Below are 55,874 nucleotides of genomic sequence, written 5' to 3' on the forward strand. Positions count from 1 at the left end.
GGCGCAGCCGCGCCAGCCGTTGCCGTCCAGCGCGCGGGCGACCTCCGCGTAACCGAAATAGCCCTTGTCCGGCTGCTCCCACGGGGCGCGGAAATCGGCGCGGCGCAGCACGAAGCGGTTGGACTGGCTGGACCCGCCCAGATTGGTCAGCCGGGCCACGATCAGCCGCTCGCCGTTGGGGTGGACGACGGTCAGGATCGGGCGGATGCCCGTGATCGGCGGGTCGATGCTCATGGGGACATGCATAACGCCCCCGCCCCCGTTAGGCCAGAGACATGGACGGCACCGGTTGGTGGCGCCGGGAGGCGGAAACGCCGTCCCCAAATCGAAGATCATCATACGCAAGTATGCGCGGCCCCATGGCCTTTCGATATTTGCGGTTCACAAGACATGATTGCCCGTTCTTCATGGATGGCGTTGCGCTGATTTGGCTTTCAGCGAATCGAGCGACCCGGTTTCGGAAGGAGATGGCTGTGGTGTCCTTGTGCGCATACTTGAAACGGCCGGTGGCGGCGGCGCTGTTCGTCCTGTCGGGGCTGTTGCCCGCCGCTGCGGCCCCGTCCCAGGCACCGACTGCGGCCCCGCCGGTGCCGGTCGAACTGCCCGCCGGCACCTACGACGCGCGGGGCACCGCCCTGTCGGCGCTGGTCTATGTGCCGGACGCCGCGCGGGCGCGCGGCAAGGCGCCGTTGCTGGTCCTGCTGCACGGCTGCGAGCAGGACGCCTGGACCTTCTTCGAGGATTCCGGCTGGAAGGACATGGCCGACGCCCACGGCTTCGTCGCCCTGATGCCGGCGCAGAAGCACAACCTGCTGTCCATGGTGGGAACGGGGGGCTTCGGGCGCTACGGCAACCCGCTGGGCTGCTTCAACTTCGCCGACCGGCTGAACAGCCCGCTGAAGGGCTTCATCCCGCGCGAGGCGGCGGCCATCGCCTCGATGGTCGGCGCCGTCGTCTCCGGCAAGGGGCTGGGCGCCGACGGCCCGGCGGTGGACGCGGAGCGCGTCTCCGTCACCGGCCTGTCGGCGGGGGCGGGCATGGCGGCGACCCTGCTGGCCGACTATCCGCAGCTCTTCGCGGGCGGGGCGCTGTTCGCGGGCGTGCCGGCGCTGTGCGCCCAGAGCATGCAGTCCGCAGCCTCGCTCTGCGGCATTTCGGTCATGCGCTCCTGCGGCGAGGTGAAGGCGCGGTCCGGCGGCTACGACAGCCGCGAATGGGCGAAGGCGATCCAGGGCGCCCGGCACCCGGCGGGGCGCCCGCGGGTGCTGATCGTGCAGGGAACGGCGGACTGCACCGTGGACCCGCAGAACGCCCTCTACCTGACGAACCAGTGGACGGCCTTCCATGGCCTGAAGGCGGATTCCCCGGTGGTCATCGGGCAGGAGCCCTCCTGGCCCGAGCGCGCCGTGCGGCAGGGCTACGCCCCGGCGGGCGCCAACGCGCCGTGGGTGGAAACGGTTCTCCTGAAGGACGTCGGCCACGTCATGCCCATCGACACCGGCAACCCGCAGCGCCCCTGCGGGCGGGTCCGTGCGTCCGACAAGAAGACCTACATCGAGGATGTCGGGTTCTGCGGCGCGGCGCTGGCCGCCGGCTTCCTGCAACTGGAGCCCTGACCACCCGCGGGAGCAGCGGCGGGCGGGGGTAACACTGACAGAAGTGGTGCGACAGCCCGCCGCACCTTCCGGAATGCCGTTTGCCAAACGGTGCAGCTTTGACGCAGATTGGGGCCGCTGCGTGAACGTTCATTGCGCGGCTGCGGAGAAACGCGAACCAAACAAAATATAAGGGACGCTCCCCATGAGCCAAAGCTCGGCCGATCGCTACAACCAGATCCACGCCCGCTCTCTGTCCGATCCCGATGGGTTCTGGGGCGAGGCTGCGGAGGACATCACCTGGATCAAGCGTTGGGACAAGGTGCTGGACGACAGCAACGCGCCCTTCTACCGCTGGTTCACGGGCGGCGTCCTGAACACCTGCTACAACGCCGTGGACCGCCATGTGGAGGCCGGACGCGGCGCCCAGGCGGCGATCATCTACGACAGCCCGGTCACCAAGACCGTGCAGACCATCACCTACTCCGAACTTCAGGATCAGGTCGCCCGCTTCGCCGGCGCGCTGCGCGCCCAGGGCGTGGAGAAGGGCGACCGCGTCATCCTCTACATGCCGATGATCCCGCAGTCGCTGGTCGCCATGCTGGCCTGCGCGCGTCTGGGCGCCGTGCATTCGGTGGTGTTCGGCGGCTTCGCCCCGCATGAGCTGGCGACCCGCATCAACGATTCCAAGCCGAAGGCCATCGTGTCGGCCTCCTGCGGCATCGAGCCGAACCGCATCGTCAAGTACAAGCCGATGCTGGACGCCGCCATCGAGCAGGCGGAGCACAAGCCGTCCAGCGTCATCGTCTTCCAGCGCCCGCAGGAGACCGCGACCCTGGTCGAGGGCCGCGACGTCGATTGGGCGGAGGCCGTCGCCAAGGCCGAGCCGGCGGAATGCGTGCCGGTGGCCGCGACCGACCCGCTCTACATCCTCTACACCTCCGGCACCACGGGCCAGCCGAAGGGCGTCATCCGCGACAACGGCGGCCACGCCGTGGCGCTGAAGTGGACGATGAAGAACATCTACAACGTCCAGCCGGGCGAGGTGTACTGGGCGGCGTCGGACGTGGGCTGGGTGGTCGGCCACTCCTACATCGTCTATGGCCCGCTGCTGCACGGCTGCACGACGGTGGTGTTCGAGGGCAAGCCGGTCGGCACGCCGGACGCCGGCACCTTCTGGCGTGTGATCGAGCAGCACAAGATCGGGACGCTGTTCACCGCCCCGACCGCCTTCCGCGCCATCAAGCGCGAGGACCCGAACGCCGAGCTTCTGAAGAAGTACGACCTGTCGCACTTCCGCGCCCTGTTCCTGGCCGGCGAGCGGTCGGACCCCGACACGCTGCATTGGGCCGAGGACAATCTGAACGTTCCGGTCATCGACCATTGGTGGCAGACCGAGACCGGCTGGGCGATTTCCGGCAACCCGCTGGGCGTGCATCTGTTCCCGATCAAGTACGGCTCCGCCACCCGCCCGATGCCGGGCTGGGACGTGCAGATCCTGAACGCCGAGAACAAGGAGGTGCCGCGCGGCGACATCGGCGCCATTTGCGTGAAGCTGCCGCTGCCCCCGGGCACGCTGCCGACGCTGTGGAACGCCGACGACCGTTACAAGAAGTCCTACCTGTCCGATTACCCCGGCTATTACCAGACCGGTGACGCGGGCTTCATCGACGACGACGGCTACGTCTACATCATGGCCCGCACCGACGACATCATCAACGTCGCCGGCCACCGCCTGTCCACCGGCGGCATGGAGGAGGTTCTGGCCAGCCACAAGGACGTGGCGGAATGCGCGGTCATCGGCGTGGCCGACGATCTGAAGGGGCAGGTGCCGCTGGGCTTCCTGTGCCTGAAGGCCGGCGTGACCCGCCCGCACGAGGACATCGTGAAGGAGGTCGTCCAACTCGTTCGCGAGCAGATCGGCCCGGTCGCCGACTTCAAGCGCGCGGTGGTGGTGGAGCGCCTGCCGAAGACCCGCTCCGGCAAGATCCTGCGCGGCACCATGCAGAAGATCGCCGACAACCAGGAGTACAAGACCCCCGCGACCATCGACGATCCGGGCATCCTGCCGGAAATCGCCGAGGCGCTCCAGTCGCTGGGCTACGCCAAGTCGCATCAGGGCAATTGAGCGGTCCTGCGTCCGATGCCCCTCCCCCGGCCTGGTCCGGGGGAGGGGTTTTCTTTTTTGGCTACGCCTTGTCCAGAGCGTTCAGGGAGTCGGCCAGCTCGTCCAGCCGGGCCTGCTCCGCCTCCAACTCGGCCAGCGCGCGGCGGGCGTTGGCGATATCGAGGTCGAGCTGATCGCGGCGCCGCCGGATCAGTTCCTCCAGCGGGGTCAGCTCCGCCATGGCCAGCGCCTGGGCGATGGCCGCGTTGCTTCCGCCGCCCAGCGCCAGCCGCACCATGCGCGCGGTCGGGCGGATGCCCTGCGCCTCCAGATGGCGGGCGGTGACCAGGATCTCGATGGTGTCGTGATGGCGTGCCATGGCCCCGCCCTTGTGATGCAGCGCGGTGGATTTTGCCAAGCCGCGCGCCGGTTTCGGCGGCTCATCCGCGCCCAGCGGCGATATGACACAAGCTGCGTCCTTCCGGCCTCGCCAAGATTTTGCCGGATTTTTGCTGCACGGGCATCAAAGTCTGGAATAAACGATAAACGGGGCGTGTTCTCCCTGGCGTACCGGGTCCTGTGTCGGGCTCGGCCCTGGGAGGGCGCGCCGCCCGTTCCTACCTGAAGGAGCGCCATGATCCGCCACCCGGCGGTCCGTGGAGCCTTCGAGGCAACAATCGGGTGCGCGTTTGAGCACGTTCGGGGTCGAGCTGGAAGTCCACATCGCGTCGCTGCGCCGCTATGCGCGTGCGCTGCTGCGCAACCGTTCGGATGCCGAGGATCTGGTGCAGGAGGCGTTGACGCGCGCGGTGGCGCGCGCCGACACCTTCAAGGCGGGGACGAACCTGCGGGCGTGGCTTTTCACCATCCTGCACAACGTCCACGTCAATCAGGTCCGCTCCAAAGCGTCGCGGCCCGACGAGGTCGATGTGGACAGCGTCGAGTCGAAGCTGGTGACGCCGGCCCGGCAGGAGGAACGGGTGGAGTTGCGCGAGATGATGCGCGCTCTCGACGAACTGCCGGAGGAACAGCGCAAGGTGCTGCTTCTCGTCGCGCTGGAGGGCCTGAAATACGATGAGGTCGCCGAGATGCTCGGCGTGCCGATCGGGACCGTCATGTCGCGCCTCTCGCGGGCGCGCGAGGCGGTCAGGGCGAAGCTGGCGAACGAGGGTTCGGTAACCCTCAGGCGGGTGAAGTGATGAACGCGCATTGCGTAACGGACGACGAACTGCATGCCTACGTGGATGGGCAACTGGCTCCGGAACGCCGGCTCTTCGTGGAGCGATGGCTGGCCGACGACCCGGATGCCGCCCGCCGGGCGGAGGATTACCGCGCCCAGGCCGCGCTGCTGCACGACCTCTTCGATCCCGTGCTGCGCGAACCGGCCGGAAGCCCGGTCGAGGAACTGACGGACAAGCTGCGCGGGCGCCTGCCCGGCAACGACAACGCCGCACCCTGGCACGGTCGTTCCTGGGTGCGCATGGCCGCGGCGGTGATGCTGGTCGTGGCCGGTGCCGGCGGCGGCTGGCTGGGCCGCGGCGCCGTCAACGAACTGCCCGTCGTCCAGCAGCGCCAGACGCTCCAGACCTTCGCCGAGGAGGCCAGCCAGGCCCACCGCTTCTACACCTCCGACGAGCGCTTCCAGGTGGAGCTTGGCGCCGACAACCAGGACGAGCTGAACAGTTGGCTGTCCAAGCGCGTCGGGCGCGATGTCTTCGGCCCGGACCTGGGCAAGGTCGGCCTGCGGCTGATCGGCGGGCGGTCGCTGCCCACCGAACAGGGGGCCGGCGCCCAGTACATGTACGTGAACGACGCCAACAAGCGCGTCACCCTGTTCGTCGGCGCCCCGCGCTCCGGCAACCCGGCCAAGTTCGGCTTCTCCCAGAACGGCGACGTGGCGACCATCTACTGGGTGGAAGGCCCGCTGGCCTACGCGCTGGCCGGTCGCATGCCCAAGGAGGACCTGCTCCGCATCGCCGAGGCCGTCTACAACGACGTCAAGGCCGGCCCGCGCCGCCCCGAGCCGCCGCCCCAGCAGAACCAGCAACCCCCGCAGGACCAGCAACCCCAGCCGCAGCAGGACCAGCAGCCGAACGGCGTCCAGCCGATCAGCGACACGCACAAGCCGAAGGACAGCTAACGGGTGGAGAGTGTTTGTGTTGGGCCCCCCTCCCGGCCTCCCCCCACTTCGCGGGGGGAGGAGATGAAGCCCTCCCCCGCCGAAGGTGGGGGAGGGTTGGGTGGGGGCCCAACGCTGGGGCTTGTGTTTTGATCGAGGCTGTCCGGAAGCATGCGGGACTGGTACTTCATCGGCGACAGCCATGTGCAATCCTTCGACGTCGCCGCCAATCTGCAATTGCTGAATCGCCCGGCGCGCTGTCTGGCCGTGCCCGGCGCCACCTCCATCGGGCTGCGCAACCCGGAAAGCCACACCCACGCCGTCGCCCGCTTCAAGGAAGCCCTGCTCCCCGCCCATCCGGACACGATCCCCGTCATCCAGCTCGGCGAGGTGGATTGCGGCTTCGTCATCTGGTGGCGGGCGCAGAGGCATGGGGATTGCGTGGACCGCCAGATGGAGGAATCGGTGGCCGCCTGCGCCGCCTTCGTTGATGATCTGCTGGACGGCGGCTACCCCACGCTGGTGCTGACCGGGGCGGTGCTGCCGACGATCCGCGACGGCCAGACCTGGGGCAAGGTCGCCCGCGCCCGGCACGAGGTGACCGCAACTCTGCGCCAGCGCACCGACCTGACCCACCGCTACAACGCCCGCCTTCGGGACGAGGCGGAGGCGCGCGGGCTGCCCTTCATCGACATCACGACGCGCATCACCGACCCGGCCACCGGGCTGGTCGCCGAGGATTTTCGCAGCCCGAACCCCGGCGACCACCACCTGCACCCCATCCGCGCCGCCGAGGTCTGGGCGGAGGCCCTGAACGCGCTGGACCTGCCGCCATGACCCTATCGTCAGCACAGGAGTCTTCGTGAGCGACGCGATGGAGTTCCTCCGTGCGGGCGCCGCCGCCCTCCAGCGGGGGGACCGGGCGGGGGCGGAGCGGCAGGTCGCTCGCGCCCTGGCTCTGGCGCCCGGCCATGGCGAAGCCTGGAACATCCTGGGCGTGCTGGCCGTCTCCGCCGGTGATCCCGCCGGAGGGGAGGCGGGCTTCCGCCGGGCTTCCGCCTGCGCGCCGGACAACCCCGTCTACGCGCGCAGCCAGGCGGAATGCCTGAAACGGCAGGGCCGGGCCGACCGGGCGGCGGCGTTGTTGGCCGGCGCGGTGCGCCGTGGCGTCCTGTCCCCCGATCTCGCCTGCGATCTGGGCGACCTGCGGCTGGGCGCGCGGAGCTTCGCCGCCGCGCTGACGCTCTACCGGCTTGCCCTGGCGCTGGCCCCCGGCCACGCCCGCAGCCTGAACAACATGGCGGAGTCTCTGGACAAGGCGGGGCGGCAAGGGGAAGCGGCCGACACCTTCGTCCGGCTTGCGGCGTTGCGCGGCACGGCGGCGGCCTGGGGAGCCGCGGGGGCCGCTCTGCTGGGGGCGTGGCGGCAGGACGAGGCGCGTGTCGCCCTGCGCCGGGCCGTGGCGCTCGATCCGTCCGTGGCCGAGCATTGGGCCAACCTGGGCTTCGCCGGGCTGGGCCGGCACGCGGTCGTCCCGGCGGAGACCGCCTTCGACCGCGCCTTGCGCCTGTCGCCGGGGATGGACGCGGCGCGGGCGGGGCGGGGGACGCTTCTGATGCTGACCGGGCGCCTACGCGACGGGGCGGCGGAATACGAGGCGCGGCTGAGCCTGCCCGCCTTCGCGCCGTCCCGGTCCTACGACCGGCCCGTCTGGGACGGGCGGGTTCAGCCGGGCAGGACGCTGCTGATCCACGCCGACCGCGGACATGGCGACGCCATCCAGTTCATCCGCTACGCCCCGCTGCTGCGGGCGCAGGGGATGCGCGTGGTCTTCCACGGGCCGGAGGGGCTGCTCGACCTGTTCCGCGCGTCGGGGGTGGTGGACGGGCTGTCCGGCATCGACGGCCCGCCGCCGGCCCACGACCTTCAGGTTCCCATCATGAGCCTGATCCATCGGATGGGCACCGATCTGGAGAGCGTGCCCGCCGCCGTCCCCTATCTGCGCGCTCCGGAAGCGGCGGCGCGGCGGTGGGCGGACCGGCTGGCCGGGCTGCGGAGGGTGAAAGCCGGTCTGGTCTGGTCCGGCTCGATCGCCTTTCCTTATCACCGCCAGCGCTCGCCGGGGCTGGAGGCGGTGCTGCCGCTGACCGGCGTTCCGGGCGTGACGGCGGTCCTGCTCCAGGTCGCCCATGGGCGGGAGGAACTGGCGCGCCGCAGCCCGCTCGGGCCGGTGCTCGACCTCGGAATGGAGTTGCGGGACTTCGCGGACACCGCCGCCGCGATCCAGGCGCTGGACATCGTCATCAGTCCCTGCACCGCCGTGGCCCACCTCGCCGGGGCGCTGGGGAAGCCGGTGGCGGTGCTGCTCGACCAGGGGGCGGAGTGGCGCTGGATGTGCGGAAGGACGGATTCACCCTGGTACCCGACCGCGCGTCTCTACCGCCAATCCGTCTTCGGCGACTGGACGGAGCCGGTGGAGCGGCTGCGCCGCGATCTGGCGGCAATGGCTTCGGCGTAAAACCCCCCACGCCGCCGATGGGGCGTGGGGGTGACGCTCCTTACTTCGCCGCCATTCACTCCGCCGCCATCGGCTGCGGGGCGGCGGGCTGGCGGAAGCCGTCGAGCAGGGCGGCCTCCTTCGCCTTGGCCGCTTCCACATTGCGGGCCTTCACCGGGCCGTAACCGCGCATCTCCTGCGGAAGGCGGGCGATCTCCACCGCCGTGGCGAGGTTGTCGCGGGTCAGGCCGTGCAGGATTTCGCCCATGGTGGCCTCATACTCCACGATCAGGCGGCGTTCCATGCGGCGTTCGGCCAGCCAGCCGAAGGGGTCGAGCGGGCTGCCGCGCAGGCGCTTCCCCCTGGCGAGCAGGCGCAGAGCCTTCAGCATCCAGGGACCGAAGCGCTTCTTCTTCGGCTCGCCGCCGTCCTCGCCGGTCTCGCCCAGTACCGGCGGGGCCATGTGGAAGACGAGCTTGTAATCGCCCTCGAACATGCGCCCGACCTGCTCGACGAAGCCGGTGTCGGTGTAGAGCCGCGCCACCTCATACTCGTCCTTGTAGGCCAGAAGCTTGAAGTAGCCCTTGGCCATGGCCTCCGTCAGGGCGGTGGAACCGGGGACCTTCTGCCCCTCCACGCGCCGCGCCCAGTCGACCAGCGCGTGGTAGCGGCTGGCGTAGGCCGCGTCCTGATAGTCGGTCAGAAAGGCGGTGCGACGGGCGATGGCCTCGTCCAGATTGGCCGAGGGGCGGCGCTGGTCGAGGATGAACAGGTCATGAGCGGACGCCTGCTCCTGCGGCGGGTTGGCCGCGGCTTCCACGGCGGCCAGATCGATGGCGGCGCGGCGGCCCCAGTTGAAGGCGTCGGTGTTCATCTTCACCGCCACGCCGTTCAGCTCGATGGCCTTCAGGATGGCGTCGGCGGAGATCGGGATCAGCCCCTTCTGCCACGCATAGCCCATCAGGAAGGGGTTGGTGGCGATGCTGTCGCCCATCAGCGCGGTCGCCAGTTTGGTCGCGTCGAAGGCGTTCACCGCTCCTTCGCCGCAAGCCTTTCGGATGTCGGCGACCAGATCGCGGACCGGCACCGCGAAGTCCGGCTTCTTCAGGAAGTCCACGGTGATGGTGTCATGGGTGTTGATGACCGCGCGGGTGTGGCCGTGCGCCATCTTGGACAGGGCGTCGCCCGCCGCCGCGACGATCAGGTCGCAGCCCACCACCGCGTCGGCCCCGCCCGCCGCGATGCGGACGGAATGGATGTCCTCCGGCGTGGCGGCGATGCGGATGTGGCTGGTCACCGCGCCGCCCTTCTGGGCGAGGCCGGTCATGTCCAGAACGCCGACGCCCTTGCCCTCGATGTGGGCGGCCATGCCCAGCAGGGCGCCGATGGTCACCACGCCGGTGCCGCCGACGCCGGTGACGTAGATGCCCCAGGGCCGGTCGAGCGCGGGCAGGGTGGGGGGGCGCAGGTCGGACGGATCGGCCCCGGCCTTGGCGGCGGCAGGTTTGGGCTTGCGGAGTTGCCCGCCCTCCACCGTCACGAAGCTGGGGCAGAAGCCCTTGGTGCAGGAATAGTCCTTGTTGCAGCTCGACTGGTCGATCTGGCGCTTGCGCCCGAATTCCGTCTCCAGCGGGACGACGGACACGCAGGAGGACTTCACGGAACAGTCGCCGCAGCCCTCGCAGACCAGCTCGTTGATGATCACGCGCTTGGCCGGATCGACCATCTTGCCGCGCTTGCGGCGGCGGCGCTTCTCGGTGGCGCAGGTCTGGTCGTAGATCAGGACGCTGACCCCGGAAACCTCGCGCATCTCCTTCTGCACGCGCTCCAGGTCGTCGCGGTGCTCGATGGTGGTGTATTGGGGCAGGCCGTCGCCGATGCCGTACTTCTCCGGCTCGTCGGACACGACGACGATGCGGCCCACGCCCTCGGCGCGGAGCTGGTTGGCGAGCGACTGCACGGTCAGCGTGCCGTCCACCGGCTGGCCGCCGGTCATCGCCACGGCGTCGTTGAACAGGATCTTGTAGGTGATGTTGGCCTTCGCCGCGATGGCCTGCCGGATCGCCAGGATGCCGGAGTGGTAGTAGGTGCCGTCGCCCAGGTTGGCGAAGATGTGCTTCTCCTCGGTGAAGGGCGCCTGCCCGACCCAGGGCACGCCCTCGCCGCCCATCTGGGTAAAGGTGTCGGTCTTGCGGTCCAGCCACGTCGCCATGTAGTGGCAGCCGATGCCGCCCAGCGCCCGGCTGCCGTCCGGCACATGGGTGGAGGTGTTGTGCGGGCAGCCGGAGCAGAAGGTCGGCTTGCGGATCACGCGGGCCTGATGGGCCTTCTGCTTCTCCTGCGCGTCCAGGAAGGCGACGCGGCGCTTCAGGTTCTCGTTGTCCACGAAGCGCTCCAGCCGACGCCCGATGACCACGGCGATCTGGGCGGGCGAGAGTTCACCGGCGGAGGGGAGAATCCATTCGCCATGCTCGTCGAACTTGCCGACCACCTTCGGGCGGACGTCGGGGTGCCAGTTGTAGAGCTGCTCCTTGAGCTGGTTCTCGATGACCGCGCGCTTCTCCTCGACCACGACGATCTCGTCCAGGCCCTCGGCGAAGTGGCGCACACCGTCGCGCTCCAGCGGCCAGGGCATGCCGACCTTGTAGACGGTGATGCCCCAGTCGGCGGCCATTTCCTCGGTGATGCCCAGCTCGTCGAAGGCTTGGCGGACGTCCAGATAGCTCTTGCCGGTGGTGACGATGCCGAAGCGCGGGCGCGGCGAGGACACCATCACCTTGTCCAGCCGGTTAGCACGCGCGAACGCCAGGGCGGCGTACAGCTTGTGCTTCATCAGCCGGTATTCTTGCTCCAGCGGCGGGTCGGGCCAGCGGATGTTCAGGCCGCCCGGCGGCATCGGGAAATCGGCGGGGATGACGGGGCTGACGCGGTGCGGGTCGATGTACACGGAGGCCGAGCTGTCCACCGTCTCCGCGATCGTCTTCATGGCGATCCAGCAGCCGGACCAGCGGCTCATCGCCCAGCCGATCAGGCCGTAATCCAGGATCTCCTGCACGCCCGACGGATTCAGCACGGGGATCATCGCGTGCATGAAGGCGTGTTCGGACTGGTGCGGGAAGGTGGAGGACTTGGCGTTGTGGTCGTCGCCGGTCAGCACCAGCACGCCGCCGTTGCGCGACGTGCCGGCGGCGTTGGCGTGCTTGAACACGTCGCCGGAGCGGTCCACGCCCGGCCCCTTGCCGTACCACATGGAATAGACGCCGTCGTACTTTGCGCCCGGGAACATGCCGACCTGCTGGCTGCCCCAGACGGCGGTGGCGCCCAGCTCCTCGTTCACGCCGGGCTGGAACTGGATGTGGTTCTTCTCCAGGAATTTGCGCGCGTTCCACAAATTCTGGTCGAAGCCGCCCAACGGCGATCCGCGGTAACCCGAAATGAAACAGGCGGTGTTCAGCCCCGCGGCAAGATCGCGCTGGCGCTGCATCATCGGAAGGCGCACCAGCGCCTGGGTTCCCGTCAGGTACACGCGCCCTTGTTCAAGCGCGTACTTGTCATCCAAGGTCACGGTTGCGAGAGCCATCGTTCCATCCCCTTTGTGGCGCCCTGAAAAGCGCTGTTCGGGGCGCGTTCGCCGCGCCGCTTCTTGTGTTTGTTCGACAGGCAAAAAGGTAACCAAGGCTGTCTTATTCGGCAACCGGCGCCGGGCCTCCGTTTGCAAAAAGCAAGGAACGGTCCGGCGCTCGCAGCGCTGTGAAACGGACGGGCGGGAATCGCCCTCCGGCGGGACATTCCCGCTCGTGTTCATAGGCGTTCGAACCTTGCCCCCACCCTGACCCTCCGCCGCTTTCGCAGGGGAGGGTCGGGGTGAGGGCCTCTTATCGGATATGGGAAGTTCTCAGGCGGGCGGCAGGGGGGATCGACCGGCTCCGGACGCGCCGTCGGGCCACAGGCCGGGACTCTCTTCGTCGCGCAGGCTGAGGCTGCGGACCATGGCGCGCAGGGCGCCGACCATGACCCGCAGGGCGGCGGCGGACTCCGACCCGCCGCCGATGCTGACGGTCCAGCGCAGGGCGTCGATGTGGGCCTGGACCGCCTCGTTGAAGCTCTCCCCGTCATGGTCCACCCAGGTGATGCAGGTCGACAGCGACGCGACGATGGCGGTGGCCGCGGCGTTGCCGGTGGCGGCCAGTTGAAGGTCGGACACGGCGTGGCGCAGCCGGGTGCCCAGCGCGTCGGGGCGGGCCAGCGCGTTCTCCAGACGGTCGAGCGCCAGGACGAGCCGCACCATCTTCGGGTCGGTCGACCGCAGCGGCCCCGAGCCGGACGGGGAGGGCAGGCCGGGCAAGGAGCCCGGCAAGGGCACAGGCACGGGCGGCGGCAGGCGCAGGGGGACGGGGCCGGAGGAAAGGGACGGACGCGGGGGAGGCTGGGACGGGCGCGCCTCCGACTCCGCGGAGGTGGTCTCGGTCCTGGGGCGGCCGCCCTTGCGCGGGTTGTTCAGCACCGTTTCGATCCGCCGGGCGATGGTGGCGGCGGACGCCGGCTTGGCGAGCACGGTGTCCGCACCGGCGTCCCAGGCGGCGCGCACGGTGGCGACGTCGGCGTTGGCGGTCAGGACGATGACCGGCAGGTCGGGGCTGAGGCAGGCGGCGGAGCCGCGCACCCAGCGGACGAGTTGCCCGCCGCCCACCGGTTCCATCACCCAGTCGGTGACCATCAGGTCATAGGGTTCCCGGCGCAGAAGCTCCATCGCCTCCTGCCCGTTGGCCGCGGGGGTGACCTGACCCACGCTCCAATGCTCCAGCATGTCCCGCAGGGCCCGAAGCAGCAGCGGGTTGTTCTCGACGACCAGGATCTTCAGGTGTGTCGGGTAGCGGCGCGGCATCTCGGGTCCGAAGGTTCGGGAACGAAGCGGTACCGAATATCCGAACGCCGCCGTGGGATTTCAGGACGCGGAGACGTGTTAGCGCCAATCGGACGCGCGACCGGGGGAGCCTCTACGCCTCAAGGAGTGCGCCTGGTCTTCGGCTCCCCCGTCCGGGGATCGGACTGCCCCTAGCGGACCAGCGCCAGATCCTTCAGGACGGCCACCTCGTGGGCCTGCTCGTCCAGCCGGGCCTTGACGGCGTCGCCGATGGAGATCACGCCGGCAAGCTCCCCCGCGTCGTTGCAGACCGGCACATGGCGGTGGCGGCGCAACGTCATCATCTGCATCAGGTCCTTGATCGTGTCCTCCGGGCGGCAGGTCTTGACCTGTCGGGTCATCAGGTCCTCCACCGGGAGATCCAGCGCATCGGCCCCGTGCATCGCCACGGCGCGGACGATGTCGCGTTCCGACAGGATGCCGGCCAGCCGGCCCCGCCGGTCGCACACCACCAGGGCGCCGATGCGCCGTTCGGTCAGAGTGCGGGCGGCGGTCCGGATGGTCTCGGACGGCAGGATCGAGGCGACGGTACGGCCTTTGCGGTTCAGAACCTCGGCAACGACGGTCATGTCCATCCTCCCTTTCTCGGGTTGGCCCTCTTTTGGGTTGCCGAATCGGTGGGAACCGATTCGAAATGAGGCTGGAGCGGCCATCGGACTCGGCAAGACCGAAGGACGCAATATTAGAGAGCGCTGAATTCCGTGGACCGTCCGAATCGCCGGGCTTATCCTGTGCCCCTGACGAGTGGGCGGCGCGTGGGGAGCATCGGAAATGGCCGGCAACTGCTGCGGGGGGTCTTGCGGAGGCGGCGGAGGCATCGGGAGCCCGAACGGCGCGCGGCAGGCCGACTACCGCCGGGTTCTGCGCATGGCGATGCTCGTCCACGGGCTGATGTTCGCCATCGCCATGACCGCCGGCTTCGAGACGGGGTCCATGGCCCTGCGGGCGAACGCGCTGGATTTCCTGGCGAGCGCGATGAATTACGGCGTCGGCCTGTGGATGGTGGGCCGGGCGCTGGAGGGGCGCGCCTGGGCGTCTTTGGCGAAGGGGCTGGCGTTGACCGTGCTGGGGCTGTGGGTGGCCGCCTCCACGGCCTGGAGCGCCTATGCCGGCACCGTCCCCGACGCTCCGGTGATGAGTCTCGTCGCTCTGCTGGGGCTTGGGGCCAACCTGTCGGTGGCGGCGCTGCTGTTCGCCGGGCGGCGCGGCGGCCCGACGCTGCGCGCGGTATGGCTGTGCGCCCGCAACGGCGTGCTGGCGAACGCCGCGGTCCTGATGGCGGCGGCGGGCGTGTGGACGATGGGGCAGGGCTGGCCGGACCATCTGGTCGCCGCGGTGATCGCCGCGACGGTGCTGTCCGCCGCCCTGGCCGTGCTGCGGCAGGCGGTGGGGGAACTGCGCGCGTGGCACGCGCCCGCCGGGCCGACCGGATCGGGAATGGGGTCTTGACAGGGGCGCATCCCTGTGGCGAACTCGGCGCCATGATTTTCGCTGCGCCCTCCCTTTCGCGTCGTTGGTGGTGGCCCGTCTGACCGGGCCGGCCAGCCGACGCGCGTGAGCGCACAGACCATCGAAAGGCCGCCCGGAGCTTCCGGGCGGCCTTTTTCCTGACCAGGGAATCACAGGTGTCGAGCAAGGGAACTCCGGGTGTCCGTCCTCCAACGGATCGACCACCGGAGACCGTCTCATGTACCCCGCCGACGTCCTCGCCTCGCCCGACCTCCTCGAACCGCTGAATTTCCGAACGCAGGGGGGCGTGACCGTGACCCGGCGCGCCGCGGCCCTGGACCCGCGGGGCGCGCTCGACCCGGTGATCGACGCTCTGGACCGCCGCCGCGGCCTGCTGCTGTCCAGCGGGGTGGAGGCGCCGGGCCGCTACCGCCGCCACGCCCTGGGCTTCACCGATCCGCCGCTGGCCGTCACCGCGCGGGGGCGGACGCTGCGCGTCGACGCGCTGAACGCGCGGGGCCGGGTGCTGCTGCCCGCCGTCGCCGCCGCTCTGCGCGGCCTCGACGCGTTGGCCGGCGTCGAGGAGGCGCCGTCCCGCGTCACCGTCCTGGTTCGCAAGCCCCACCACCCCTTCCCGGAGGAGGAGCGGAGCCGTCAGCCCTCCGTCTTCTCCGCCCTGCGCGCGGTGCTGGACCTGTTCGCCGCTCCCGGCGATCCGCTGCTCGGGCTCTATGGTGCCTTCGCCTACGACCTCGCCTTCCAGTTCGAACCGATCCGCCTGCGGCTGGAGCGGCCCGACGACCAGCGCGATCTGCTGCTCTACCTGCCGGACCGGATCGTCGCGCTGGACCCGGTGGCGGGACTTGCGCGGCTCGTCGAGTACGAGTTCGCCTGCGGGACGCAAAGCACGGAGGGGCTGGAGCGGACCGGGCGCGACCACCCCTACCGCCCCGACACCAACGCCGCGGCGGGCTGCGACCACGCGCCCGGCGAGTATCAGCGGGTGGTGGAGACCGCCAAGGACGCCTTCCGCCGCGGCGACCTGTTCGAGGTGGTGCCCGGCCAGACCTTCGCGGAACCCTGCGCCGATGCGCCGTCGGCGGTGTTCCGGCGGCTGCGCGCCGCCAACCCGGCGCCCTATGAAGCCTTCGTCAATCTGGGGCGGGGCGAGTTCCTCGTCGCCGCCAGCCCGGAGATGTATGTGCGGGTGGCCGGCGGGCGGGTGGAGACCTGCCCGATCTCCGGAACCGTGGCGCGCGGCGCCGACGCGCTGGGCGACGCCTCCCAGATCCTGCGCCTGCTGACCTCGGCCAAGGACGCGGCGGAACTGACCATGTGCACCGACGTGGACCGCAACGACAAGGCGCGCGTCTGCGAGCCGGGGTCCGTCCGGGTGATCGGGCGGCGGATGATCGAGCTGTATTCGCGGCTGATCCACACGGTGGACCATGTGGAAGGCCGGCTGCGCCCCGGCTTCGACGCTCTGGACGCCTTCCTCACCCACGCCTGGGCGGTGACGGTGACCGGCGCGCCGAAGCGCTGGGCCATGCAATTCCTGGAGGACACCGAGCGGTCGCCGCGGCGCTGGTACGGCGGGGCCTTCGGGCGGCTGGGTTTCGACGGGGGCATGGACACCGGCCTGACCCTGCGCACCATCCGCATGGCCGAGGGTATGGCGTATGTGAGGGCCGGGGCGACCCTGCTGTCCGACAGCGACCCGGAGGCGGAGGACGCCGAATGCCGCCTGAAGGCCGCCGCCTTCCGCGATGCAATCCGTGGGGACGCGATCCGGGGGACGGCGGCGGTTCCGGCCTCCGTGCTTCCGGCGGCGCCTTCAGGCGGACGAGGCAAGCGGGTGCTGCTGGTGGACCATGACGACAGCTTCGTCCACACGCTGGCCGATTACCTGCGCCAGACCGGCGCGTCGGTGACGACCTTGCGCCACAGCCACGCGCGGGCGGAGCTGGCCGTTCAGAAGCCCGATCTGGTCGTCCTGTCGCCCGGTCCGGGCCGCCCGGCGGATTTCGACGTGTCGGGCACCATCGATACGGCTCTGGCGCTCGGCCTGCCGCTGTTCGGCGTCTGCCTGGGGCTGCAAGGAATGGTGGAGCGGTTCGGCGGCGCCCTGGACGTCCTGCCGGAACCGGCTCACGGCAAGGCGGCGGAGATCCGGGTGCTGGGCGGGCGGCTGTTCGCCGGCTTGCCGGAGAGGCTGACGGTCGGTCGCTACCACTCGCTGGTGGCGCGACGCGACGGGCTGCCGGCGGATCTGATGGTGACCGCGGAAACCGCCGATGGGCTGGTCATGGCCGTGGAGCACCGGTGGCTTCCGCTCGCCGCGGTGCAGTTCCACCCCGAGTCGATCCTGTCGCTCGACGGCGGAGTTGGCCTCGCCCTTCTGGGGAATGTGATGGACCGGTTCGCCGCCGGCATCCTTGCGGACGCGGCGGCGTGATGGTGGAGGGGCCGGGGGTGGTTACTCCACCATCCCCAGCGCTTCCTTGTAGAGTTCCAGGATGGCTTCCTGCTCCTGGCGGTCGGCCTTGTCCATTTTGCGAAGCCGGATGATCTGCCGGATGATCTTGGTGTCGAAGCCGGTGCCCTTGGCCTCGGCATAGACTTCCTTGATGTCCTCCTGCAGGCCGCGCTTCTCCTCTTCCAGGCGCTCGATGCGCTCGACGAAGGATTTCAGGCGATCCGCCGCAATGCCGCCGACGTCGGACATGATTGGGGTAACCTCAAATTGGGTGCTTCCGGGGAATCCGGCGCGGACGATATCGGCGGGCGCCGCCGATGGCAAGGGACTCCCGGCATCCTGTTCGCGGATGCCACAGGGCGGGCGCCTCGTGCGAAAGACGCATGGCGCGCCGTCGCGAAAGGGGCGACCTTGCGCTTTCCGTTGCACGCGCGCGTGCCATGCCTCTCCCGGCTGTTGCGCCGCACCAACACCGCTGGTAATACCATCGACGCTCAAGAGCTTCACAAAGTCACATAAATCCGGCATTGATGCCGACGGTCTGGGCCGATTGCACGCAAATCGGCCACTTGCGGCAGGGGAGATAAAGAACCATGAAAATCGCCATACCCAGGGAGCGGCGCGCGGGCGAGAATCGCGTCGCGGCATCTCCGGAGACGGTCAAGAAACTCAAAGCCCTCAGCCTGGAAGTGGTCGTGGAGACCGGCGCGGGGCTGGGCTCGAACCTGCCGGACCGGGTCTACCAGGACGCCGGAGCGGAGATCGCGCCGGACGCCGCCTCGGCGCTGGCCGGGGCCGACATCGTTCTGAAGGTGCAGCGCCCGCTGCTCGCCGGGGAGGGGGACCTCGACGAACTGGCGCTGATCCCGCGCGGCGCGCTGCTGCTGGGCATCCTCAACCCGCACAACAGCCGCGACCATGTGGCGGCCTACGCCGCGGCGGGGGTCAACGCGCTGGCCATGGAGTTCATGCCGCGCATCACCCGCGCCCAGGTCATGGACGTGCTGTCCTCGCAGGCCAACCTCGCCGGCTACAAGGCGGTGGTGGATGCGGCCAGCGAGTACGGCCGGGCCTACCCGATGATGATGACCGCGGCGGGCACCGTGCCGCCGGCCCGCGCCTTCATCATGGGTGTGGGCGTGGCCGGTCTGCAGGCCATCGCCACGGCCAAGCGTCTGGGCGCCATCGTCTCGGCGACCGACGTCCGTCCGGCGGTCAAGGAGCAGGTGCAGAGCCTCGGCGGCAGCTTCGTCGCGGTGGAGAACGAGGAGTTCAAACAGGCCGAGACGTCCGGCGGCTACGCCAAGGAGATGTCCGACGACTACAAGCGCCAGCAGGCGGCGCTGGTGGCCGAGCACATCAAGAAGCAGGACATCGTCATCACCACCGCGCTGATCCCCGGACGCAAGGCTCCGGTGCTGGTGACGCGCGAGCATGTCGCCTCGATGAAGCCGGGCTCGGTCATCATCGATCTGGCGGTGGAGCAGGGCGGCAACGTCGAGGGCTCGGAGCTGGGCAAGGTCGTCACCACGGAGAACGGGGTGAAGATCGTCGGCCACGCCAACTACCCCAGCCGCATCGCCGAGAGCGCCTCGCTGCTCTACGCCAAGAACCTGCTGGCCCTGCTCCAGTCGCTGCACGACAAGGACCCCGAGGACAGCAAAAAGGGTCGCGTCACGCTCAACTGGGACGACGAGATCGTCAAGGCCATCGCGCTCACCCGCGACGGGCAGATCGTCCATCCCGCCTTCGCCGGCCAGACGGTCTAAAGGCCGGACGGATTCAGGGAGAGACACATGGATCAGACTCAATTGTCCAACCGCATCGTCGAGCTGAAGGCCCAGCTCGCCGCCGCCGGCCAACAGATCGACGCGCTCGCCGCCCAGGCCGCGGCGCTCGGCCACGCCGCCCCCGTGGCGGACGCGGCGAGCCACGGCAACTTCTTCATCACCGGGCTGACGGTGTTCGTGCTGGCCTGCTTCGTGGGCTACTACGTGGTGTGGCGGGTGACGCCGGCGCTGCACTCGCCGCTGATGGCGGTGACCAACGCGGTGTCCTCGGTGATCATCGTCGGCGCCCTGATCGCCGCCGGCCCGCTCGGCTTCGGCTTCTCCAAGATCATGGGCTTCCTCGCCGTCATCCTGGCCAGCGTCAACATCTTCGGCGGCTTCCTGGTCACCCAGCGCATGCTGTCGATGTTCAAGAAGAAGGGCAAGTAACCATGGAAACCCTGTCCGCCCTTCTCTATCTGGTCGCCTCGGTCTGCTTCATCATGGCCCTGCGCGGCCTGTCCAGCCCGGAGACCTCCCGCCAGGGCAACTTCTTCGGCATGGCCGGCATGACCATCGCCGTGCTGACCACGCTGGCCCTGCCCATCGTCCAGTCCTACTGGATGATCGTCCTCGGCATCGCCATCGGCGGCGGCATCGGCTACGTCATCGCCAAGAAGATCGAGATGACCGCCCTGCCGCAGCTCGTCGCCGCCTTCCACTCGCTGGTCGGTCTGGCCGCGGTGTTCGTGGCGCTCTCGGCCTTCTACTCGCCCGAGGCCTACGGCATCGGCGTGCCCGGGGCCATCGCCAAGGGCTCGCTGGTCGAGATGGCGCTCGGCACGGCCATCGGCGCCATCACCTTCACCGGCTCCATCGTCGCCTTCGCCAAGCTGCAGGGGCTGGTCACCGGCAAGCCGCTGGTCTTCCCCTACCAGCACCACCTCAACGCCGCCCTCGGCGTCCTCACCGTCCTGCTCATCATCTGGCTGGTGCAGTCGAACTCCGGCGCGGCGATGTGGATCATCGTGCTGGTCGCGCTGGCGCTGGGCTTCCTGCTGATCCTGCCGATCGGCGGGGCGGACATGCCGGTGGTGATCTCGATGCTGAACAGCTACTCCGGCTGGGCGGCGGCGGGCATCGGCTTCACGCTGCAGAACAACCTGCTGATCGTCACCGGCGCGCTGGTCGGCTCGTCGGGCGCGATCCTGTCCTACATCATGTGCAAGGGCATGAACCGCTCGATCTTCAACGTCATCCTGGGCGGCTTCGGCGGCGAGGGCGGGGCGGCGTCGGCGGCGGCCGGCGGCGGCGAGCGCGGCACGGTGAAGGCCGGCTCGCCGGAGGACGCGGCCTACATCATGAAGAACGCCCAGTCGGTGATCATCGTCCCGGGCTACGGCATGGCGGTGGCCCAGGCCCAGCACGCGCTGCGCGAGATGGCCGACCTGCTCAAGAAGGAGGGCGTCGAGGTCAAGTACGCCATCCACCCGGTGGCGGGGCGCATGCCGGGCCACATGAACGTGCTGCTGGCCGAGGCCAACGTGCCCTACGACGAGGTGTTCGAGCTGGAGGACATCAACCGCGACTTCGGCACCGCGGACGTGGCCTTCGTGATCGGCGCCAACGACGTGACCAACCCGGCGGCCAAGACCGACCCGCAGTCGCCGATCTACGGCATGCCGATCCTCGACGTGGAGAAGGCCAAGACGGTGTTCTTCATCAAGCGCGGCATGGCCGCCGGCTACGCCGGTGTCGAGAACGAGCTGTTCTTCCGCCCCAACACCATGATGCTCTTCGGCGACGCCAAGAAGGTTACCGAAGAGGTCGTGAAGTCGATGGAGTAACCCGCGCCGTCAAGGGTGTGGTGTGACACGGACCCCCGAGGCATGCTGTGCCTCGGGGGTTCTTTTTTGCCCTCACAAGAAACGGAGAGAGGACGCCATGCCCGCCTACATCATCGCCGATGTGAACGTGACGAATCCCGAGGCCTATGAAAACTACAAGAAGCTGACGCCGAACGCGGTCGCCAAGAACGGCGGGCGCTTCATCGCCCGCGGCGGGCAGGCGGAGGAGCTGGAGGGCGGCTGGCAGCCCAACCGCGTGGTCATCCTGGAATTCCCGGACTACGCCGCCGCCAAGGCCTTCTACGACAGCCCCGAGTACCGTGAGGCACGCGAGGCGCGGAAGGGCGCCGCCGACTTCCGGATGATCGTGGTCGACGGCGCCTGACGCTCCCTCTCCCGGGGCGGGAGAGGGAACTGCAGGCAGTCGCCCTACGCCTTCTTGACGCCGAAGCAATGCTCCGGACCGGGGAAGCTGCGGGCCTTCACCTCGGCGGCGAAGGTCGCGGCGGCCTCGCCGATGGTGGCGCCGAGCTGGGCATAGCGCTTCACGAACTTGGGCTGGAACTCACCGAACAGTCCGAACATGTCGTCCGACACCAGAACCTGCCCGTCGCAGGCGGGGGAGGCGCCGATGCCGATGGTGGGGACGATCACGTCCTCGGTGATCTGGCGGGCGAGCGACTCCATCGTGCCCTCGATGACCAGGGAGAAGGCGCCGGCCTCGGCGATGGCGCGGGCGTCGGCGCGGATGCGCTCCGCCGCTTCCGGATCGCGGCCCACCGCCTTGTAGCCGCCAAGAGCGTTCACCGACTGCGGCAGAAGCCCGACATGGCCCATGACCGGGACGCCGCGGGTGGTCAGGTAGGCGACCGTTTCGGCCATCTCCAGCCCGCCTTCCAGCTTCACCGCCTGGGCGCCGCTCTCCGCCATGACGCGGGCGGCGTTGCGGAAGGCCACCTGGGGGCTTTCCTGGTAGCTGCCGAAGGGAAGGTCGACCACCACGCAGGCGTGGCGCGAGCCGCGCACCACGGCGGCGCCATGGGCGATCATCATGTCGAGCGTGACGGGAAGCGTGCTGTCGAAGCCGTAGACCACCATGCCCAGCGAATCGCCGACCAGCAGCAGGTCCACATGCGGGTCCAGAAGCCGGGCGACCGGGGTGGTGTAGGCGGTCAGGCAGACGATCGGCTCGCCGCCCTTGCGCGCGCGCAGCGCCGGAACGGAGACGCGCGGAGTGTCCTTGGATGCGCTCATTGGCGACCCTCCCCATTCTTTTCTTGGCAGATTTTCCCTGGTGCGGCGAAGCGGACCGCAGATGCACCAAAACCGCCCACGCGCAATCGCGGGGCGGCAGGTGCGAGACACAAGAGGGGCAAGCGCGCGAACGCGCATGGAAGCCCGGCGCACCGGAGTGCGCCTGTCAATCCGGCGCGAAACGCGCCCGGAAATTAATAGCCCTCGCGCTCCATGCGCTTGCGGAGCAGCTTGCGGGTGCGACGCACCGCCTCAGCCTTCTCACGCGCGCGCTTCTCCGAGGGCTTCTCGTAGTTCCGGCGCAGCTTCATTTCCCGGAAAATGCCCTCGCGCTGCATCTTCTTCTTCAGCGCGCGGAGGGCCTGATCGACGTTGTTGTCTCGGACCAGAACTTGCACGTTAACCGTCACCCTTTCAAGTGAGCCGAGTTGCCATGAAGCAACAAACAGGCATGCGACAGGCATGCGCTTTCGGGCGCACCCCTTGTGTGGACCTTTGTGTAGCACGGACGGGGCCGCCTGTGAAGCGGAGTCTTCGAAGCTTGGAATTCCCGTGGGGATAAAGCGTGGCCAAAGCGATTGTCTGCCGGGCCGCACCGCCCAGATAATAGGGCATGGCCCTGTTGAAGATCGCCCGCATGGGGCATCCGGTGCTGCGCAAGGTCGCGGCCCCCGTGCCCGACCCGACCGCTCCGGAGATCCGTCGGCTGGCGTCCGACATGATCGACACCATGCTGGACGCGCCCGGAGTCGGGTTGGCGGCCCCGCAGGTGCACGAATCGCTGCGGATGATCGTGTTCCGCGTGCCGGGCGAGCGGTCGGGCGGCGAATCGGTGGGGCCGACCGTTCTCATCAACCCGGTGGTCGAGCCGCTGGGGGACGCGCTGGTGACCGGCCTGGAAGGCTGCCTGTCGATTCCCGAGCTGCGCGGCATCGTTCCGCGATTCGTGCGAATCCGCTACCGCGGCGTCGGGCTGGACGGCGAACCCATCGAGCGGGAGGCGGAGGGCTTCCACGCCCGCGTCATTCAACACGAATGCGATCACCTGGACGGCGTTCTTTACATCGACCGGATGACCGATCTGCGCTATCTGGCGTTCAAGGACGAGGCGCATCATGTGGCCGAGGCGCTGGACCAGCAGGAGGGGAGAGACTGACATGGATGCTGTCCTGGACATGGACGTGGTGCGGGACGACATCCTGCTGTCCACGCTTCCCAACATCGTGTTCGACGGCTGGAGCCTTCAGGCGCTGCGCGACGGCGCGCAGATGGCCGGTTACGACGCCGCGACCATGCACCGCGCCTTCCCCGGCGGCGTGCCGGAGTTGGTGGAGCATTTCGGTGCCTGGACCGACCGCCGCATGCTGGCCGAACTGGACAAGCATCCGCTGGACGAGATGAAGGTGCGCGACAAGATCGCGCTGGCCGTCCGAACCCATTTCGAGGTGCTGGAGCCCCACATGGAGGCCAAGCGCCGGCTGCTCGCCTACCTCGCGATGCCGCAGAACCTGGGGCTGGGGCTGAGCATGCTGTACCGCACGGTGGACGCCATGTGGTTCGCGGCGGGCGACACCGCCACCGACTTCAACCATTACACCAAGCGCGCCACGCTTGCCGCGGTACTCAGCTCCGCGACCTTCTACTGGCTGGACGACCGGTCGGAGGGCCATGTCGAGACCTGGGCCTTCGTGGACCGCCGCCTGCACGACGTCATGAACATGGGCAAGGCGATGTCCGCCATGGGCCGCGCCGGGCGCCTGCTCAGCCACCTGCCCAGCCCCGCGCGCTTCGCCCGCCAGATCCGCCAGCGCACTGCCGGCAGCGTCCCGGTGGACAGCGCCTCCACCCACATGGCGGAGAACATCTGAACGGATCAGGCTTTTGTTCTTTTGCGCGCCGGCTTCTTCACGGCGCCCTTTCTCACGGCGGCGGTGCGGATCGCCGCCGCCAGGGCTGGGCGCGCCCAGAGCATAAGCTCATCCGGGTCATCAAGCGCCGATTCGGGCGGGGGGAAGTAGGGCATGACCGTCGGCTTGTCGTCGAACGGCTTGAAGGGGCGAAGGCCCAGCATTTCGTAATCGGAACGGTTGCCGTCGTCCGCCTTGAAATAGAGGACGTTGTGGGCCACCAGCGCGAAGACGACTCCGTCGCAATAGACCGCGTAGCCACCGAACATGCGGCGGGCGGTGATGGCGCCCAGGGGCGTCAGCGACTCGCACAGGAAACGGACGAGTTCGCTGACCGTGGCCACGGCGAAGGGTTCTACTTTTTGCGGAAGGCGTCGAGCGCCACGACCTCGCCGCGTTTCGGCTCCTCGCCGGAGCGGTCCGCGTCGGGCTTGGCCGGATCGGACTTCGCCGAGTCGGACTTGGCGAGCTTCGCGATGGCCGGCTTCGCCCCGTCCTTGCCGTCCGCGGCCTTCTTCCCCGGCGACTCGCGCGTGGGAATGGCGGAGACCTCCGCCGATTCGGCGGGCTCGACCGGCTGGAACTGGAGGGCGAAATTCTCCGACGGATCGGCGAAGGTGGTGATGGCGGCGTAGGGGATGACCAGCCGCTCATGCACGTTGTTGAAGCTCAGCGTCACCTCGAAATGATCGTCCAGCGCCTCCAGCCCATAGAACTGGTACTGGATGACGATGGTCATCTCGTTGGGATACTGCGACGCCAGATATTCCGGGATGTCGACGCCAGGATAACCCGTCCGGAAAGTCAGGTAGAAATGATGATCGCCGGGGAGCCCGCGGTCCGTCACCTGGCGGAGCGCGTCACGGACGACGCCACGCAAGGCGGCCTCGACCATGCGGTCATAACGCAACTGCTCTCTCGGCATTCTTGGGCGGGTCCTTAACGCCAGACGGGTAAGTGTGGGCCTTCTGTTGCTAGGCGGCCCACGGCCCCACCCTCAGGTGCTACCCATCAGGGATTGATTTCGGTCAGTTACCGCTGTTAGGCGGCAACGGCGACCGGAGCAACGTTGTCGTTGGCAACTATTGCAATGGCCCGATAACGGCGGAACCATGCCGAGCGAAGACCATGCCTTTACCACGCGTGTCGATCCTATTTCGCCCCCAACGAACCCGCTCCCAACGGCAACGCCCGAGAGACCGGTGGTTTGTTTGGTGGAGGCGCCGGGTACCGCCCCCGGGTCCACAACGCTTATTCCGCAAGGCGTTTATCGCCATAGTCGGCGGCTGCCGACGGTTCCAATATAGGCCCTTCGCCCGAAGATGGAAAGGGGTTGCCCGAGGAATCTGTCCGGCGGCCTCCGGCCCGGCTTTCCAGATGACGGGATTTACGCGCGGACGTAGAGTGCCGCCCCCTCTCACGCGCAGGAGCACCGCCATGACGCCGCCCCCGGTGACGCCGTCCCAGATGACGCCACACGAGGCCGACGGCCTTCATCGCCGGGGCCTCGTCGCCGCGCAGGCCGGGCGCTTCGACGAGGCGCTGGACCTGATCGGGCGGGCCATCGCCGCCTATCCCACGGTTCCCGTCTGGTGGGCGAACTACGGGCTGGTGATGGAAAGCCTGGGCGACGTCGCCGGGGCGGCCAACGCCTATGCCGGGGCGCTGAACCTCGATCCCTCGCTGGACATGGCGATGGACGGGCTGCTGGCCATGACGGAGGCGGTGCGCCGGGCCGGCGATTCCGCCCGCGCGGAGGCCTTCTTCCGCCGCGCCATCGCTCTGAACCCGAAGACGCTGGCCGCCGTCGCCAATCTGGGCGTTCTGCTGCGCGCGCAAGCCCGGCGGGATGAGGCGGTGGTGCTCTACGGGCGCGCCGGACGGCTCGACCCGGCCAACTGGGCGCACCCCTACAACCTCGGCAACGCGCTGGCCGAGATGAACCGGCTGGGCGAGGCCGACGACGCTTACCGGAGTGCGCTCATCCTCGCGCCGGGCCGGGCGGAGGTGCGGGCGAACCGCGCCACCCGCGTGCTCGCCATGCAAGGGCGGGCGGAGGAGGCGCTGGCGGAGATCGAAGGCGTGGTGGCGCAGCATCCGGGCGTCGATTCGCTGAACGCCTCGCGCCTCTACCTGATGCAGTTCGCGCCGGGGCTGACCATGCCGGCCATCGCCCAGGCCCATGCGGACTGGGGCGCGCGTTACCCGGACCGTCCGGCGCCCGCCGTGGCCGCTCCGGCGCCGAAGATCCGCGTCGGCTACGTCTCGCCGGATTTCCGCGCGCATCCCGTGGGCTTCTTCCTGGAGCCGGTGCTGGCGAACCACGACCGCGCCGCCTTCGAGATCGTCTGCTACGCCAACACCGCCAACCCGGATTGGAAGACGGAACGGCTGATGGCCCACGCCGACCACTGGGTCTGGACGGCGGGGATGGATGACGAGGCTTTGGCCCAGCGCATCCAGGCGGACGGCATCCATATCCTGGTCGATCTGGCGGGCCACACCTTCGGCAACCGCCTGCCGGTCTTCGCGCGGCGGGCGGCGCCGGTCCAGGCGTCCTGGGCGGGTTACGTCGGCACCACCGGCCTGCCGGCCATGGATTATCTGATTTCCGACGCGCGGCAGAGCCCGCCGGGGTCGGACGGCTGGTGCATCGAAGGCATCGTGCGCATGCCCGACGCCTATGTCCCCTGGGCGCCGCCCGAGGACGCGCCGCCGGTGGCGCCGCTTCCGCTGGTGGAGCGCGGCTGTGCCACCTTCGGCTCCTTCAACGCCCTGCCCAAGCTGAACGCGGAGGTCGCGGCTCTGTGGGCGCGCGTGCTGGAGGCCGTTCCCGGCTCCCGCCTGCTGCTTCGCACGCTAGGCTTCGACGATGCCGGCACCGCCGCCCGAGCCCTGGCGCTGTTCGAGCGGGCCGGGCTGGACCCGGCGCAGGTGCAACTGCGGGGCGGGGCGCCGCACCGGGAGTTCCTCGCCGGCTACGGCGAGGTGGACGTGGCGCTGGACCCCTTCCCCTATTCCGGCGGGCTGACGACGCTGGAGGCGCTGTGGATGGGCGTGCCGGTGGTGACCCTGGGCGGCGACCGCTTCTGCGCCCGCCATTCGGTCACGCATCTCGCCTCGGCCGGGCTGTCCGATCTGGTGGCCGAGGGGGCGGACGCCTATGTCGCCAAGGCGGCGGCGCTGGTGGCCGACCCGGCGGGGCTGGCGGCCCTGCGCGGCGGTCTGCGGGACCGGCTGGCGGCGTCCCCGGCGCTGAACGGGGCGCGTTTCACCCGCGCATTGGAAGCGGCCTTCGGCGTCATGTGGCAGCGCTTCCAGGCCGGGCAGGGGCGGGCGAGCTTCTCCCTCAATTTCGACTAGGGAGTTTCGACCGAGGACTCAGGCGCGTTCCGACCCGGGCGCGCCGGTGCTCCACAGCAGCCCCAGCACCATGCCCTTGCAGCGCGGCAGGAGCAGCCAGGTCAGCAGCAGGGTCAGCGCCGGCCAGACGGTCAGATGCACCCAGGTCGCCGGCTCGTAGCTCTGCTCGACCGACAGCAGCGCCGGGATGACGATGTGGCCGACGATCAGGATCGTCATCCAGGGCGGCGCGTCGTCGGCGCGGAAATGGCCGAACGCCTCGCCGCAATGGGCGCAGTGGTCCACCGGCTTCAGGTAGTTCCTCAGCAGGCGCCCGCGCCCGCAGGCCGGGCAACTGCCCATCAGCCCGCGCAGGGCCGCCGTCGTCTTCGACCGATTGCCGTCTTCCGTCCCATCCTCGACCGCCATGACCGCTCCCCTGCGTTCCGCTCCTCGAAGGGCGTCATATGGGAAGGGAGCGACCGATCGTCACGCCGTTCCGTCTTCCGCACTTCCGGGTTGCGCCGCGCGCAGGGCCTCGATGCGGCGGGCGATGTTCTCCAGCCGCATCTGAAGCTCGTGGGCGCACAGGGCGTGCGCGGCGGCGCGGGCCTCCGCCGCGATGTCGGCGATGGCGGCTTCGAGGGTGCGGATTCGGGCGTCGCGCGCGTCTTCGCTCATCGGATTTCTGCTCCGGCTGTTGACGGACCGGCCCCCGGGCGTCTACGGGATGCACAAACCCCCTCCGGGAGCCTGGAGCCATGACGATCACCCGCCTGTTTCTCGCCGCAACCGCCGCCACGGCCTTTGCCGCGGCCGCGCTGAGCGGCACCGCCGCCGCCGCCCAGACCAAGACCGTCGCCATCACCGCCATCGTCGAGCATCCGGCGCTGGACGCCACGCGCGACGGCGTAGTGGAGGCGCTGAAGGCCGCGGGTTTCACGCCGGGTGAGACTCTGAAGGTCGAGTATCAGAGCGCCCAGGGCAACCCCGCCACCGCCGCGCAGATCGCGCGCCAGTTCGCGGGCGCCCGTCCGGACGTGATCGTTCCGATCTCCACCCCCTCCGCCCAAGCGGTCGTCGCCTCCACCCGCGACATTCCGGTGGTCTTCACCGCCGTGACCGACCCGGTCGGCGCGCAGCTCGTCCGCAACCTGGACAAGCCGGGCGCCAACGTCACCGGCGTCTCCGACATGGCCCCGGTTGCCGAGCATGTGGCGCTGATCCGCGAGATCGTGCCGTCGGTGAAGCGTCTGGGCGTCCTCTACAACCCCGGTGAGCCGAACTCCGTCTCGCTGGTGAAGGCGCTGAAGGACGAGGCTCAGAAGGCCGGTCTGGCCGTGGTCGAGGCGACCGTCACCAAGTCCGCCGACGCCCAGCCTGCCGCCCGCAGCCTCGTCGGCAAGGCCGACGCGGTCTATGTGCCGCTGGACAACACGGTCGTCTCGGCGCTGGAGAGCGTCGTGGCGGTGGGCCAGCAGGCCAAGCTGCCGGTCTTTTCCGCCGACACCGACAGCGTGGCGCGCGGCGCGGTCGCCTCCATCGGCTTCGACTACCGTCAGGTGGGCCGCCAGACCGGCGAAGTGGTCGCCCGTATCCTGAAGGGCGAGAAGGCGGGCGACGTTCCGGTGACCTTCGCCAAGGGCTCCGACCTGTTCGTGAACCCCAAATCCGCCGCGGCGATGGGCGTGACCATCCCCGAAGCCGTGACCAAGCGCGCGACCAAGGTGGTCGGGCAGTAATCGCTTAACAGCAAATTTTGTAAGGACTGCGCACCGCGGCGAGCCCCCTCCCTAACCCTCCCCCGCCACCGGCGAGGGAGGGGACTGATTCTCCCTCTCCCGCGCAGCGGGGGAGGGTCGGGGAGGGGGCGGAACCGGCGAAGCCGGAAACACATCATGAGTGAAATAGCCTTCTTCGGGGCCGTCGAGATCGGGCTGGTGTACGCGCTGGTCGCCCTCGGCGTGTACCTGTCCTTCCGGGTGCTCGATTTTCCGGACCTTACGGTGGACGGCAGCTTCCCGTTGGGGGCCGCGGTCTGCGCCACGCTGCTGGTCACCGGGGTCAACCCGTGGATCGCCAGCCTCGTCGCGGCGCTGGCCGGGTCGATGGCCGGGCTGGTCACGGCGACGCTGAACGTCCGCTTCAAGATCCTGCACCTGCTCGCCAGCATCCTGACCATGATCGCGCTGTTCTCGGTGAACCTGCGCGTGATGGGCCGCCCGAACGTGGCTCTGCTGATGCAGGACACGGTGCTGACGCCCTTCTACGGGCTGGGCCTGCCGGACCATGTGGTGCGCCCGCTGGTCGTCCTGGTCGTGGTCGTCGCGGTCGTCCTGCTGCTGGCCCGCTTCCTGAACAGCGAGTTCGGCCTCGCCATGCGGGCGACCGGGGTCAACGCGCGGATGGCCCGCGCGCAGGGCGTTCAGACGGATTTCCACATCTACGCCGGCATGGCCCTGTCGAACGGGCTGTGCGCCCTGGCCGGCGCGCTGTTCGCGCAGACCAACGGCTTCGCCGACGTGACCACCGGCATCGGCACCATCGTGGTCGGTCTGGCGGCGGTGATCGTGGGCGAGACGGTGCTGCCGGCCCGCGCGATGCTGTGGGCGCTGGTCGGCTGCGTCGTCGGCTCCATCCTCTACCGTCTGGCGGTTCAGCTTGCCTTGTCGGCGGACGCCGTCGGGCTCCAGGCGTCCGACCTCAACCTCGTCACCGCCGTCCTGGTCGCGGTGGCGCTGATCCTGCCGCGCATGCGGCTGAAGGCCGCGTCGAAGAAGGGGGAGGCCGTCCGATGATCACGGTCAACGGCATCCACGTCACCTTCGGGCGCGGCACCCCGTTGGAGAAGCACGCCCTGCGCGGCGTGGACCTGACGATTCCGGAGGGGCAGTTCGTCACCGTCATCGGCTCCAACGGCGCCGGCAAGTCCACCTTCCTGGGTGCGCTGGCCGGCGACGTGATCGCGGAGACGGGCAGCATCGCCATCGACGGGGTGGACGTCACCCGCTGGGCGACTCCGAAGCGCGCCTCGCTGGTCGCCCGCGTCTTCCAGGACCCGATGGTCGGAAGCTGCACCGCGCTCACCATCGAGGAGAACATGGCGCTGGCCGCCGCGCGGGGGCGCCGCCGCGGCCTGGGCCTTGCGCTGCGCGGCGACCGTCGCCGGCATTTCCGCGACCGCATCGCGGAGCTTGGGCTGGGGCTGGAGAACCGGCTGCACGACCGCATGGGCCTGCTGTCCGGCGGGCAGCGGCAGGCGGTCAGCCTGCTGATGGCGACCCTCGCCGGGTCGAAGATCCTGCTGCTGGACGAACACACGGCGGCGCTCGACCCCGGAACGGCGGAGTTCGTGCTGGATCTGACCCGCCGCATCGTCGAGGAGAACCGGCTGACCACGCTGATGGTCACCCACTCCATGCGGCAGGCGCTGGACTACGGCGACCGCACGGTGATGCTGCACGAGGGACGGATCGTGCTGGACGTGTCGGGGGAGCAGCGCGCCGGGCTCGACGTGCCGCACCTGCTGGCGCTGTTCGCCAAGCAGCGCGGCGGCGAGGACATCACCGACGACAGCCTGCTGATCGGCTGACGCCGAGGGGAGGGGCGTCAGACCGTCTTGCGGTCCCGCTCCTCCTCCGGGTCCTCGCGGTCGGCCTCGAAGAGGGCCTGAAGCTCGGCGGCGGCCTGGCGGGAGGTCTGGATCAGGCGGTTCTCGTCGTGATGCACGGCGTGCTGCCGGATCAGCGTGCGCTCGTCATGGTCCCGGAAGGTGTCCAGCGTGTGCCGGGTCTCGTCCGGCGGCAGGCCCAGCGATTCCAGGACGCCGCCGGTCAGGCGCAGGCTGGAGTCGTAGGTCTCGCGCACGAAATGCGTGACCCCGCGGTCCATCAGGAAATGGGCGTGGCGGCGGTTGCGGGCGCGGGCGTGGATGACGAGGTGGGGGAAGTGACGCTTCGCCAACTCCACCACGCGCAGCGACTGCTCCATGTCCTCCAGCGCCACCACCAGCACGCGGGCCTTGTCCGCCCCGGCGGCGCGCAGCAGGTCGAGCCGCGACGGGTCGCCGTAATAGACCTTGTTGCCGAAGCGCCGCACGACGTCGACCTGCTCGGCGCTCTGCTCCAGCGCCGTGAAGGGGATGCCGCGCAGCCGCAGGACGCGCCCGACGATCTGCCCGACCCGCCCGAAGCCGCAGATCAGCACCGGCGGTTCCCCGTCCGTCACGATGGTGTCGTAGGGGCGGGCGGGCTTCACGATCAGGCGCGGCGCCAGCCAGCGTTCCTCCGCCGCGAAGACGAAGGGCGTGGCGATCATCGACAGCGTGACCACCAGCATGGCCGTCGCCGCGTGCTCCCCCGTCATCGCCCCGACGCCGACGGCCAGCCCGAACAGGACGAATCCGAACTCGCCCCCCTGGCTCAGCACCGTGGACAGCCGCGCCGACCCGCCCCGGCGCAGGCCGGACAGGCGGGCCAGCCCGAACAGCGCCGCCGCCTTCAGGATCATCAGCCCCAGCGCCAGCGACAGATAACGCACCGGCTCCGCCAGCAGCGCCGCCACGTCGGCCCCCATGCCGACCGACACGAAGAAGAGGCCGAGCAGCAGGCCCTCGAACGGCGCGATGTCGGCCTGCACCTCGTGCCGGTATTCCGAATCGGACAGCAGCACCCCGGCCATGAAGGCGCCGAGCGACATGGACAGCCCCGCCCAGGCGGCGAACAGGGCGGTGCCCAGCACGATCAGCAGAGCGGTGGCGGTGAAGATTTCCGGGGTCCGGGCGCCGTCCACGGCGCGCAGCACGGGGCGCAGCAGATAGCGCCCGCCGGCCAGGATCGCGGCGACCGCGCCGGCGGCCTTCAGCACCGCCAGCCACGCGGTCCCGGCGTCCGGCACCTCACCGGCGCCATGGCCGAGCAGGGGCAGCAGAGCCACCGCCGGAATGATGGCGAGGTCCTGGAACAGCAGAATGGAAAAAGCGCTGCGCCCGGCGTTGGTGGTCAGCAGTTCCCGCTCCGCCAGCATGGGCAGCACCATGGCGGTGGAGGACAGCGACAGGCCGAAGCCGGCCACCGCGGCGGCGGTGGGGGAGAAGCCGAGCAGGAGGAAGGCGGCGGCTCCGATCAGTCCGGCGGTCACCGCGACCTGCGCGCCGCCCAGCCCCAGCACCGACCGGCGCATCACCCACAGGCGGGCGGGGCGCAGCTCCAGCCCGATCAGGAACAGCAGCATGATGACGCCGAGTTCGGAGATGTGCCGGATCGCCTCGACATCGGTCACCAGCCCGAGTCCGCCCGGCCCGATGGCCAGCCCCGCCGCGAGGTAGCCGAGCGGCCCGCCGAAGCCGAACCGCTTGGCCACCGGGACCGCCAGAACCACGGCGGCCAGCAGCACCACCAACGTCACGAAATCCGGCATCGGCTCCGTCCGCTGAAGGCTCTGCCCCCTCCCTGACCCTCCCCCGCTTCGCAGGGGAGGGGATTAAGCTCCCTCTCCTGCGAAGCGGGAAGGGTGGGGCAAACGCGTCCCCTTACGACACCACGATCCGCGGCGCCGCGCGCGCCGGTCCCTGGTCGCCGGCGATCTTCTCCCAGACGCGCTTGGCTATTCCGCGGTATGCCTTCGCGTGCTCCGAGTCGGGCTGCGACACGACGATGGGCTGGCCCTGGTCGGACGTCTCGCGGATCTCGATGTGCAGCGGGATCTCGCCCAGGAACTCCATGCCCAGGTCGGAAGCCTCCTTGCGGGCGCCGCCGTGGCTGAAGATGTCCGTGCGGTGGCCGCAATTGGGGCAGCAGAAATAGCTCATGTTCTCGATGATGCCGAGGACAGGCACGTCCACGCGGCGGAACATGTTCAGCCCCTTGCGGGCGTCCAGCAGGGCGATGTCCTGCGGGGTGGAGACGATGATCGCGCCGGCCAGCGGCACCTGCTGCGCCATGGTGAGCTGCGCGTCGCCGGTGCCCGGCGGCATGTCCACCACCAGCACGTCCAGCGTGCCCCAGTTCACGTCGCGCAGCATCTGCTGCAGGGCGCTCATCACCATCGGGCCGCGCCAGATCATCGGCGTGTCCTCGGCGACCAGGAAGCCCATGGACATCACCTTGATGCCGTAATTCTCCATCGGCTCCAGGATGCGGCCGTCGTGGCTGGTCGGCCGGCCGGAGATGCCCAGCATGCGCGGCATGGACGGACCGTAGATGTCGGCGTCCAGAAGCCCGACCTTCAGCCCGTTCGCCGCCATGGCGAGCGCCAGATTGCTGGCGGTGGTGGACTTGCCCACGCCGCCCTTGCCCGACGCGACGGCGACGATCGCCTTGACGCCCGGCACCAGAGGCTTCTGCTCCGCCGCCTGCCCGTGGGAATGGCCGTGGGCGTGGCCTTGGCCGCCATGGGAGTGCCCATGGGCATGCCCGTGGCCCTGCTGCGGGGCAGCAGCCTGGCCGGCGGGGCGGTGCGCCGTCAGGACCGCGGTGACCGACAGGACGCCCGGCAACGCCTCCACCGCCTTCTCGGCGGCGTGGCGCACCGGTTCGGCCTGGGCACCGCGTTTGGGGTCCACCTCGATCGAAAAGGCGACGTTCCCGTCGCGCACGACAAGTCCGGACAGCATGCCGAGGCTGACGACGTCCTTGCCCCGTTCCGGATCGACAACCGTCCTCAGAGCTTCAAGGACTTGAGCTTCGCTGACCTGCGCCATGGTTGAAAACTCCGCTTCCTTCCCGATATTGGCGGATATCCGTCGGTGAAATCCTTCCCCGAATGGGATGGGCACTATAGGGCCGGCGGACAATAATGGTAAAGGGATCGGACGGTACGGAAACGATTTGTTTTCCGGAAATTCCGTCCCAAGAATTGAGAGAGCGCGAAGGGGAACGAACGGAATGCCGTGGAGCAATCAGGGAGGGGGTGGCGGTGGCGGCCCCTGGGGTCCTCCGCCCGGAGGCGGCGGTCAGAATCCGTGGGGCCGTCCGCCGGGCGGCGGTGGCGGCGGTGGCGGCGGAGGGCCGCAGCCTCCGGACCTTGAGGATCTGCTGCGCCGCAGCCAGGACCGCCTGAAGAAGGTGATGCCCGGCGGCGTTGGCAGCGGGCGCGGCGTGGCCCTGGTCATCGGCCTGCTGGCCGTGGTCTGGCTGGCCAGCGGCATCTACCGCGTCGAGGCGGACGAGCAGGGCGTCGTGCTGCGCTTCGGCCAGTGGGTGCGCACCGAGCAGCCGGGTCTGCGCTACCACCTGCCGGCGCCCATCGAAACGGTGCTGATGCCCAAGGTGACGCGCGTCAACCGGATCGAGGTGGGCTACCGCTCGGCCGGCGACGGGCGGCGCGGCGACCGCGACGTTCCCGACGAATCGCTGATGCTGACCGGCGACGAGAACATCATCGACATCGACTTCACCGTCTTCTGGGTCATCAAGGACGCGGGCGAGTATCTGTTCAAGATCCGCGATCCCGAGGCCACCGTGAAGAAGGCGGCGGAAAGCGCGATGCGCGAGGTGATCGGCCGCACCGACCTGCAGCCGGCCCTGACCGAGGCCCGTCAGCAGATCGAAACCTCCACCCGCCAGCTCCTCCAGGCCATGCTTGACGACTACGAGGCGGGCATCGAGGTGACGCAGGTGCAATTGCAGAAGGCCGATCCGCCGGCTCCGGTCATCGACGCCTTCAACGACGTGCAGCGCGCCCGCGCCGACCGCGAACGCGCCCGCAACGAGGCCGAGGCCTACCGGAACGACGTGATCCCGCGCGCCCGAGGCGACGCGGAACGGCTGATCCAGGAAGCCTCCGCCTATCGCGAGCAGGTCGTGAACCTGGCCCAGGGCGACGCCGACCGCTTCCGCAAGGTCTACGACGCCTACTCGACCGCCAAGGACGTGACCGCCAAGCGCATGTACCTGGAAACCATGGAAGAGATCCTGCGCGGCGCCAACAAGGTCATCATCGACGGCAACGCCCAGGGTGCCCAGGGTGTTGTTCCTTACCTGCCGCTCAATCAGCTTCAGCCGTCTTCCGGCACGGCGGCGCGGCCCGCCGGCCAGCAACCGGCCCGCTGAGGAGGGATGCCATGAACCGCACATTGTTGGTCGCCGGCATCGGCATCCTCGCGGCGGGCGTTCTCGCCTCGGCCTCGCTGTTCACGGTGAACGAGGCGCAGCAGGCGCTCGTCCTCCAGTTCGGCGAGCCGATGCGGGTCATCCGCGATCCCGGACTGAAGGCCAAGATCCCCTTCATCCAGGAAGTCCGCATCCTCGACCGCCGCGTGCTCGACCTCGACCCACCGGTGGAGCAGGTCATCCTGGCCGACCAGAAGCGCCTGGACGTGGACGCCTTCGCGCGCTACCGCATCCTGGACCCGCTGCGCTTCTACCAGACCGCCGGCAACGAGGCGGTGGCCGAGACGCGCATGAACGCCATCGTGAACTCGGCGCTCCGCCGCGTTCTCGGCAGCGTGACCCTGCTCGCCATCCTGTCGGACGAACGTCCGCGCGTGATGAACGACATCCGCGGTCAGGTGAACGACGAGGCGAAGCGATTCGGCATCGAGATCGTCGACGTCCGCATCCGCCGCGCCGACCTGCCGGAGGAGACCAGCCAGTCGATCTTCGCCCGCATGCGGTCGGAGCGTGAGCGCGAAGCCGCCGAGGCCCGCGCCCAGGGTCAGGAACAGTCGCAGCAGATCCGCTCCCGCGCGGACCGCGAACGCACCGTCATCCTGGCCGAAGCGCAGCGCGATTCGCAGATCCTGCGCGGTGAAGGCGACAACCAGGCGCTGAAGATGATCGCCGAGGCGACGTCGCAGGACCCGCAGTTCTACAGCTTCTACCGGACGCTCGAAGCCTACCGGAAGTCGCTGAACAAGGACGACACCACCATGGTGCTGTCCCCGACCGGCGAGTTCTTCCGCTACTTCGGCGACATCACCGGCGGCGCCAACGGCCAGCCGGCTCCAGCCGCCGGCACGGCTCCGGCGCCGCAGCGGGCCCCGGCCCCGGCGACCGCCCAGCAGCAGTAGGACGTCGCGCTCCTTTCCTCCTTCCCCCTTTCCCCTTCCACGGGGAAGGGGTTGGGTGGGGGGCGTGTTTCCCCACCCGAACCTTGTCTCCCCTTCGAAGCGCCACCCGACCGATGACGGACCTCCTCACCGCGCTTGCCCTGGTCCTGGTGATCGAGGGCGTGCTGTACGCGCTGTTCCCGTCCGCGATGCGGCGGCTGATCGTCGAAGCGTTGACCATGCCGGAAAGCCGCCTGCGCGCGGCCGGGCTGGTGGCGGCGATGGCCGGGGTCGGATTCGTCTGGCTTTTGCGGGGCGCCTGACGCTCTTTGCCACGCGCGCGTCGCTGGACCGCGCCGCCATTTTCCGGCCATACTCCATTCCCTATACTCGCGCGTCCTCCGTGACGGATGGGCCCCCGTGCACGCTCGCTTGAAGCGGTGCCGCGCGCGGCTTACATCCGGCAAACGGATCGGTGAAGCGCCCCATCGGAACGCGACTCATTTGAAACCGTGAGCCGATTGGAACAGATGGCCGATTGGAACAAGAAGGTGCCGGATGTCCGGCAGGGAGAGCTGAGTTGAACCCGAACCACCCCATCCACCGCGCCGACTCCGGCCTCCGGCTGCGCGTCGTGCCGCTGATCGCCGCTCTCCTGTTGGGGCTGTCCGCCGCCGTCGGCACCCCCGCCATGGCCCAGTCGCGCCCGGCGCCGACCAGCTTCGCCGACCTGTCGGAGAAGCTGCTGCCCGCCGTGGTCAACATCTCCACCAGCCAGGCGGTGCCGCAGCGCCAGCAGGGCGCCCGCCCCGAACTGCCGCAGTTCCCGCCGGGCTCGCCGTTCGAGGAGTTCTTCCGCGACTTCTTCGACCGTCAGCAGCAGGACCAGCCGCAGCAGCCGCGCAAGTCCACCTCGCTCGGTTCCGGCTTCATCATCGACGCCAAGAACGGTTACGTGGTCACCAACAACCACGTCATCCAGGACGCCGACGAGATCACCGTCATCCTGCAGGACGACACCAACATCAAGGCCGAGCTGATCGGCAAGGACCCGAAGACCGACGTCGCGCTGCTGAAGATCACCACCAACCATCCGCTGGTCGCCGTTCCCTTCGGCGATTCCGACGCGATGCGCGTGGGCGACTGGGTGCTGGCCATCGGCAACCCGTTCGGCCTGGGCGGCTCGGTCACCGCCGGCATCATCTCGGCCCGCCAGCGCGACATCAACGCCGGCCCCTACGACGATTTCCTGCAGACCGACGCCTCGATCAACCGCGGCAACTCCGGCGGCCCGATGTTCAACCTGAACGGCGAGGTCATCGGCATCAACACCGCGATCTTCTCGCCGTCGGGAGGCTCGGTCGGCATCGGCTTCGCCATCCCGTCGAACCTCGCCAAGCAGGTGGTCGCGCAGCTCCGCGAGTACGGCAAGACCCGCCGCGGCTGGCTGGGCGTGCGCATCCAGGGCGTGACCCCGGAGATCGCCGAGAGCCTGGGCCTCCAGGGCCACAAGGGCGCGCTGGTCGCCTCCGTCACCCCGAACGGCCCGGCCGCCAAGGCCGGCATCCAGGCGGGCGACGTGGTGACCAAGTTCGACGGCAAGGAAATCAACGAGATGCGACGCCTGCCGCGCGTCGTCGCCGAAACGCCGATCGACAAGGCCGTTCCGATCGAGGTGTGGCGCAAGGGCAAGTCGCAGCAGCTTCAGGTGAAGGTGGGCGAGCTTGAGGCCGCCGAGGAATCGGGACTTCTCGCCGCCAACCCGGAGGAGCAGCGCCGCCAGCCGCAGCAGTCCCCGGCCCAGAAGCCGACCGAGACGCTGGGCCTGAAGCTGACCAACATCACGCCGGAACTGCGCCAGCAGTTCGAGATCAAGCCCGAGTTGAAGGGCGTGGTGGTGACCGAGGTGGCCGGCAACTCCACCGCGTCGGAAAAGGGCATCCGCGCCGGCGACGTGATCATTGAGGTCGGCCAGGAGGAAGTCCGCAAGCCGGAGGACGTGACCTCCAAGATCCAGAAGGCCAAGGAGCAGGGCAAGAAGTCCATCCTGCTTCTGGTGGATCGCCATGGCGACCTGCGCTTCGTCGCCATCCCGCTCAGCCAGGGCTGATCGGCGCAACGCTTCAACGAAAAAGGCACCGGCGGGACATCGCCGGTGCCTTTTTTTCTTTGTGAAGCAACGGTGCTGGAAGAGGGGGTCAGCCCTCCACGAAATCCCCGATCCGGTAGCCCTGGGCGAACAGCAGGGCGGTCAGGTCGCCGTGGTCCACGCGGGCGCGGGCCTGGGCGGCCACGGTCGGCTTGGCGTGGAAGGCCACACCCAGCCCGGCGGCGAGCAGCATCGGCAGGTCGTTCGCGCCGTCGCCCACGGCCATGGTCTCGGCGGTGGGGACGTGGCGCTCCCCGGCGTAGGCGAGCAGGGCTTCCAGCTTGCTGTCCTTGTCCAGGATCGGCTCCACCACGGCGCCGGTCATGATGCCGTCCACCACCTCCAGCACGTTGCCGCGGTCGTCGTCGAAACCGACCCAGTCGCGCACCCGCTCGGTGAAGCAGCGGAAGCCGCCGGAGACCAGCACGCAGGTCGCCCCGTTGGCGCGCATGGTGGAAACCAAAGTCTTGGCGCCCGGCATCAGGGTGGCGCGCTGCCACACCTCGTCGATGACGCTGTCGTTCAGCCCCTTCAGCAGGGCGACGCGCTCGCGCACCGCGGCCTTGAAGTCGATTTCCCCGTTCATGGCGCGCGCGGTGATGGCCGCGATGTGATCCTTCAGCCCGACATAGTCACCCAGCTCGTCCAGCATCTCCTGCTCGATGATGGTCGATTCCATGTCGGCGACCAGCAGGCGCTTCTTCCGGTTGCCCGGCTTCTGGGCGATGACGTCCACGGCGAGCCCGTCCGGCGCAAGACCCGCCAGCGCGCGGCGCACCGCGGCCTCCGCCTGTTCTGGCACCAGACCTTCCTCGGCGATGTCGCAGGCGCGGTCCGGCGCCAGCCAGTCCGGCTTGCCGGTATCGGCCCCCAGCGCGGTCAGGGACGCGCGGGCGGCCTGCACGGCCTGTTCGTCGAGAACGGCGGAGGCGGCGGCGATCAGCGTAACGACAGCGCTCATGGTGGGCGATCCTGGAGAAACCGTGGGGGAGGGCGCGCGCGCTCCCTACCACAGCCGGGGGATTGCGCCAACCGTCGTGCTTCGCAGGCCGGTGAATCGCCCGGGCTCATTCGCAGTGGCGTATGCGGCGACAGTGAACCACAGAGACACGGAGACACAGAGAACCCAACCGGCGCTGCCCCGGCACCATCGATCTCCGTGCCTCTGTGTCTCTGTGGTGAAGCCCTGATGGACGACCGCAAGCGAGCCGCCTTGCATTGATGGGCCTTCCCCTGCCATACGCTGTTTTCGGAGGAACGTCAGGCAAGGCGACATGGTTCAGGACAGCCCGCAGAACCGGGATGTGCGGCACCGGCATGTGGTGGTGATCGGCGGCCCCACGGCGTCGGGCAAGTCGGGCATGGCGCTCGACATCGCGGAGGCGCTGGACGGCACCGTCATCAACGCCGACAGCATGCAGCTCTACGCCGAACTGGATGTGCTGACCGCCCGGCCGGGGGCGGAGGATCTGGCGCGTGTGCCGCACCGGCTCTACGGCGTGCTGCCGGCGGCGGAGCGCGGGTCCGCGGCGCGCTGGCGGGATATGGCCCTGGCCGAGATCGCCGAGGCCCACGCCGCCGGGCGCCTGCCCATCGTCGTCGGGGGCACCGGCCTCTATCTGCGCACCCTGATGGAAGGGCTGAGCGCCGTTCCCACCGTTCCGGACGAGGTGCGGAAGGCCGCCCACGCCCGCCTGCGGGCGCTTGGCGGCGAGGCATTCCGTGAGGAGCTGGTGCGCCGCGACCCGGCCTCGGCCAAGCTGAACCCCGGCGACACCACCCGCCTGACCCGAGCCTGGGAAGTGCTGGAGGCCACCGGCCACCCGCTGTCCCACTGGCAGACCCAACGGGCCGAGGGCGCGCCGGAGGGGCTTGCCTTTTCCGTGCTGGTGCTCGACCCGCCGCGGGACGCGCTTTACGCCAATTGCGACCGGCGTTTCCGTGTGATGATGGGGCAGGGGGCGCTGGAGGAGGTGCGGCGTCTGGACGCACTCGGCCTCGATGCCGACCTGCCGGCGATGAAGGCTCTGGGCGTGCCGGAACTGCGCGACCACCTGCGCGGCGCGCTGACGCTCGACGAAGCGATTGCGCTGGCTCAGCAATCGACGCGCCGTTACGCGAAGCGGCAGGTCACCTGGTTCCGCCACCAGCTCGCGGCCCGGCCCCCGGCCTCCGCGCTGCATGGCTGCCATACGATCAATTCGCTCTATGAAAGACCGCTTAGTGAAGCAATACTGACCTATCTTGAAACGACGTTGCGTCGTTGAGCCTCGGGAGGATTGAAAGTGACGGTCGATTGGGGAAACGTGTTTGCCGGTCGCGTCGCCGGTATGGGAGCTTCGGAAATCCGGGAGCTGCTGAAGCTGCTCGAACGGCCGGAAATCATCTCCTTCGCCGGGGGCATCCCGGACCCCGACTTCTTCCCGACCGCGGCCATCGCCCGCGCCTATGAGAAGATCTTCCAGTCCAATGCCGGGGCCGGCGGTGCGCTTCAATACACCATCAGCGAGGGCTACACGCCGCTGCGCGAATGGATCTGCGCCTACATGGGCCGCCACGGCATCCAGGCCGGGCTGGACGAGGTGCTGGTGACCAGCGGATCGCAGCAGGCGCTGGAGTTCGTCGGCAAGCTTCTGATCGGGCCGGGCGAGAAGATCCTGGTGACCCGCCCGACCTATCTGGGCGCGCTCCAGGCCTTCTCGCCCTACGAGCCGCAATACCTCTCCGTCCCCGGCGACGAGGAGGGGCCGGAACTGGCCGCGGTGGAAGCGGCCCTGGAGCAGAAGCCCAAATTCTTCTATCTCGTCCCCGACTTCCAGAATCCCAACGGCACCACGATCTCGCTGGCCCGCCGCGAGGCCCTGCTGGACCTCTGCGCCAAGCACGGCGTGCCGATCGTCGAGGACGCCGCCTACACCGAACTGCGCTATGAGGGTGCGGCGATCCCGCCCATGGTGGCGCTGGACGCCGCCCGCAACGGCGGCAAGATCACCAACGTGCTCTTCTGCGGCTCCTTCTCCAAGACGATGGTGCCGGCCTTCCGCGTGGGCTGGATCAACGGCCCGGCGGAGGTGATCAACCGGCTGGTGCTGATGAAGCAGGCCGGCGACCTGCACACCAGCACCATCAACCAGATCGTGCTGCACGACGTGGTGTCGCAGAGCTTCGACAGCCACATCCGCCGCCTGCGCGCCGGCTACAAGGAGCGCCGCGACGCCATGCTGACCGCGTTGGCCGAGTTCGCCCCGGCCGGGGTGACCTGGACCAAGCCGGAAGGCGGCATGTTCGTCTGGATCGAACTTCCGGAGGGCACCGACGGGGTGGACCTGCTGGCCCGCGCCATCAAGGACGCCAACGTCGCCTTCGTCCCCGGTTCCGCCTTCCACGCCGACCGCTCGGGCAAGAACACGTTGCGCCTCAGCTTTTCCAACAACAACCCGGAGCGCATCCGCGAAGGCATCCGCCGCCTCTGCGGTCTGCTTCAGACGGTCGCGGCGTAAGCGACCCGGTTCTTCCGCAACGGCCTGCCTCCGCACCCGCGGGGCAGGCCGTTCGCTTTTGGGGCCGGCTTATCGGGAAGGACGACCTTTCCAGCTTGCGAAATATTCGGAAAAACTGCGGCAAAAAATCTTTTCGATCATTCGCAAAATGGGTTGACCGGCGACCGGCGGATTGTCTAGTTTGCCGGTCCCGGCCCTCGCCTTTGGGGATAACCCCTTGTTTTCCCAGCGGGCCATGGCCGGGGTTTGAGAAGGAACAGGGCCGCCCGTGAAATGAGGGGCCCACATTGGAAGGTCGTGAGCTATGCCCGAACAGAAGCTGACCGGCGCGCAGATCGTCATCAAGGCCCTGAAGGACCAGGGCGTCGACATCATCTTCGGTTATCCGGGCGGCGCGGTACTTCCGATCTACGACGCCATCTTCCAGCAGAACGACATCAAGCACATCCTCGTCCGGCATGAGCAGGCCGCCGTGCACGCCGCGGAAGGCTATGCCCGCTCCACCGGCAAGGTGGGTTGCGTGCTGGTGACCTCCGGCCCCGGCGCCACCAACGCCGTGACGGGCCTGCTGGACGCGCTGTGTGACAGCATTCCGCTGGTCTGCCTGTCCGGGCAGGTGCCGACCCACCTGATCGGCAACGACGCCTTCCAGGAGGCCGACACCACCGGCATCACGCGCCCCTGCACCAAGCACAATTACCTGGTGAAGGACGTCAACCAGCTCGCCCGCACCATGCACGAGGCCTTCTATGTGGCGCGCAGCGGCCGCCCCGGCCCGGTGCTGGTCGACATCCCGAAGGACGTGCAGTTCGCCGACGGCACCTACATCCCGCCGACCGAGGTGAAGCACAAGACCTACCGTCCGCAGGTGAAGCCCGAGATCGCCCGCGTGGAGGAGGCCATCGAACTGATCGCCAACGCCAAGCGCCCGATCTTCTACACCGGCGGCGGCGTGGTGAACGCCGGCCCGATCGCGGCGAAGCTGCTGACCCAGTTCGTGAAGATGACCGGCTTCCCGATCACCTCGACCCTGATGGGGCTGGGCGCCTTCCCGGCGTCGGACCCGCAGTGGCTGGGCATGCTGGGCATGCACGGCACGTACGAGGCGAACCTCGCCATGTACAACTGCGACGTCATGATCAACATCGGCGCCCGCTTCGACGACCGCGTGACCGGCAAGCTGTCGGAGTTCGCGCCGGGCTCGAAGAAGATCCACGTCGACATCGACCCCAGCTCGATCAACAAGAACGTCGCGGTGGGCATCCCCATCGTCGGCGACGCCGGCGCCGTTCTGGAAGACATGATCCGCATCTGGAAGGCCCGCCAGAAGCGCGCCGACCAGACCGCGCTGAAGGAGTGGTGGGGGCAGGTCGAGGGCTGGCGCGCCCGCAACTGCCTGAACTACAACCGCACCGAATCGGTCATCAAGCCGCAGTACGCGCTGGAGCGCCTGCGCGAGGCGCTGCGCGGCAAGAACCATTACGTGACGACCGAGGTCGGCCAGCACCAGATGTGGGCCGCCCAGTTCCTGCCCTTCGACGAGCCGAACCGCTGGATGACCTCCGGCGGCCTGGGCACCATGGGCTATGGCCTGCCGGCGGCCATCGGCGCGCAGCTCGCCCATCCCGACGCCATCGTGGTGGACGTGTCGGGCGAGGCGTCCTTCCTGATGAACATGCAGGAGATCGGCACGGCGGTGCAGTACCGCGCCCCGGTCAAGATCTTCATCCTGAACAACAAGTACATGGGCATGGTGCGCCAGTGGCAGGAGCTGCTGCACGGCTCCCGCTACTCCAACAGCTACTCGGAAGCGCTGCCCGACTTCGTGAAGCTGGCGGAATCCTGGGGCTGCGTCGGCCTGCGCGCCACCACCGTGGCCGAGGTGGACGAGGTCATCGAGAAGATGCTGGCCGTCACCGACCGCCCCTGCATCGTGGACATTGCCGTGGACCCGAAGGAGAACTGCTTCCCGATGATCCCCGGCGGCAAGGCCCACAACGAAATCCTGTTCGGTCCGGAGGACAGCCCGTCCGACGCCACGCCGGAAGACGGCATGGTGCTGGTCTGATCGCGGCGACCAAGACGAACGGTTGAAGGCCCTCTGGCGGAGTACGGATCGTGGAAGAGAAGATCGAGAAGCACACCATCGCCGTGCTGGTGGACAATGAGCCGGGCGTGCTGGCCCGCGTCATCGGCCTGTTCTCGGGCCGCGGCTACAACATCGAAAGCCTGACGGTGGCGGAGGTGAACAACGCCGACCACCTGTCGCGCATCACGCTGGTCACCTCCGGCACCCGCATGGTGGTGGAGCAGATCAAGGCCCAGCTCGACCGCCTCGTCCCGGTGCACAAGGTGCACGATCTGACGGACGAAGGTCCGTCGGTGGAGCGCGAATTGGCGCTGGTGAAGGTGGCCGGCACCGGCGAGCGCCGCATCGAGGCGCTGCGTCTGGCCGACATCTTCAAGGCGAAGGTCGTGGACGCCACCCTGACCTCCTTCGTGTTCGAACTGACCGGCACGACGGCGGAGGTGGACGATTTCGTCGGGCTGATGGCCCAGCTCGGCCTCGTCGAGGCCAGCCGCACCGGCGTCGTCGCCATGTCCAAGGGAGCCGCCGGGTTCTGAGGACCGGTATGCGTGACGGCGGGCCATGTTGAGGGAACGACCCAGCCCGCCGTCCTTTTGCAGGTCTGCCGAACAGTCTTGTGCTTGACGCGGCCCTTCCGCCGGTGGAGTAATTCCGCTGCGCAAAACTCGCACCACCAGATCGAAAAATCCAAGGAAGATCACCATGCGCGTCTATTATGATCGTGATGCCGACGTGAACCTGATCAAGGGGAAGAAGGTCGTCATCGTCGGCTACGGCAGCCAGGGCCACGCCCACGCCAACAACCTGCGTGACAGCGGCGTGAAGGACGTGCGCATCGCCCTCCGCCCGGGTTCGGCCACCATCAAGAAGGCCGAAGGCGCCGGCTTCACGGTCATGGCTCCGGGCGAGGCCGCCGCCTGGGCCGACGTGGTGATGATCCTCACCCCGGACGAACTGCAGGCCGACCTTTACCGCGACGACCTCGCCAAGAACCTGAAGGAAGGCGCCGCCCTGGCCTTCGCGCACGGCCTGAACGTGCACTTCAACCTGATCGAGCCGCGCGCCGACCTCGACGTGTTCATGATCGCGCCGAAGGGCCCCGGCCACACCGTGCGCGGCGAATACCAGCGCGGCGGCGGCGTGCCCTGCCTCGTGGCCGTTCACCAGAACGCCTCGGGCAACGCTCTGGACATCGCCCTGTCCTACGCCTCGGCCATCGGCGGCGGCCGCGCCGGCATCATCGAGACCACCTTCAAGGAAGAGTGCGAGACCGACCTGTTCGGCGAGCAGGCCGTGCTCTGCGGCGGCCTGACCGAGCTGATCAAGGCCGGCTACGAGACGCTGACCGAGGCCGGCTACGCCCCGGAGATGGCCTATTTCGAGTGCCTGCACGAGGTGAAGCTGATCGTCGACCTCATGTATGAGGGCGGCATGGCCAACATGCGCTACTCGATCTCCAACACCGCCGAATACGGCGACTACAAGACCGGCCCGCGCATCATCACCCCGGAGACCAAGGCCGAGATGAAGCGCGTCCTGGAGGACATCCAGACCGGCCGTTTCGTCCGCGACTGGATGCTGGAGTGCAAGGCCGGCCAGCCGTCCTTCAAGGCGACCCGCCGCCGCAACGCCGAGCATTCGATCGAGCAGGTCGGCGAGAAGCTGCGCGCCATGATGCCCTGGATCGCCGAGCGCCGTCTGGTGGACAAGTCCAAGAACTGATCGGTTCCTGGATCGAGAAACGGGAAAGCGCGCCGCGAGGCGCGCTTTTTCGTTTTGAGGGTGCAGGGTTGGGAAACCTTGGCCCCCTCCCTAACCCTCCCCCGCCTTCGGCGAGGGAGGGGATTTACCCCCTCCACCGCAACGCGGGGGAGGGCCGGGGAGGGGGCAGCCGAAAGCTTCTCGTCACACATCCCCCCGCGACCGGTCCGCCCTCGGACGCTCGTCGAGAAGCGGCCGCCCGGTGGACACGAAATGCACCACCTCCGCGATGTTGGTGGCGTGGTCGCCGATGCGCTCCAGGCTCTTGGCGATGAACAGAAGATGCATGTGGGCGGTGAACATCTCCGGCAGGCGGGCCGCCGACTGGTTGATGCTCTCGCACAGGCTTGTGTACAGCTCATCCACCTCGTCGTCGGTGCGCCAGACGCGCAGCGCCAGCTCGACGTCCCCGTCCACATAGGCGTCCACCGCCGTGGTCAGGCGCTGGCGCACCAGGCGGCCCAGGTTGGGCAGGGTGCTCATCGCCGGGGACTCGGGGAACTCCGCCACGGCGGCGGCCCGGCGGGCGGTGTTGGCGGCGTGGTCGCCCACGCGCTCAAGGTTGCCGGCGATCTTCAGGGCGGCGATCACCTCGCGCAGGTCGTCGGCCACCGGCTGACGCAGCACCAGCATCCGCATGCAGTTCGCCTCGATCTCGTGCTCGTAGCTGTCGAGCCGGGCATCCGACTCCACGATGGCGCGGGCCTGCTCCGGGTTGCGCTGGGTCAGGCAGCTCAGCGCGCCGTCCAACTGGGTTTCGGCGGCCCCCGCCATCTGCACGATGCTGGCCTTCAGCCGCTTCATGGCGTCTTCGAACGCGGTGACGATGTGCGGGGCGGGGCGCTTCATGGGGGCGGGCCTTGTCGATGCGGCGGACGGCCGGAAACGTTACAGTTTCGTGGCCCCGCAGGCCAGTGCTCTTCCCGCGGACCGATGCGGCGGAGGCGTCATGGGAACGGTTGATTTCGCATCTGCGAAATGGCAAGTATCCGGCGCTCCCTACCACTTAAGACCAGCACGGATGCCGCCCGTCATGATCGAACGCCGCTTCGAACAGATCATCTTCGCCAGCCGCTGGCTGCTCGCGCCCTTCTATCTGGGGCTCGTCGTGTCGCTGGTGCTCCTGCTGGCGAAGTTCACGCAGGAGATCTTCCACATCGTCCCGCATGTGCTGGAGATGGAGGAGAAGGACGTGCTCCTGGCCGTCCTGACGCTGATCGACCTGTCGCTGGCGGGCAACCTGCTGCTGATGGTGATCTTTTCGGGGTACGAGAACTTCGTGTCCAAGATCGACGTGGCCAACCACAAGGATCGCCCGGACTGGATGGGCAAGGTCGATTTCGGCGGGTTGAAGCTGAAGCTGATCGCCTCCATTGTGGCGATCTCCGGCATCCATCTGCTGAAAGGCTTCATGAACATCGACAACACCGGCAAGGAAAACCTGATGTGGATGGTCATCGTCCACATGACCTTCGTGCTGTCGGGCGTCCTGCTGGCCCTGATGGACCGGCTGGAAGGCGATCATCATGGGGCGAAGATGAAGGCCGCGGCCGCCGCGAAAACCGATCATCATTGACGCCTGCGCCGGGGTCGGGAACGGGGCGCCGGACCGGTCCGAAGGCGGCCACAAAGCCGTTGCGGCGGGTCGGGAATCAGCCTAAGGATAGCCCCGGCGCGAGCGGGGCGGTTGGCCGGACGCCGGAGGTTTCCGCCTCCCGTTGACGGAAAATTAACCCTGACGCGGCAGTGTGGCGGTCACCGGAGGACGGCGTTCCGCCAGGACTTCGGGGTCTGGAAAATCAACCGGGACCGGCCTTTCACCAAGGACCGCCTCCCACGGAACATCCCGCCGGACCGGCGTTGGCGCCCGCCCCGCGGGTGCCCGGAACAGGGTCCGGCAAGGCGTGCCGGTTGCACTCTCCGCTTGAGCGCGAAGGGGCATTCGTCTATGGAACCGTTGGCGGGCGTGGCCCTCCGCATCGGAGCGGACACATCGCCGGCAAGGCCGTCTCAACCGCATTGAAGAGTTAGTCGGGTCCATGCTTTCCAAACTCCTCGGCGTGCTTTCCGCCGACATGGCGATCGATTTGGGGACGGCCAACACCCTGGTCTATGTCAAGGGCCGTGGCATCGTTCTGAACGAGCCCTCCGTGGTGGCCATCGCCAACGTCCGCGGCAAGAAGCAGGTGCTGGCCGTCGGCGACGAGGCGAAGATGATGCTGGGCCGCACGCCCGGCAACATCCAGGCCATCCGTCCCCTCCGCGACGGCGTCATCGCCGACTTTGAAGTCGCCGAGGAGATGATCAAGCACTTCATCCGCAAGGTGCACAACCGGCGCAGCTTCGCCAGCCCGCAGGTCATCATCTGCGTGCCGTCGGGCTCCACCGCCGTCGAGCGCCGCGCGATCCAGGAATCGGCGGAGGCCGCCGGCGCGCGCCGCGTCTTCCTGATCGAGGAGCCCATGGCCGCCGCGATCGGCGCCGGGCTTCCGGTGACGGAGCCGACCGGCTCGATGGTCGTGGACATCGGCGGCGGCACCACCGAGGTGGCCGTCCTGTCGCTGGGCGGCATCGTCTATTCCCGCTCCGTCCGCGTCGGCGGCGACAAGATGGACGAGGCCATCATCGGCTACATCCGCCGCACCCACAATCTGCTGGTCGGCGAAGGCTCGGCGGAGCGGATCAAGAAGGAAATCGGTTCGGCCTGTCCGCCGGAAGACGGCGAGGGCCGCATCCTGGAGATCAAGGGCCGCGATCTGATGAACGGCGTGCCCAAGGAACTCATCATCTCCGAGCGGCAGATCGCCGAGTCCCTGGCGGAGCCGGTGTCGGCCATCGTCGAGGCGGTGAAGGTCGCGCTGGAACACACGGCGCCGGAGCTGGCCGCGGACATCGTGGACAAGGGCATCGTGCTGACCGGCGGCGGCGCGCTTCTGGGCAACCTGGACTTCGTGCTGCGCCACGCCACCGGCCTGCCGGTGTCGATCGCGGACGACCCGCTGTCCTGCGTCGCGCTGGGCACCGGTCGGGCGCTGGAGGAGATGAAGACGCTGCGAAACGTCTTGGTCAGCGCTTACTGATTGGTGTATTGCTCGGTTGGGTTCCCCCGGCGGTTTGTCCGTTCGCCGGCATAGCCGGGGGCGGATCGCGTACCTGGACGGGATGATCCTGTGAAGCCTCGCAATTCCGGCTCCGTCGTGCGCCTTGCCGCCCCACTGCGGGCGCTTGCCCAGCGATTCTCGTTCCTGCTGCTGGTGCTCGCCTCCATCGCGCTGATGATGGTGGGCAAGATCGACGCGCTGTCGGTGGACAGCGCCCGCGCCCGTGTGACCGACGCCTTCGCCCCCATCCTGGACGCGATCTCGCGCCCCGCCGCCACCGCCGCCCATGTGGTGGAGTCGGTGGTGGAGGTGCAGAACGCCTTCGAGGAGAACCAGCGGCTGAAGGCGGAGAACGCGCGGCTGCTGCAATGGAAGCAGGCGGCGCTGCGGCTGGAGGCGGAGAACATCAGCCTCCGCTCCCTTCTGAAGGCGACGCCGGAACCGTCCTCCTCCTTCATCACGGCACGGGTCATCGCCGCTCCGGGAAGTTCCTTCCTGCGCACTCTGGTGGTCACCGCCGGGCGTCGCGACGGGGTGCGCAAGGGGCAGGCGGCGATTGCCGGCAGCGGTCTGGTGGGCCGGGTGATCGAGGTCGGGGAATGGTCCGCCCGCATCCTCCTGCTGACCGACATCAACACGCGCATTCCCGTGGTTCTGGAACGCTCGCGCCAGCGGGCGGTGATGGCCGGCGACAATTCCGACCAGACACGGCTGCTCTACCTGCCGCCCGAAGCGCCGGTCCAGGTGGGGGAGCGGGTGGTGACCTCCGGTCACGGCGGGCAGTTCCCGCCGGGCCTGCCGGTGGGCGTGGTGTCCTCGGCGGGTGAGCGCGGCGTCCGGGTGCAGCCGAACGTCGATCTGTCGCGGGTGGAACACCTGCAACTGGTCGAGTTCAGCCTGCCGGGAAGCGAGACGGAACCGTCGCTCGAGTCGAAATGACGCTGACCCTCTGGCAGCGGCTGGACAAGACCGGGCGCAATCTGGCGCCTTTCGCGGTGACGGTGATGCTGGCGCTGGCCGGGATGGTACCCGTTCCGCTTCCCGGCTATGCGTCGGTGGCGCCTTTCCTGACCGCCATCGCCGTCTATTATTGGGCGATCCACCGGCCCGACCTGATGGGGCCGGGCACCGCCTTCCTGATCGGGCTGCTTCAGGATCTGCTGACCGGCGGACCGCTGGGGGTGAACGCGCTGGTGCTGGTGCTGGTCCATTGGGCGGTGTCCAGCCAGCGGCGCGTTCTGGTGTCCAGCACCTTCGCCCTGATGTGGTTCGGCTTCGCGCTGGTCATGGTGGGCGTGGCCTGCATCCAGTGGCTGGCCTTCACGGTGCTTCAGGCTGCGGTGCTGCCGTTCAAGCCGGCGCTGTTCCAGGCGCTGCTGACCATGGCGTTCTTTCCGGCGGTCGCCTGGATGCTGATCCGCGTCCACCGCGCGTTCCTCCAAGGATGACTTGGCAAGGATGACTTGGCAGGGATGAAATGGCCGGGCTGGAAAGGCAAGGCTGAAGCGGCCGGGATGATCTAGCAGGGATGATGGGCCTTTGATTGCGATGGACCGCGACACCGACCGCTACCGCCTGCTGACCCGCCGCGCCGCCGTGCTGGGCGGGCTGAAGCTCGCCGGTCTGTCGGCGTTGGTCGGGCGGCTCTATTACCTGCAGGTGGTGGAATCCGCGCGCTACACCATGCTGGCGGAGGAAAACCGCATCAGCCTGCGGCTGGTCGCCCCGTCGCGCGGCACGATCGTGGACCGGTTCGGCGCGCCGCTGGCCGTGAACCAGCAGAACTACCGCGTCGTCGTGGTGTCGGAGCGCACGCGCAACATCCAGGACACGCTGGACAAGATCTCAAAGATCGTTCCGTTGACTGACGGCGACCGGCGCCGCGTGATGCGCGAATTGCACCGCAAGCGCCGCTTCGTCCCGGTCACCGTGCGCGAGAACCTGACCTGGGAGCAGGTCGCGACCATCGAGATGAACACGCCGGACCTTCCGGGCGTCGCCATCGAGGTGGGCGAGATCCGTCACTACCCGGAGGCGGAGGCGACCGCCCACATCCTGGGCTATGTCGGCGCCGTGTCGGAGGCGGAACTCAACGGCGATCCCGTTCTGTCGCTGCCCGGCTTCCGCATCGGCAAGGCCGGGATGGAGAAGTATCACGAGAAGGCGTTGCGCGGCACGGCGGGCACCAGCCAGCTTGAGGTCAACGCGGTCGGGCGCGTCATCCGCGAGCTGTCGCGCGACGAGGGGCAGCCGGGCCGCGAGGTCCAGCTCACCATCGACATCGGCCTTCAGAAATTCGTGCAGCAGCGGCTGGCGCAGGAGGTCAGCGCCTCCTGCGTGGTGATGGACGTGCACACCGGCGGAATCTACGCCCTGTGCTCCCACCCCAGCTACGATCCCAACCAGTTCACCATGGGCATCAGCGCCGAGCTGTGGGAGGAGCTGTTGTCCAACCAGGCCACCCCGCTGAACAACAAGGCGGTGGCCGGGCAGTACCCGCCGGGATCGACCTTCAAGCCGGTGGTGGCGCTGGCGGCGCTGGAGTCGGGGCTCATCAGCCGCAACCACACGGTCTTCTGCCCGGGCCACATGGATCTGGGCGACCACCGCTTCCACTGCTGGAAGAAGGGCGGTCACGGCACGATGGACGTGGTCGGCGCGCTGCGCCATTCCTGCGACGTCTGGTTCTACGACGTGTCGCGGCGCATCGGCATCGACCGCATCGCCGAGATGGCCCACCGCTTCGACATGGGGCAACTGACCGGGCTGGACCTGCCGCACGAGCGGCCCGGCCTGATCCCCTCCATCGAGTGGAAGAAGGGCGCGTTGGGGAAGCCCTGGGCGCAGGGCGAGACGCTGATCGCGGCCATCGGCCAGGGCTATGTGCTGTCCACCCCGATGCAGCTCGTCGCCATGACGGCGCGGCTTGCCAACGGCGGCTTCGCGGTGAAGCCCCACCTGACCAAGCAGATCAAGGCGCTGTCGGGGGAACAGACCACATGGCCGCCGATCGGGGTGAAGAAGGAGAATCTGGACCTCGTCCTGCGCGGCCTCTACGAGGTGACCAACGCCCCGAACGGCACCGCCTACAAATCGCGCATCACGGAGCCCGGCTTCGAGATGGCCGGCAAGACCGGTTCCGCCCAGGTCCGCCGCATCACCATGGCGGAGCGCAGCACCGGCGTGCGGAAGAACGAGGACCTGCCCTGGCGGGAGCGCGACCACGCCCTGTTCATCTCCTACGCGCCGGTCAGCTCCCCGCGCTACGCCTGCGCGGTGTTCGTGGAGCATGGCGGCGGCGGTTCCACCGCGGCGGCGCCGATCGCGCGCGACATCCTGCTGGAATGCCAGAAGCGCGATCCGGGGCGCGCCACCGTCGCGGAAAGCGCCCCGCCGCCCCCGCCGCCCGACGGCACCCGGGGCTGACGTCCGGGGCCGGTCGGGGCGCGGGGGGCGACCGGAGCGCGCGGCGGTTCAGGCCGTGCGCACCTCGGCCAGGAACTGGTCCACCTCGCGCTTCAGGCTGGAGGCCCGTTCGGCCAACTGGTCGGCGGCGCCCTTCACGCTGTGGGTGGCGGCGCTGGTCTCCGCTTCCGCCTGCTGGATGCCGACGACGTTGCTGGACACCTCCGCCGTGCCGTTGGCGGCCTGCTGGGCGTTGCGGCTGATCTCGCCGGTCGCCGCGCTCTGCTGTTCCACGGACGCGGCCATTTCCGCGGTGGAGCGGTCGATGTCCTCGACCTGGGTGATGATGGCGCGCATGGCATCCACCGTCCTGCTGGATGCGCTCTTCACCGCGGCGATCTGATTGCCGATCTGCTCCGTCATCGCGTGGGTCTGGTTGGCCAGGTTCTTGACCTCGCTCGCCACGACGGCGAAGCCCTTGCCGGCCTCGCCCGCGCGGGCGGCCTCGATGGTCGCGTTGAGCGCCAGCAGATTGGTCTGCGAGGCGACGGAGTTGATGGCGGCGACGATCTGGCCCACCTGCTCGATGGCGTCGGACAGCGAGTCGAGCTGGGTCTGGGCCAGATTGGCCCCCTCGGCGGCGGCCTTGGAGCGGGAGGCGGCGCGGGACACGCGCTCCGCCAGCTCGTGGATGGAGGCGGACATCTCCTCCGACGCCGCGGCGACGGTCTGCACGTTGGCGCTGGCTTCCTCCGACGCGCCGGCCACGGCGCCGCACTGGGCGCTGACCTCCTCGACGGCGGCGGCGAGCTGGGAGGCGGTGGCCTGCAACTCCGTCGCGGCGCCGCCGACGTCGTTCACGATGACGCCCACCCGCGATTCGAACCGGCCCGCGAGGTCGAGCATCGCCGCGCGCTTCTCCGCCTGGGAGCGGGCCGCGGCCTCCTTGGCTTCGCGTTCCATCTCGTGGTTGCGGATCAGGTTGCGCTTGAACACCTCCGCGGTCTCGGCGATCTCCCCGACCTCGTCCTTTCGGTCCGTGCCGTAGACGACGGTTTCCAGCTTGCCGTCGGCCAAGCCGCGCAGACAGGCGACGATGGTCTTCACGGGGCGGACGATGCCGAACTGGGACACCATCCAGCCGAGCAGCAGGCCGGTGACGATGCCGACGGCGGCGGCGACGGTGAGCTGGGTCGAGCGGGTTTCCGCCAGGGCGGATGCCTCCTCCGACAGCCGGGACGCCTTCCCGTCGGTGTAGGTGGTGTAGGCGACGGTCAGGTCCTGGAGCGTCCGCGCGACGGCGGCGCTCGTGTCCACGGAAGCCAGGATGTCGCGCTGGCCCTGCGTCAGGGCGCTGCCTCCCTTGATCCGGCGGGCGACGGCGATCGTGTCTTCGAGTTCCCTGTTGTAGAGCACGAGCGCGCTCTCGAAGGACGTCAGCAGCCGGCTCTGCTCCGCGTCGCTGGTTTCCTTCACCTTGGACAGCAGCCCGTTCATGGCCTCGCGGGTCTTGCCGATGGACGGAAGGACCTGATCCAGCTCGCCGGGATTGGCGGCCAGCCGATACTCGTCTCGGTTCAGCTCGACCACCATGCGGTTGATGCGCGCGCCGAGTTTCATCTCCTCGCCGGCCAGATGGAGTTCGTCGGAGGCGCGGCTCAGCGCTCCCAGACCCGCGATCGACGTGGCGGTGATGCCCGCGCAGATGGCAGCCAGCAGAACGATGATGGATAGGATTTTGGTGGAGATCTTCAGATTACCAAGCTTCATGGGAAAGCCCACCCTGAAAGCCCGGATGAATGCGCGGGCAGGGACCGGCAAGGGGCGCCGGGACGAACGGGAATTTTTATAAACTTTCCCGTATCGGGCGTTGACATTGATCAAATCACCAAGCGAAAGGAGTAATCCGGTCACTCGCCGCACGAACGAGTCAGGAACCGCCGCCTGCCGAACCCTGTTCCAGAAGCGCAGAAAACGCGGGTGGATTGAAATGGCAGGCGATCTGACCAACTGGCTGGTTGATGTTTTGCACACCATGGATTACGCGGGCATCTTCCTGCTCCTGGTCCTGGCGCGGGTTTTTCCGCCGGTTCCGGCGGAATCGGTCATTCCATTGGCCGGCATCGCGGCCGCCCAGGGTGAGTACAACCTCTTTGCCGTCGCGCTGGCGGGCGGATTGGGATCGCTGACCGGGCAACTCGTCTGGTTCCTGCCGAGCCGCCTGCTGGGACGCGACCGGTTGGAGGCCTTCCTGAAACGCTACGGCCACTGGTTGACGATCCACCCGAAGAAGGTCCGGCGCAGCACCGAATGGTTCGGCAAGCGCGGCGGCATCGCCGTGTTCCTGACGCAGCCGGTGCCTGGGGTGCGGACGCTGATCTCCATCCCCGCCGGTGCATGCCGGATGTCGATCCCGCTCTACTGCCTCTATTCCGGGGCGGGATCGATCCTGTGGACGCTGCTGCTCGCCTGGACCGGCTACATGCTGTCCCGCTGGCCCTTCGCCCACAGTCTGGTGGGCTTCTTCACGGTGGGGCTGCTGGTGGTTCTGGTCGGTCTGTACCTGTACCGGCTGGTCAGCCACTTCCACGGCATCCGCCGCGCCCAGAAATTGTCCGGCGGTTCCGGCGGCGGAAGGGGAGACGATCCGCCCGTGGCGGGCGCGCCGCTCAGCCTCTGAGGTCCGTCACCTCAGCCCATCGCCCAGCCGGCCATGCCGGTGAAGGCCATGCCGAGCGCCCAGATCCCGAAACACGCCAGAGCCACCCCCGTGCAGTGGTTCAGGCGGGTGAGGCCCCGGTCGGAAATGCGGTGGCGGACGGCGGCCACGCCCATGGACAGGGCAAGCCACCACAGCGACGCGCCGATGAAGACGCCGGCCACCAGAGTGGACGCATCCACCCGCCCCAGATTTCCGCCCAGCCCGAAGCCGGCGAAGATGGCGATGAAGGCCATGATGGTCGCCGGGTTGGTCAAGGTCAGCGACAGGCCGGTCATGAAACCGCCCAGAAAGGACGGCGTGTCGGGCGCGCTGGCGGCCTCGCGCTCCTCGTCCTCCGGCTTCTGGCGGAAGGTGCGGACGGCGACCACGATCAGGAAGATGCCGCCGACGAGCTGGAAGGCGGTCTCGTGCCCCTGAAGGAAGTCCAGCGCGGCGGACACGCCGAAGGCGGCGATGGCGCCGTAGATGGTGTCGGCCACGGCGGCGCCGAAGCCGGTGAAGAAGCCCATCAGCGGCCCGTGCTGGAGCGTGCGGCGGATGCACAGCAGGCCGATAGGGCCGACGGGTGCGGCGATGGCGATTCCAAGGACGATGCCTTGCAGCAACACCACCAGACCATGCACGCCGATCACCTCATCCGATGTGTGATCCGCCCGACCGGACGGATGGCGGGCGTGATAGCCGTCCACCGCCCTTCCGTCAACCGGCGTTCCCCCTGTCGCGTGTCGGGAGGAGCGGTTATCCTGTCGCCACGCCCCGGCAAGGGGGCGACGCGGAACGGGGAAGCGGAGCGATGACGATGACGCGCATTCTGACCATCCTGGCCCTGTCCCTGCCGTTGGCGGCGACCGTTCCCGCCGCGGGCACAGCCC

Annotated in this window: 52 protein-coding genes and 1 other RNA gene (2 of these 53 running past the window's edge); 34 read left to right on the plus strand and 19 right to left on the minus strand. The window is 68.8% G+C overall.

All coding sequences use genetic code 11. The features are described from left to right. A protein-coding gene (locus DS843_RS11490) for a hypothetical protein (RefSeq protein ID WP_149469020.1) crosses the window boundary here: on the minus strand, positions 1 to 234 show its 5' portion. 123 nt of this gene lie to the left of the window's left edge; only the first 234 of its 357 coding nucleotides appear in the window; its start codon is at positions 232 to 234; its stop codon lies off the left edge, out of view. 242 nt (positions 235 to 476) lie between these two features. On the opposite strand from DS843_RS11490, the gene DS843_RS11495 reads away from it, so the two are divergent. Together DS843_RS11495 and DS843_RS11500 are read left to right on the plus strand one after the other, a co-directional pair. Further along, complete coding sequence (locus DS843_RS11495) at positions 477 to 1,616, plus strand: extracellular catalytic domain type 1 short-chain-length polyhydroxyalkanoate depolymerase (RefSeq protein ID WP_167525269.1); 1,140 nt, start codon at positions 477 to 479, stop codon at positions 1,614 to 1,616. A 184-nt stretch (positions 1,617 to 1,800) separates the two neighbouring features. Then, positions 1,801 to 3,723, plus strand: coding sequence for a propionyl-CoA synthetase (locus tag DS843_RS11500; protein WP_149469022.1), 1,923 nt, complete (start codon positions 1,801 to 1,803; stop codon positions 3,721 to 3,723). Positions 3,724 to 3,784: 61 nt separating this feature from the next. On the opposite strand, the gene DS843_RS11505 is transcribed toward DS843_RS11500, so the two are convergent. Then, positions 3,785 to 4,081, minus strand: a complete 297-nt coding sequence (locus tag DS843_RS11505; RefSeq protein ID WP_149469023.1) for a DNA-binding protein — start codon at positions 4,079 to 4,081, stop codon at positions 3,785 to 3,787. Positions 4,082 to 4,391: 310 nt separating this feature from the next. On the opposite strand from DS843_RS11505, the gene DS843_RS11510 reads away from it, so the two are divergent. The 4 genes from DS843_RS11510 (at position 4,392) to DS843_RS11525 (ending at position 8,339) form a co-directional block, all read left to right on the plus strand. After that, positions 4,392 to 4,901 (plus strand): sigma-70 family RNA polymerase sigma factor, encoded by a 510-nt coding sequence (locus DS843_RS11510; RefSeq protein WP_149469024.1) that lies wholly within the window; start codon positions 4,392 to 4,394, stop codon positions 4,899 to 4,901. After that, the gene (locus DS843_RS11515; protein ID WP_167525270.1) at positions 4,901 to 5,842 is read left to right on the plus strand and encodes an anti-sigma factor family protein; all 942 of its coding nucleotides are present in this window, start codon (positions 4,901 to 4,903) and stop codon (positions 5,840 to 5,842) included. Before DS843_RS11510 ends, DS843_RS11515 begins: the two co-directional genes overlap by 1 nt. A gap of 150 nt (positions 5,843 to 5,992) precedes the next feature. Further along, entirely contained in the window at positions 5,993 to 6,658 is a 666-nt protein-coding gene (locus DS843_RS11520) for an SGNH/GDSL hydrolase family protein (protein ID WP_149469025.1), read from the plus strand. 25 nt (positions 6,659 to 6,683) lie between these two features. After that, entirely contained in the window at positions 6,684 to 8,339 is a 1,656-nt protein-coding gene (locus DS843_RS11525; RefSeq protein ID WP_149469026.1) for a tetratricopeptide repeat protein, read from the plus strand. 55 nt (positions 8,340 to 8,394) lie between these two features. Here DS843_RS11525 and DS843_RS11530 read toward each other — a convergent pair whose 3' ends face one another. The 3 genes from DS843_RS11530 to DS843_RS11540 form a co-directional block, all read right to left on the minus strand. Further along, the gene (locus DS843_RS11530) at positions 8,395 to 12,123 is read right to left on the minus strand and encodes an indolepyruvate ferredoxin oxidoreductase family protein (protein ID WP_475849093.1); all 3,729 of its coding nucleotides are present in this window, start codon (positions 12,121 to 12,123) and stop codon (positions 8,395 to 8,397) included. 90 nt (positions 12,124 to 12,213) lie between these two features. Further along, positions 12,214 to 13,203, minus strand: coding sequence for a response regulator (locus DS843_RS11535; RefSeq protein WP_149469028.1), 990 nt, complete (start codon positions 13,201 to 13,203; stop codon positions 12,214 to 12,216). A gap of 170 nt (positions 13,204 to 13,373) precedes the next feature. Further along, positions 13,374 to 13,811: a CBS domain-containing protein gene (locus DS843_RS11540; protein ID WP_149469029.1), complete on the minus strand. Its 438-nt coding sequence runs from the start codon at positions 13,809 to 13,811 to the stop codon at positions 13,374 to 13,376. A gap of 298 nt (positions 13,812 to 14,109) precedes the next feature. Between DS843_RS11540 and DS843_RS11545 the strand changes: the two genes are divergently transcribed. After that, positions 14,110 to 14,691, plus strand: a complete 582-nt coding sequence (locus tag DS843_RS11545; RefSeq protein WP_286192056.1) for a cation efflux transmembrane domain-containing protein — start codon at positions 14,110 to 14,112, stop codon at positions 14,689 to 14,691. 238 nt (positions 14,692 to 14,929) lie between these two features. Continuing rightward, positions 14,930 to 17,146 carry an anthranilate synthase gene (locus tag DS843_RS11550; protein ID WP_149469031.1) on the plus strand — a complete coding sequence of 739 codons (2,217 nt, stop codon included), beginning with the start codon at positions 14,930 to 14,932 and terminating at the stop codon, positions 17,144 to 17,146. A 21-nt stretch (positions 17,147 to 17,167) separates the two neighbouring features. Here the strand turns inward: DS843_RS11550 and DS843_RS11555 are convergent, their stop codons facing one another. After that, the gene (locus DS843_RS11555; RefSeq protein ID WP_012973951.1) at positions 17,168 to 17,416 is read right to left on the minus strand and encodes a DUF2312 domain-containing protein; all 249 of its coding nucleotides are present in this window, start codon (positions 17,414 to 17,416) and stop codon (positions 17,168 to 17,170) included. Positions 17,417 to 17,760: 344 nt separating this feature from the next. Between DS843_RS11555 and DS843_RS11560 the strand changes: the two genes are divergently transcribed. The 4 genes from DS843_RS11560 to DS843_RS11575 all read left to right on the plus strand — a co-directional run bounded on the left by DS843_RS11560 (position 17,761) and on the right by DS843_RS11575 (position 21,168). Continuing rightward, positions 17,761 to 18,936: a Re/Si-specific NAD(P)(+) transhydrogenase subunit alpha gene (locus DS843_RS11560; RefSeq protein WP_149469032.1), complete on the plus strand. Its 1,176-nt coding sequence runs from the start codon at positions 17,761 to 17,763 to the stop codon at positions 18,934 to 18,936. Between the two features lie 27 nt (positions 18,937 to 18,963). Beyond that, positions 18,964 to 19,386: an NAD(P) transhydrogenase subunit alpha part 2 gene (locus tag DS843_RS11565; RefSeq protein ID WP_149469033.1), complete on the plus strand. Its 423-nt coding sequence runs from the start codon at positions 18,964 to 18,966 to the stop codon at positions 19,384 to 19,386. Between the two features lie 2 nt (positions 19,387 to 19,388). Further along, positions 19,389 to 20,783, plus strand: a complete 1,395-nt coding sequence (locus DS843_RS11570) for an NAD(P)(+) transhydrogenase (Re/Si-specific) subunit beta (RefSeq protein ID WP_149469034.1) — start codon at positions 19,389 to 19,391, stop codon at positions 20,781 to 20,783. A gap of 97 nt (positions 20,784 to 20,880) precedes the next feature. Continuing rightward, a complete protein-coding gene (locus tag DS843_RS11575; protein WP_149469035.1) occupies positions 20,881 to 21,168 on the plus strand; it encodes a DUF1330 domain-containing protein in 288 nt (95 codons plus the stop codon). Between the two features lie 44 nt (positions 21,169 to 21,212). Here the strand turns inward: DS843_RS11575 and panB are convergent, their stop codons facing one another. Then, a complete protein-coding gene (gene panB / locus DS843_RS11580) occupies positions 21,213 to 22,037 on the minus strand; it encodes a 3-methyl-2-oxobutanoate hydroxymethyltransferase (RefSeq protein ID WP_149469036.1) in 825 nt (274 codons plus the stop codon). A 194-nt stretch (positions 22,038 to 22,231) separates the two neighbouring features. Then, the gene (rpsU, locus tag DS843_RS11585; RefSeq protein WP_012974546.1) at positions 22,232 to 22,435 is read right to left on the minus strand and encodes a 30S ribosomal protein S21; all 204 of its coding nucleotides are present in this window, start codon (positions 22,433 to 22,435) and stop codon (positions 22,232 to 22,234) included. 215 nt (positions 22,436 to 22,650) lie between these two features. On the opposite strand from rpsU, the gene def reads away from it, so the two are divergent. After that, positions 22,651 to 23,193, plus strand: a complete 543-nt coding sequence (gene def / locus DS843_RS11590) for a peptide deformylase (RefSeq protein WP_149469037.1) — start codon at positions 22,651 to 22,653, stop codon at positions 23,191 to 23,193. 1 nt (position 23,194) lies between these two features. After that, positions 23,195 to 23,905 (plus strand): COQ9 family protein, encoded by a 711-nt coding sequence (locus DS843_RS11595; RefSeq protein ID WP_149469038.1) that lies wholly within the window; start codon positions 23,195 to 23,197, stop codon positions 23,903 to 23,905. A 5-nt stretch (positions 23,906 to 23,910) separates the two neighbouring features. Here the strand turns inward: DS843_RS11595 and DS843_RS11600 are convergent, their stop codons facing one another. The 3 genes from DS843_RS11600 to ssrA all read right to left on the minus strand — a co-directional run bounded on the left by DS843_RS11600 (position 23,911) and on the right by ssrA (position 25,277). After that, on the minus strand, positions 23,911 to 24,288 hold the full coding sequence (locus DS843_RS11600; RefSeq protein ID WP_286192057.1) for a TfoX/Sxy family protein: 378 nt from the start codon (positions 24,286 to 24,288) through the stop codon (positions 23,911 to 23,913). Between the two features lie 11 nt (positions 24,289 to 24,299). Then, positions 24,300 to 24,869, minus strand: a complete 570-nt coding sequence (locus tag DS843_RS11605) for an SspB family protein (protein ID WP_149469039.1) — start codon at positions 24,867 to 24,869, stop codon at positions 24,300 to 24,302. Between the two features lie 31 nt (positions 24,870 to 24,900). Continuing rightward, positions 24,901 to 25,277, minus strand: a transfer-messenger RNA (tmRNA) gene (gene ssrA / locus DS843_RS11610). Between the two features lie 104 nt (positions 25,278 to 25,381). Between ssrA and DS843_RS11615 the strand changes: the two genes are divergently transcribed. Then, positions 25,382 to 27,307, plus strand: coding sequence for an O-linked N-acetylglucosamine transferase, SPINDLY family protein (locus tag DS843_RS11615; RefSeq protein ID WP_149469040.1), 1,926 nt, complete (start codon positions 25,382 to 25,384; stop codon positions 27,305 to 27,307). 18 nt (positions 27,308 to 27,325) lie between these two features. On the opposite strand, the gene DS843_RS11620 is transcribed toward DS843_RS11615, so the two are convergent. Together DS843_RS11620 and DS843_RS11625 are read right to left on the minus strand one after the other, a co-directional pair. After that, complete coding sequence (locus tag DS843_RS11620; protein ID WP_149469041.1) at positions 27,326 to 27,715, minus strand: DUF983 domain-containing protein; 390 nt, start codon at positions 27,713 to 27,715, stop codon at positions 27,326 to 27,328. 60 nt (positions 27,716 to 27,775) lie between these two features. After that, positions 27,776 to 27,967, minus strand: a complete 192-nt coding sequence (locus DS843_RS11625; RefSeq protein ID WP_149469042.1) for a hypothetical protein — start codon at positions 27,965 to 27,967, stop codon at positions 27,776 to 27,778. An 80-nt stretch (positions 27,968 to 28,047) separates the two neighbouring features. Between DS843_RS11625 and DS843_RS11630 the strand changes: the two genes are divergently transcribed. From DS843_RS11630 to DS843_RS11640, 3 genes are all read left to right on the plus strand, one after another. Beyond that, the gene (locus DS843_RS11630; protein WP_149469043.1) at positions 28,048 to 29,028 is read left to right on the plus strand and encodes an ABC transporter substrate-binding protein; all 981 of its coding nucleotides are present in this window, start codon (positions 28,048 to 28,050) and stop codon (positions 29,026 to 29,028) included. Positions 29,029 to 29,184: 156 nt separating this feature from the next. Continuing rightward, on the plus strand, positions 29,185 to 30,084 hold the full coding sequence (locus DS843_RS11635) for an ABC transporter permease (protein WP_149469044.1): 900 nt from the start codon (positions 29,185 to 29,187) through the stop codon (positions 30,082 to 30,084). Beyond that, positions 30,081 to 30,878 carry an ABC transporter ATP-binding protein gene (locus DS843_RS11640; RefSeq protein WP_149469045.1) on the plus strand — a complete coding sequence of 266 codons (798 nt, stop codon included), beginning with the start codon at positions 30,081 to 30,083 and terminating at the stop codon, positions 30,876 to 30,878. Before DS843_RS11635 ends, DS843_RS11640 begins: the two co-directional genes overlap by 4 nt. A 17-nt stretch (positions 30,879 to 30,895) precedes the next feature. Here DS843_RS11640 and DS843_RS11645 read toward each other — a convergent pair whose 3' ends face one another. Both DS843_RS11645 and apbC read right to left on the minus strand, forming a co-directional pair. Continuing rightward, the gene (locus DS843_RS11645; protein ID WP_149469046.1) at positions 30,896 to 32,704 is read right to left on the minus strand and encodes a monovalent cation:proton antiporter-2 (CPA2) family protein; all 1,809 of its coding nucleotides are present in this window, start codon (positions 32,702 to 32,704) and stop codon (positions 30,896 to 30,898) included. A gap of 112 nt (positions 32,705 to 32,816) precedes the next feature. Then, positions 32,817 to 33,986, minus strand: coding sequence for an iron-sulfur cluster carrier protein ApbC (gene apbC / locus DS843_RS11650; protein ID WP_149469047.1), 1,170 nt, complete (start codon positions 33,984 to 33,986; stop codon positions 32,817 to 32,819). 184 nt (positions 33,987 to 34,170) lie between these two features. Here apbC and hflK point away from each other — a divergent pair, with 184 nt between their 5' ends. The 4 genes from hflK to DS843_RS11670 all read left to right on the plus strand — a co-directional run bounded on the left by hflK (position 34,171) and on the right by DS843_RS11670 (position 38,385). After that, a complete protein-coding gene (gene hflK, locus DS843_RS11655) occupies positions 34,171 to 35,337 on the plus strand; it encodes an FtsH protease activity modulator HflK (RefSeq protein ID WP_149469048.1) in 1,167 nt (388 codons plus the stop codon). A gap of 11 nt (positions 35,338 to 35,348) precedes the next feature. Further along, positions 35,349 to 36,296, plus strand: a complete 948-nt coding sequence (gene hflC / locus DS843_RS11660) for a protease modulator HflC (RefSeq protein ID WP_149469049.1) — start codon at positions 35,349 to 35,351, stop codon at positions 36,294 to 36,296. A gap of 113 nt (positions 36,297 to 36,409) precedes the next feature. Beyond that, positions 36,410 to 36,598 (plus strand): DUF2065 domain-containing protein, encoded by a 189-nt coding sequence (locus DS843_RS11665; RefSeq protein WP_149469050.1) that lies wholly within the window; start codon positions 36,410 to 36,412, stop codon positions 36,596 to 36,598. 257 nt (positions 36,599 to 36,855) lie between these two features. Further along, positions 36,856 to 38,385 (plus strand): DegQ family serine endoprotease, encoded by a 1,530-nt coding sequence (locus tag DS843_RS11670; RefSeq protein ID WP_149469051.1) that lies wholly within the window; start codon positions 36,856 to 36,858, stop codon positions 38,383 to 38,385. An 88-nt stretch (positions 38,386 to 38,473) separates the two neighbouring features. Here the strand turns inward: DS843_RS11670 and serB are convergent, their stop codons facing one another. Further along, positions 38,474 to 39,385, minus strand: a complete 912-nt coding sequence (serB, locus tag DS843_RS11675; RefSeq protein WP_149469052.1) for a phosphoserine phosphatase SerB — start codon at positions 39,383 to 39,385, stop codon at positions 38,474 to 38,476. A 313-nt stretch (positions 39,386 to 39,698) separates the two neighbouring features. Here serB and miaA point away from each other — a divergent pair, with 313 nt between their 5' ends. The 5 genes from miaA (at position 39,699) to ilvC (ending at position 45,735) form a co-directional block, all read left to right on the plus strand. After that, positions 39,699 to 40,691 carry a tRNA (adenosine(37)-N6)-dimethylallyltransferase MiaA gene (miaA, locus tag DS843_RS11680; RefSeq protein ID WP_149469053.1) on the plus strand — a complete coding sequence of 331 codons (993 nt, stop codon included), beginning with the start codon at positions 39,699 to 39,701 and terminating at the stop codon, positions 40,689 to 40,691. An 18-nt stretch (positions 40,692 to 40,709) separates the two neighbouring features. Beyond that, positions 40,710 to 41,924 carry an aminotransferase-like domain-containing protein gene (locus tag DS843_RS11685; RefSeq protein ID WP_149469054.1) on the plus strand — a complete coding sequence of 405 codons (1,215 nt, stop codon included), beginning with the start codon at positions 40,710 to 40,712 and terminating at the stop codon, positions 41,922 to 41,924. 304 nt (positions 41,925 to 42,228) lie between these two features. Then, positions 42,229 to 43,992, plus strand: coding sequence for an acetolactate synthase 3 large subunit (locus tag DS843_RS11690; RefSeq protein WP_149469055.1), 1,764 nt, complete (start codon positions 42,229 to 42,231; stop codon positions 43,990 to 43,992). A 50-nt stretch (positions 43,993 to 44,042) separates the two neighbouring features. Further along, entirely contained in the window at positions 44,043 to 44,549 is a 507-nt protein-coding gene (ilvN, locus tag DS843_RS11695) for an acetolactate synthase small subunit (protein WP_149469056.1), read from the plus strand. 166 nt (positions 44,550 to 44,715) lie between these two features. Beyond that, positions 44,716 to 45,735, plus strand: coding sequence for a ketol-acid reductoisomerase (gene ilvC, locus DS843_RS11700; protein WP_149469057.1), 1,020 nt, complete (start codon positions 44,716 to 44,718; stop codon positions 45,733 to 45,735). A gap of 183 nt (positions 45,736 to 45,918) precedes the next feature. On the opposite strand, the gene phoU is transcribed toward ilvC, so the two are convergent. Then, a complete protein-coding gene (gene phoU, locus DS843_RS11705) occupies positions 45,919 to 46,623 on the minus strand; it encodes a phosphate signaling complex protein PhoU (RefSeq protein ID WP_149469058.1) in 705 nt (234 codons plus the stop codon). Between the two features lie 184 nt (positions 46,624 to 46,807). On the opposite strand from phoU, the gene DS843_RS11710 reads away from it, so the two are divergent. From DS843_RS11710 to mrdA, 5 genes are all read left to right on the plus strand, one after another. Next, positions 46,808 to 47,350, plus strand: a complete 543-nt coding sequence (locus tag DS843_RS11710) for a TIGR00645 family protein (protein WP_149469059.1) — start codon at positions 46,808 to 46,810, stop codon at positions 47,348 to 47,350. Between the two features lie 463 nt (positions 47,351 to 47,813). After that, positions 47,814 to 48,854 carry a rod shape-determining protein gene (locus DS843_RS11715; protein ID WP_014240000.1) on the plus strand — a complete coding sequence of 347 codons (1,041 nt, stop codon included), beginning with the start codon at positions 47,814 to 47,816 and terminating at the stop codon, positions 48,852 to 48,854. Between the two features lie 90 nt (positions 48,855 to 48,944). Beyond that, positions 48,945 to 49,814: a rod shape-determining protein MreC gene (mreC, locus tag DS843_RS11720; RefSeq protein ID WP_149469060.1), complete on the plus strand. Its 870-nt coding sequence runs from the start codon at positions 48,945 to 48,947 to the stop codon at positions 49,812 to 49,814. Continuing rightward, on the plus strand, positions 49,811 to 50,323 hold the full coding sequence (gene mreD, locus DS843_RS11725) for a rod shape-determining protein MreD (RefSeq protein ID WP_149469061.1): 513 nt from the start codon (positions 49,811 to 49,813) through the stop codon (positions 50,321 to 50,323). The genes mreC and mreD overlap by 4 nt, the downstream gene beginning before the upstream one ends. Positions 50,324 to 50,423: 100 nt before the next feature. Further along, positions 50,424 to 52,301: a penicillin-binding protein 2 gene (gene mrdA / locus DS843_RS11730; RefSeq protein WP_149469062.1), complete on the plus strand. Its 1,878-nt coding sequence runs from the start codon at positions 50,424 to 50,426 to the stop codon at positions 52,299 to 52,301. Between the two features lie 48 nt (positions 52,302 to 52,349). Here mrdA and DS843_RS11735 read toward each other — a convergent pair whose 3' ends face one another. Beyond that, positions 52,350 to 54,050 carry a methyl-accepting chemotaxis protein gene (locus tag DS843_RS11735; protein WP_167525271.1) on the minus strand — a complete coding sequence of 567 codons (1,701 nt, stop codon included), beginning with the start codon at positions 54,048 to 54,050 and terminating at the stop codon, positions 52,350 to 52,352. A gap of 220 nt (positions 54,051 to 54,270) precedes the next feature. Here DS843_RS11735 and DS843_RS11740 point away from each other — a divergent pair, with 220 nt between their 5' ends. After that, complete coding sequence (locus DS843_RS11740; protein ID WP_149469064.1) at positions 54,271 to 54,960, plus strand: DedA family protein; 690 nt, start codon at positions 54,271 to 54,273, stop codon at positions 54,958 to 54,960. An 11-nt stretch (positions 54,961 to 54,971) separates the two neighbouring features. Here DS843_RS11740 and DS843_RS11745 read toward each other — a convergent pair whose 3' ends face one another. Beyond that, complete coding sequence (locus DS843_RS11745; RefSeq protein WP_286192058.1) at positions 54,972 to 55,691, minus strand: LysE family translocator; 720 nt, start codon at positions 55,689 to 55,691, stop codon at positions 54,972 to 54,974. Positions 55,692 to 55,801: 110 nt separating this feature from the next. Here DS843_RS11745 and DS843_RS11750 point away from each other — a divergent pair, with 110 nt between their 5' ends. Continuing rightward, on the plus strand, positions 55,802 to 55,874 hold the 5' portion of the coding sequence (locus DS843_RS11750; protein ID WP_149469065.1) for a BMP family lipoprotein. It continues 923 nt past the right edge of the window; 73 of the gene's 996 nt are visible here — the first part of the coding sequence; its start codon is at positions 55,802 to 55,804; its stop codon lies beyond the right edge, outside the window.

It is taken from the genome of Roseomonas genomospecies 6, assembly GCF_008365375.1.
Lineage (GTDB): Bacteria > Pseudomonadota > Alphaproteobacteria > Azospirillales > Azospirillaceae > Azospirillum.

What these genes read in the sequence shown, in the direction of transcription:
- DS843_RS11500 (WP_149469022.1), top strand. Translation starts at nt 1,801, where the DNA reads ATGAGCCAAAGCTCGGCCGATCGCTACAACCAGATCCACGCCCGCTCT.
- DS843_RS11505 (WP_149469023.1), bottom strand. Translation starts at nt 4,081, where the DNA reads ATGGCACGCCATCACGACACCATCGAGATCCTGGTCACCGCCCGCCAT.
- DS843_RS11515 (WP_167525270.1), top strand. Translation starts at nt 4,901, where the DNA reads ATGAACGCGCATTGCGTAACGGACGACGAACTGCATGCCTACGTGGAT.
- DS843_RS11520 (WP_149469025.1), top strand. Translation starts at nt 5,993, where the DNA reads ATGCGGGACTGGTACTTCATCGGCGACAGCCATGTGCAATCCTTCGAC.
- DS843_RS11530 (WP_475849093.1), bottom strand. Translation starts at nt 12,123, where the DNA reads ATGAACACGAGCGGGAATGTCCCGCCGGAGGGCGATTCCCGCCCGTCC.
- DS843_RS11535 (WP_149469028.1), bottom strand. Translation starts at nt 13,203, where the DNA reads ATGCCGCGCCGCTACCCGACACACCTGAAGATCCTGGTCGTCGAGAAC.
- DS843_RS11540 (WP_149469029.1), bottom strand. Translation starts at nt 13,811, where the DNA reads ATGACCGTCGTTGCCGAGGTTCTGAACCGCAAAGGCCGTACCGTCGCC.
- DS843_RS11545 (WP_286192056.1), top strand. Translation starts at nt 14,110, where the DNA reads ATGGCGATGCTCGTCCACGGGCTGATGTTCGCCATCGCCATGACCGCC.
- DS843_RS11550 (WP_149469031.1), top strand. Translation starts at nt 14,930, where the DNA reads ATGTACCCCGCCGACGTCCTCGCCTCGCCCGACCTCCTCGAACCGCTG.
- DS843_RS11555 (WP_012973951.1), bottom strand. Translation starts at nt 17,416, where the DNA reads ATGTCCGACGTCGGCGGCATTGCGGCGGATCGCCTGAAATCCTTCGTC.
- DS843_RS11560 (WP_149469032.1), top strand. Translation starts at nt 17,761, where the DNA reads ATGAAAATCGCCATACCCAGGGAGCGGCGCGCGGGCGAGAATCGCGTC.
- DS843_RS11565 (WP_149469033.1), top strand. Translation starts at nt 18,964, where the DNA reads ATGGATCAGACTCAATTGTCCAACCGCATCGTCGAGCTGAAGGCCCAG.
- DS843_RS11570 (WP_149469034.1), top strand. Translation starts at nt 19,389, where the DNA reads ATGGAAACCCTGTCCGCCCTTCTCTATCTGGTCGCCTCGGTCTGCTTC.
- DS843_RS11575 (WP_149469035.1), top strand. Translation starts at nt 20,881, where the DNA reads ATGCCCGCCTACATCATCGCCGATGTGAACGTGACGAATCCCGAGGCC.
- panB (WP_149469036.1), bottom strand. Translation starts at nt 22,037, where the DNA reads ATGAGCGCATCCAAGGACACTCCGCGCGTCTCCGTTCCGGCGCTGCGC.
- def (WP_149469037.1), top strand. Translation starts at nt 22,651, where the DNA reads ATGGCCCTGTTGAAGATCGCCCGCATGGGGCATCCGGTGCTGCGCAAG.
- DS843_RS11595 (WP_149469038.1), top strand. Translation starts at nt 23,195, where the DNA reads ATGGATGCTGTCCTGGACATGGACGTGGTGCGGGACGACATCCTGCTG.
- DS843_RS11605 (WP_149469039.1), bottom strand. Translation starts at nt 24,869, where the DNA reads ATGCCGAGAGAGCAGTTGCGTTATGACCGCATGGTCGAGGCCGCCTTG.
- DS843_RS11615 (WP_149469040.1), top strand. Translation starts at nt 25,382, where the DNA reads ATGACGCCGCCCCCGGTGACGCCGTCCCAGATGACGCCACACGAGGCC.
- DS843_RS11620 (WP_149469041.1), bottom strand. Translation starts at nt 27,715, where the DNA reads ATGGCGGTCGAGGATGGGACGGAAGACGGCAATCGGTCGAAGACGACG.
- DS843_RS11625 (WP_149469042.1), bottom strand. Translation starts at nt 27,967, where the DNA reads ATGAGCGAAGACGCGCGCGACGCCCGAATCCGCACCCTCGAAGCCGCC.
- DS843_RS11630 (WP_149469043.1), top strand. Translation starts at nt 28,048, where the DNA reads ATGACGATCACCCGCCTGTTTCTCGCCGCAACCGCCGCCACGGCCTTT.
- DS843_RS11635 (WP_149469044.1), top strand. Translation starts at nt 29,185, where the DNA reads ATGAGTGAAATAGCCTTCTTCGGGGCCGTCGAGATCGGGCTGGTGTAC.
- DS843_RS11640 (WP_149469045.1), top strand. Translation starts at nt 30,081, where the DNA reads ATGATCACGGTCAACGGCATCCACGTCACCTTCGGGCGCGGCACCCCG.
- DS843_RS11645 (WP_149469046.1), bottom strand. Translation starts at nt 32,704, where the DNA reads ATGCCGGATTTCGTGACGTTGGTGGTGCTGCTGGCCGCCGTGGTTCTG.
- apbC (WP_149469047.1), bottom strand. Translation starts at nt 33,986, where the DNA reads ATGGCGCAGGTCAGCGAAGCTCAAGTCCTTGAAGCTCTGAGGACGGTT.
- hflK (WP_149469048.1), top strand. Translation starts at nt 34,171, where the DNA reads ATGCCGTGGAGCAATCAGGGAGGGGGTGGCGGTGGCGGCCCCTGGGGT.
- hflC (WP_149469049.1), top strand. Translation starts at nt 35,349, where the DNA reads ATGAACCGCACATTGTTGGTCGCCGGCATCGGCATCCTCGCGGCGGGC.
- DS843_RS11665 (WP_149469050.1), top strand. Translation starts at nt 36,410, where the DNA reads ATGACGGACCTCCTCACCGCGCTTGCCCTGGTCCTGGTGATCGAGGGC.
- serB (WP_149469052.1), bottom strand. Translation starts at nt 39,385, where the DNA reads ATGAGCGCTGTCGTTACGCTGATCGCCGCCGCCTCCGCCGTTCTCGAC.
- miaA (WP_149469053.1), top strand. Translation starts at nt 39,699, where the DNA reads ATGGTTCAGGACAGCCCGCAGAACCGGGATGTGCGGCACCGGCATGTG.
- DS843_RS11690 (WP_149469055.1), top strand. Translation starts at nt 42,229, where the DNA reads ATGCCCGAACAGAAGCTGACCGGCGCGCAGATCGTCATCAAGGCCCTG.
- ilvC (WP_149469057.1), top strand. Translation starts at nt 44,716, where the DNA reads ATGCGCGTCTATTATGATCGTGATGCCGACGTGAACCTGATCAAGGGG.
- phoU (WP_149469058.1), bottom strand. Translation starts at nt 46,623, where the DNA reads ATGAAGCGCCCCGCCCCGCACATCGTCACCGCGTTCGAAGACGCCATG.
- DS843_RS11710 (WP_149469059.1), top strand. Translation starts at nt 46,808, where the DNA reads ATGATCGAACGCCGCTTCGAACAGATCATCTTCGCCAGCCGCTGGCTG.
- DS843_RS11715 (WP_014240000.1), top strand. Translation starts at nt 47,814, where the DNA reads ATGCTTTCCAAACTCCTCGGCGTGCTTTCCGCCGACATGGCGATCGAT.
- mreD (WP_149469061.1), top strand. Translation starts at nt 49,811, where the DNA reads ATGACGCTGACCCTCTGGCAGCGGCTGGACAAGACCGGGCGCAATCTG.
- mrdA (WP_149469062.1), top strand. Translation starts at nt 50,424, where the DNA reads ATGGACCGCGACACCGACCGCTACCGCCTGCTGACCCGCCGCGCCGCC.
- DS843_RS11735 (WP_167525271.1), bottom strand. Translation starts at nt 54,050, where the DNA reads ATGAAGCTTGGTAATCTGAAGATCTCCACCAAAATCCTATCCATCATC.
- DS843_RS11740 (WP_149469064.1), top strand. Translation starts at nt 54,271, where the DNA reads ATGGCAGGCGATCTGACCAACTGGCTGGTTGATGTTTTGCACACCATG.